Raw genomic sequence first — 57,671 nt, 5'->3', positions numbered from 1 at the left:
CGGCTACTTCATTCACAAGACTGTAGCCTGCCAGTGTAGATACGGACTCCACTTCGTCCAGTTCATCGGCAATGGCCTGTACCTGGTCCAGTATGGCTTCGGTACGTTCCACGGTAGCGCCTGGAGGCGTGGTTACGTTTACATAAATCATTCCCTGGTCTTCCGTAGGAATAAAGCCCGAAGGGAGGATGGCCGTGATGCCCCAGGTGGCCACGAAGAAGAACACCAGGCAGGCGAGGGTGATCAGTCTTCTGCCGGCAATGAAGCTGATGAATTTCGCATATTTATTTTCGGTAGCAGTGTATCCTTTGTTGAAACCATTGAAGAAGCGCTGCAGCAGGTTCTTTTTACGGGGTTTACCATGCGTATCTTTCAGCATGATGGCACAGAGTGCAGGCGTTAACGTTACAGCGTTCACACCGGAAATAACAATGGAAATAGCCAGTGTAAGAGAGAACTGCCGGTAGAATACACCTACCGGGCCGGATAGGAAAGCCACCGGGATAAACACGGCAGACATCACGAGTGTGATAGCCACCAGTGCGCCGCTGATCTCTTTCATCGCCGCCAGTGTGGCTTCCATAGGCGGGAGGTGTTCTTCGCTCATTTTTACATGAACGGCCTCCACCACCACAATGGCATTATCTACCACAATACCGATAGCCAGTACCAGTGCAAAAAGGGTGAGGAGGTTGATGGAAAAGCCCATCATCTGCATAAAGCCGAGGGTACCTATCAGCGCTACCGGTACTGCCAGTGCGGGAATGAGGGTAGACCGGAAATCCTGCAGGAAGATGAATACCACGATGAATACCAGGATAAACGCTTCAAAAAGCGTTTTCACTACCTCGTGGATAGACGCATCGAGGAAGCGGGATACATCGTAGTTGAAGTTAAAGGTCATGCCCGGCGGGAACGACGATTGCTTCATTTCTTCCATTTTTGCCTTCACATTGTTAATCACCTCGCGGGCATTAGAGCCAGGGCGCTGTTTGAGCATGATGGACGCAGAAGGCTTGCCGTCTGTTTTAGACACCATGCTGTAAGTGAGGGAGCCGAATTCTACATGGGCCACATCTTTCAGGTGCAGTACGGCGCCATCCTGGTCGGCCCGCAATACGATCTGCTGGTATTGCTCCGGTTCAAAGAATTTGCCGGTATAGCGCAATACATACTGCAGCATATGCGGATCTTTATCGGAGCTTTCCCCTGTTTTACCGGGTGCGGCTTCTATATTCTGTTTGCGGATCGCCTGGATCACTTCTTCCGCAGAAACGTTGTACGCCAGCATACGATCGGGTTTCAGCCAAACGCGCATAGCGTATTCCTTGGCGCCCATGATTTCAGCACGCCCTACACCGTCGATACGTTTCAGTTCCTGGAGTACATTGATATCGGCGAAGTTGTAGATGAACTGTTCGTCGAGGGTGGAGTCTTCACTCATCACATTGAGATAAAGCAGCATGCTGTTTACCTCTTTCTCGGTAGTCACCCCGGCTTTGATTACCTCTTCGGGCAATTCATCGATGATGGTGGCTACGCGGTTCTGAACGTTTACTGCGGCCTGATCGGGATCTGTACCTACCTGGAAGAATACCTGGATCACGGTGATCCCGTCGTTACTGGATACGGAAGACATATACGTCATGCCGGGCACACCGTTGATGGCTCTTTCCAGTGGAGTAGATACTGCTTTGGCAGATACTTCTGCGTTGGCGCCGGTATATTTAGCCGTTACCGTTACCGAGGGCGGTACGATATCGGGGAATTGCGTCACAGGTAGGGAAAATAGCGCGAGCAGGCCTACCAGTGTGATAATAAGCGATATGACCAGTGACAGCACTGGTCTTTTTATGAAAGTTTCAAACATTGTTCCGTGGTTTCAGCGCAAAAAGCGATGTGATTATAAACTGAGTAAACTATCCATGGGCACGCCGCGTGGTGAAATCTGGATTCCATCACGGATGTTGCGTACGCCTTCACATACAATCCGTTCTCCGGGCTTAAGACCGGTTTGAACGATGTAGAAATGTGCAAAGCGGGCCTGTGGCGTAAAGTTTCTCATCTTCACTTTATTGGCGCCATCCACTACGAATACATAGTTTTTGTCCTGCATTTCAAACACCGCTTTTTGCGGAATGATAACCGCGCTGTCTATTTCGGTAGTGAGTCTTACTTTGCCGCTGGCATTATGTTTCAGCAGTTTGGACGGGTTGGGGAAGCGGGCACGGAAAGCGATGGAGCCGGTGTTTTCTTCGAATTCACCTTCCATGGTTTCTATTTTCCCGGTGTGTGCATAATCTGTTCCGTCGGCCAGTACCAGGGCTACCTTCTGATAGCTTTTATCGCCTTTTGCCAGTGCTTTGTTATACTGGAGATACTCTGTTTCCGATACATTGAAATACGCATAGATATCGCGTGTATCCGATACCGTAGTAAGCAGGGTGCCTTCGCTGATCAGGCTGCCTTTCTTTAAGGGAATACGGTCTATGATACCATCGAATGGGGCATGGATACTGGTAAAAGACAGGCGCATTTCCGCATTGGAGGTGGCAGAGCGGGCTTCTTCTATTTTGGCCTGTGCAGCGGCGAGTTTGGCTTTGGCTACTTCCAGTTCAGAAGGCGCCACTACTTTTTTATCAACCAGTAATGTAACGCGGTCGAGTTCGAGTGCGGCTGCTTTGCTTTCGGCGATCACGCTGCTGAGTGCGGCTTTAGCCCTGGCCAGTTCGGCGCGGTATTCCGCATCACTGATCCCAAACAGCAATTGTCCTTTCTTTACTTCCTGTCCTTCGTCGATGTATATTTTATCTAAAAACCCATTTACACGGGCGCGTATTTCCACATTTTGTACAGCCTGTATATCCGTTACATAGGAACGGTGCAGGAGTGTATCTTTTGTTACCAGGGTGGTAACGGGTAAGCTTTTCAGTTCCTCTTTATTGGTACTTTCTCCTTTAGTGGCGCAACCGGCCATGAAGAGAGCGATCAGCGATGTTAAGATCCCTGTATATTGATGCATAGCAATAAGGTATTGATCCCGGCATAACCGGAACAGATGAATACAACACAATAGGGGGCCATCCGCTATGGTAGCAGAAAAGGTGGGCATCTCCCTAAAAAATAATTACAGTAATGACAACGTAAAAAAGTGTGTTGACTCAAAAGGGGGTGAACCGGAAGAGGAAGGAATAGTAGGCTGGCCGGAATGATTGCTGGCGGCCGTACTCGCCGGTTTTATTTTCAGGAATATAGATACCGCTGCCGGTGTAATCTGTGTCCAGGTACACAATGCGGGTAGCAGTACTGACCTGGGGTGCAGTAGCAGAAAGATAGAAGCGCGCTTTGCGGCGGCTTTTGGTGATGTGCCAGGTATCGGTGCTGTCATCATCTGCTTCGAGATGAACGGGGATATTATTGACCAGGCGGAAAAGCCGGTCCTGTTGTATTTTTTGTTGCTGGAGATCTTTCAGCAGTAAATGACGATGTGCTGCAAACGCAGGCACCACGGTAGTTGCCAGCTGTAAACATAACAGCAGGCAGACGAGGGTCCAACGTTTTAATATGTGCGCACGATCATTCATTAAACCGCAAAATTAATAGTTTTTAGTTAATGCGAAGGTTAGTTTATTGTAAAGGAACTATTTTTTGATAACCGGTAAGTGTGTTATAAAATAAACGGCCGTCTCATTTTAGTGAGACAGCCGTTTCCACTCTGCACAGGATTGAATTGTTAACTATTTGATTGCCTGCATGGCAGATTTAGCAGCAGCAATGGTTTCGTCCAGGTCTCCGAGGGTGAGTGTATTACTCATGAACCAGCTTTCGAAGGCGGATGGCGGCAGGTAAATACCCCGATCCAGCATAGCATGGAAGAAACGTTTGAATAATTCGTTGTTGGCAGCGGAGGCAGAAGAAAAATCCACGATCGGATATTCTGTAAAATGTGCGCTCAGCATAGAACCCATCTGGTTAATGCTGTGTACCACACCTGCCGCACCAAAGGCTTCTTTCAGTCCGTTTACCAGGTAGGTTGCTTTTTCCTGCAGCTCCTGGTAAATAACCGGGTGATCGTTGAGTGTTTGCAGTAAGGTATAACCGGCAATCATGGCGATCGGGTTACCGCTTAAAGTGCCTGCCTGGTATACTTTTCCGGCTGGTGCCAGGTTCTCCATAATTTCTTTGGGACCTGCCACCGCACCTACCGGCATTCCTGCACCAATAATTTTACCAAAGGTAACAAGATCTGCCCGGATACCCAGTAATTCCTGTGCGCCACCACGTGCGAGGCGGAAGCCTGTCATTACTTCATCGAAAATAAGCAGGATATTATTTGCATCACAGATCTGGCGTAATCCTTCCAGGAAGCCCGGCTGTGGCAGAATACAACCCATGTTGCCCGCTACCGGTTCTACGATAATGGCAGCAATCTGGTTGATGTTTTCTGCTACAAGTTCTTCTACCGCAGGTAAATTATTATAAGGAGCTGTTAATGTATCATCAGCCACCGCAGCAGTTACGCCGGGGATCGACTGGATACCCAGCGTAGCAACGCCACTACCCGCGCTCACGAGAAACGCATCTGCGTGACCATGGTAGCAGCCTTCAAACTTGATAAACTTATTGCGGCCGGTGTAGCCTCTGGCCAGCCGGATGGCGGTCATACAGGCTTCCGTACCGGAGTTTACCATGCGTATCATATCGATATTAGGCACCATGCCTACGATCAGTTCTGCAATCTTTGTTTCGAGTGCGGTAGGCGCTCCAAAAGATGTGGAGTAAGTGGCATATTCCTGGATGGCTTTTACTACCGGCTCATAAGCATGGCCGAGGATCATAGGGCCCCAGGAGTTGATATAATCAATGTAACGGTTGCCATCTGCATCGTACATGTAGGAGCCTTTGGCGCGTTCCATGAACACCGGTGTGCCGCCTACGCTTTTGAATGCACGTACGGGAGAGTTAACACCGCCGGGAATCACCTGCTTTGCTTTCCCGAATAACATTTCACTTTTGCTGTACATCTTTGGTGGTTTATTATTTTATGCAAGATATGGAATTATGCATTCAGCAGTTTTACCGCGTCTTTTGCAAAGTAAGTAGCGATCAGGTCGGCACCGGCGCGTTTCATGCTGGTCATGCTTTCCAGGATAGCTTTGTTTTCATCGAGCCAGCCTCTTTGTGCAGCTGCTTTGATCATCGCATATTCACCGCTTACATGGTAAGCACTAACTGGAACGGTTACACGATCTTTAATGATGCGCATGATATCGAGATAAGCCATTGCTGGTTTTACCATTACAATGTCGGCTCCTTCTTCAATATCCATCAGTGTTTCCTTGATGGCTTCGCGGGAATTGGCGTAATCCATCTGGTAGGTTTTCTTATCGCCGAAGCCGGGAGCGGAGTCCAGCGCATCACGGAAAGGACCATAAAAGCAGGACGCATATTTAGCACTGTAGGACATGATACCGGTTTTATCGAAACCGTTTGCTTCCAGGATATTGCGGATCGCCAGGATGCGGCCGTCCATCATATCGCTGGGCGCTACGAAATCCGCGCCCGCCTGTGCATGACTGAGACTCATACGGGCCAGTACTTCCACGGTAGGATCGTTCACGATTTCAGTGCCGTCTACAATACCGTCATGACCATAAGAGGAGTAGGGGTCCAGTGCCACATCAGTCATTACCACCATATCCGGTAAGGCGTTTTTAATGCCACGGATGGCGCGTTGCATCAACCCGTTGGGGTTTACTGCTTCTGTGCCTTTATTATCTTTTACACTATCCGGTGCTTTTACAAACAGGAGTACACTTTTAATACCCAGGCTCCAGAGTTCGCGGGCTTCCTGGATAGTAAGGTCCAGGGAGTACCTGAAATAACCTGGCATAGAGCTGATCTCTTCCTTCACATTTTCTCCTTCGGTAACAAATAACGGCGCTATGAAATCGCTTGGTGTTAAAATTGTTTCCGCTACCATTGCGCGAATGGCGGGAGATACTCTTAAGATTCTGTTTCTTCTGATCATCTGTATAAAAATTTTATTGTTTTTATATCCTCTTGCTGCCGGCGATTACTTCACCCACTCTCTTGGTTTCAGGTATTCTTCCAGCTGTGCTTCCGGTGAGCCGGGAGTGGTGTGGAAATCGTATTCCCAACGGGCTACCGGTGGTAAGCTCATTAAGATGGATTCTGTACGGCCATTTGTTTTTAGGCCAAACAGGGTACCTCTGTCGTGCACCAGGTTAAACTCTACATAACGTCCACGTCTATACGCCTGCCAGCTTTGATGTGCTTCGGTATAGGGCAGCTGTTTTGTTTTTTCTACAATCGGCAGGTAAGCTTCGAGGAAGGCTTTACCATTGGCTTTGGAGAAACTGAGTAATGCTTCCGCTGTTCTCTCAGCATTGGGCCGGAGGTAATCGTAGAAGATGCCTCCAATGCCACGTGCTTCGTTGTTACGGTGTTTATTGATGAAGTATTCGTCGCAATGTTTTTTATAGGCCGGGTACAGTGCGGTGCCGAAAGGATCGCAGGCATTTTTGAAGGTACGGTGAAAATGAATACCGTCTGCTTCTTCCAGGTAGTAAGGTGTCAGATCCGCGCCACCGCCAAACCAGCTGTCTTTCAGCGATCCGTCTGCATCATACAGTTCGAAATAGCGGAAATTGGCATGTACGGTAGGCACAAAAGGATTGAGGGGATGAAGTACCAGGGAGATACCGCAGGCCATGAACTGGCTGTTGGTAACGCCAAACTGTTGCGCCATTAATTCCGGAAGTTCGCCATGCACGATAGAAGTGTTGACGCCGCCTTTTTCAAATACGTTTCCACCGGAGATCACACGTGTTTTACCACCGCCGCCACCGGGGCGTTCCCAGCGGTCTTCCCGGAAGGTAGCTTTGCCGTCTGATTGTTCCAGCGCAGCGCAGATCTCATCCTGCAGACCGTGTATGAATGATATGAATTCGTTTTTGATGCTCATGGTCAATTATCCGTGTGCTTTAACTGTTTCCACAAATGCTTTGGCATGATCTACCGGTACATTTGGCAGGATGCCGTGGCCGAGGTTGGCGATGTAACGTTGTCTGCCAAAGCCTTTCAGCATTTCTTTTACTGCCTTCTCGATTTCAGGGATCGGTGCGAGCAGTTTAGCCGGATCAAAGTTACCCTGCAGGGTGATGTTGCTGCCGGCAAACTGGCGGGCCAGTTCCGGTTTAATGCACCAGTCGATACCGAGGCCATGTGCACCGGTAGCCGCCATATCTTCCAGGGCGAACCAGGCGCCTTTGGCAAATACGATAGTGGGGCAAACATCTTTCATGGCCGCTACGATCTGGCGGATATATTGTAAAGAGAATATTTCGAAATCCTGCGGACTGAGTAAACCACCCCATGAGTCAAATACCTGAACGGTATCAGCACCTGCAGCTACCTGTGCTTTCAGGTAAGCGATGGTGGTATCGGTGATCATTTGCAGCAATTGGTGTGCTACAGCAGGTTGCTGGTAGCAGAATGCTTTGGCTTCATCAAAAGTTTTGGAGCCTTTGCCCTGTACCATGTAGCAGAGTAATGTCCAGGGAGCGCCACCAAAGCCGATGAGCGGTACGCGGCCATCCAGTGTTTTTTTGGTGAGTTTTAACGCATCAAATACATAGTGCAGTCTTTCCTGTACATCGGGTACGCATAAACGTTGCAAATCCTGGGCGGTTTTGATAGGCGCCGGTAACAGGGGGCCTACTTTTTCGATGAGCTGTACTTCCATGCCCATAGCCTGTGGTACAACGAGGATGTCGGAAAAAATAATCGCGGCATCTACTCCTACCTGGTCTACCGGCATTACGGTTATTTCTGTTGCCAGTTCCGGATTTTCGCAGCGTTCAAAGAAAGTATATTTATCACGCAGTTTGATATAATCCGGTAAATAGCGACCAGCCTGACGCATCATCCATACTGGTGTGCGGGAAACAGTTTCGCCTTTAAGGGCTTTCAGTAATAAGTCGTTCTTCAAAGCGCTCATTCGTAGCAGTTAATGTTGTTAAAATAAAATATTGCTGTTTGCACCATGTCATCTTCGCTGATGTTGGTGCTCATAATAATTTTGTTTTCAGTATACTCCTTCAGTGCTGCGGCGGTAGTGCTGCCAATGGCGAAGCATACGGTGGCGGCCGGGAGCTGGTTTACAGAGAAGTAGCTTTTTACGGCGCTGGGACTGAAAAAAAGTATCCCGTCGTAGTTGGTGGCAGTAACCACCGGTGCAGGAATATTTTCGTAGATCACAAATTCATTGACGGTGATACCTGCTTCTTTCAGGATATCCGGGAGTTCATTTCTCCGGATATTACCACAGAAAAAATTAACGGCGGTAATATTGCCCAGTGCTGCGATGGTGGTGCCTAACTCACTGCCATAGGGTGATTCCGCGAGAAATTCACCACTTTTAAATAATCTTTGCAGGGCCTTTTTCGTTTTGCCGGAAATACAGCAGATCTTAGGTTTACTGACTACATAAAAAGTATCGTCCTGGTGAATATAGTGCTGCGCCAGCATCTTCACGGCATTGACGCTGGTGAATACGTGCACTGCTTCCGGGCGAAACACGTGAAACAGGTTTTCTTCTCCCATCAGTGCTTCATTGAGCACCAGTTTGATCTGTATAAAGTCTTTTACGTCGATATGAATACCACTTTCACCAGCCACAGCGATGGAGCTGTCTGTCAGATGTCTGGTGCTTAATATGCGGTATTTATCATTTGGCATTTCTGATCTGTGCTACAATTTCAGCGCCACCTTGCGCCATAATATCTTCTGCTGCATCCTGTCCGAGGTGTTGTGCTTTATCTATTGCCACTTCGCGGGCCACGCTGAAAAACTTTGCCCCATCGAGGCTGCAGAGTTCACCGTTGAAGTGGATGGTATTATTTTGTATATAAGCGTAGGCACTGATAGGGGTGGTGCATCCGCCCATCAGGGTACGTAAAAATTCGCGTTCGATATGTGTGGCCAGGGCGGTTTCGGCGTGATTAAAAGCCGCGCATGCGTCGAGGCAAAACTGATCATCTTCGCGGCATACTGCTACTACGGCGCCCTGTGCGGGAGCGGGCAGCATCCAGTCGAGATCAATGGAATTGGCCGGACGAACGTTGATCCGCTCCAGTCCTGCTACGGCGAAGATGGCGCCGTCCCAGTTTTCTTCCGCCAGTTTTTTCAGGCGGGTATTTACATTTCCGCGCAGGTTATGCAACTGGTGCTGCGGATATTTGCGCAGCCACTGGGCTTTGCGGCGTACACTGCTGGTGGCAATGTTGGCTATATAACCGGCATCACTGAGGAAGCTGGTATCGTTTTTATATACGAGCAGATCTTTTACCGGTCCCCGTGGGAGGATGGCGGCGTGTACAATCTGTTTTGGTAATTGTGTGGGAACGTCTTTGAAGGAGTGAACGGCAATGTCTATACGGTTATTGAGCAATGCCAGATCGAGGCTTTTGGTGAAGATGCCCTGTACACCTATTTCATAGAGGGGTGTTACCAGGTCTATATCGCCTTCGCTTTTAATGGGTACCAGTTCGGTGCGGTAGCCTTGTGCGGTGAGCAGATCATTTACCTGGTTTGCCTGCCACAAGGCCAGCTGACTTTCTCTTGTGCCTATCCTGATAACTTTATCCATTTGTTTATTCCTGGTTAACTCCGGTCTCAAAAATATCGTTGATCATGGCGATGTACTGGTCACTTTTATCTGTTTCCTTGCGTACTTTACCAGCCATGAGATTAATCATTTTCTGTATAATGCGGGAGGACACGAGTTCTATGTCTTCCATTTTGTAATGGCCTCCGTTTTTCTGCTGCAGTATTTCGCGGGTATGTATTTCCTGCAGTTTATCTTTTACCGCTTTCAACACAACAGCGTGTTTACGCATTTTATACCAGTAGAGGAATTCCTCCATGTGTTCATCGATAATGGAAATAGCCTTTGGAACTTCGCCCAGCCGGTTTTGCAGGGTTTCGTCCTGTACTTTGGAGAGTTCATCCACGTTCACAAGTGTGATATGTGAAAGTTCGCCTACGGCTGCTTCTACGTTGAATGGAATAGATAAATCAACAATGAGTTTGGGAGAAGCATTGCGCAGGTGATCTGCCAGTACGGTGGGCTGTGGTGCATTGGAAGCAACGAGGATCACATCTGCCGCCTGCATTTCGCTCACCATATTTTCGTAGGGAGCGTATTGCAGTCCGTGCTGGCCGGCAAAATCAGCGGCCACCTGGAGGGTGCGGTTAATGAGGGTTACTTCTTTTACGCCGAGGTATTCGATCATGTTCTTGCAGGTGTTGCGGCCAATTTTGCCTACACCGAGCAATACCACTTTTTTATCTTTGATATCAGGACAGATGCGTTCGAGCATTCTGACAGTGGCGAAAGCCACGGATACAGTGCCTTTGCTGAGTCCTGTTTCTGTTTTGATGAGTTTGGAAACCTGCAACACGCTGTTTACCAGACGTTCCAGGAAACTGCCAAGACATTGACGGGCTTTGGAAAATTTGGTGGCATTACGTATCTGCCCTATGATTTCATAATCGCCGAGGATCTGGGAATCGAGCCCGGTACCTACCTGGTACAGGTGCCTGATGGCCTCTTCTCCTGATTTGATATAGGCTAATTCTTCCAACTGGCTTTTATCGCCGTTTGATTCCCTGCACAGCAAATCGATCAACTGCCCGGGGTTTGCCGCAAATCCGTATACTTCCGTTCTGTTACATGTAGAGAGGACAAAAAGATCATCTAATTGCACCGCCCTGGCATGCTCCAGGAGTTGTTCATACTGAGCCGGATTGATGGCGTATAATCCCCTGATAGCAGCGTCGGTTTTCTTATAGTTGATCCCAACGATATGAAAATTTGCTATTTCTTTTGAATGACTGACCTGCATGTTTTTGTATAAGCTTCCGGTTGCAAAAGTACTTTCATACGTCCCAAACCAATGGGTTTAGCTGTCATTAGTGTGTCATTTCTACTACTGGTAATCATGACGACGAAAAAATGATTTTTATCAGTTTTTGTCTTTACAAAAGAATGACATTGATCGAGCAGAATGCTGAAAGCAAAAGGCAGAAAGCTCCTGCAACGAAGATAACAGCGATTTTTTATAAATCCTATTCGGGCAAAGGCTGCCGTGGAGGTATAAAGCTTTTCGCTTTCACGTTTTTGCTTACTTTTGCACCAATTTAAAAGAAATGGTGTCTAAATCTGATGTTGGAATAGTATTAATGAACCTTGGATCGCCTGATTCTACCGCTGTGCCGGATGTTAAGCGTTATCTGATAGAGTTCCTGATGGACAAGCGTGTGATTGATTATCCCTGGTTGTTCCGTAAGATCTTAATCGAAGGTATCATTGTACCTAAGCGTGCAGCACAATCTGCGCGGGCTTATGAATCTATCTGGTGGGAAGAAGGATCGCCATTGGTGGCGCTCACAAAGCAACTGCAGATGGCGGTGCAGAACGATATGGAGATTCCGGTGGAGATAGCCATGCGCTATGGAAATCCGCATCCGGAAGTCGCCTATGAGAATCTGCTCAAACAGAATCCTGATCTGAAAGAAGTAGTGGTACTGCCATTATATCCGCATTATGCCATGTCTTCCTACGAAACAGCCGCAGAGTATGCGAAAGAAGTTTACAGGAAAAAGAAATATAAATTCAAGTTATCGATCGTTCCTCCGTTTTATGATGAGCCGGATTATATCCATGCACTGGCGGAGAGCATGCGTCCATACCTGGCGCAGGACTACGATTACGTGTTATTCAGTTATCATGGTTTGCCGGAAAGACATATGCGTAAAGCAGATCCCACCGGCGCCCATTGCATGAAAGTGAATGACTGCTGTCATGTGAAATCCGCTTCACATGAGTTTTGTTACCGGCACCAGATCACCATTACTTCAGAGCTGGTAGCAGAAAAACTGGGATTGCCCAAAGAAAAATGGGGCATCTCTTTCCAGTCGAGGCTCGGCCGTGAAGAATGGTTAAAGCCTTATACGGCTGGTTTGCTGGAAACGTTGCCTGCCGAAGGGAAGAAAAAATTACTGATCGTTTGTCCTGCTTTCGTATCAGACTGTCTGGAAACACTGGAAGAGATAGCCGTAGAAGGGAAGCATTCCTTCCTTAACAGCGGTGGAGAAACCTTTACGATGATTCCTTGTCTGAATATACATCCGCTGTGGGTAAAAGCCGTGGTGAAATATTGCACCCAGCTGATGGCTACTGAGACCGTTTAAATCTTTCCTATGTCTGATCAACCTGTATTGATTATCGGCGCCGGCTTATCAGGGCTGAGTATTGCATATGAATTACAGAAACTGCAGGTGCCTTACCAGGTACTTGAGGTTTCGGATCATAGCGGTGGTGTCATGAAATCTATACGGGAAAACGGTTTCGAACTCGATGCCGGTGCGAACACCATAGCAGCATCTCCCGAATTATTACAATACTTCCAGGAACTGGGGCTTGAAAATGAGATCCTGCAGGCCAGTGCCGCCAGTAAAAACCGTTTCCTGGTAAGAAGGAAACAGTTACACGCGGTATCGCCACATCCATTCAAGATTATGGGCTCTCCTTATCTGAGCCGCAGCAGCAAATGGCGGCTGTTTACGGAGCGTTTCCGGAAAGCCTTGCCAGCAGCGGAAGAAGAGAGTGTAACGACCTTTGTTACCCGCAGATTTAATAAAGAGATTGCAGAATATGTATTTGATCCGGTGTTATCAGGCATCTACGCCGGTAACCCGGACCTGATGAGTGTGGGAGAAGTATTACCTGCATTGCCCCGGTGGGAGCGGGAATACGGTAGTGTGACCAAAGGGCTGATGAAAGATAAAGGCGCTATGGGCGGCCGTAAAATTATCAGCTTCAAGGGCGGCAACCAGCAACTTACCAACCGTTTGCAGCAATTACTGACCACACCGGTCCGTTTCAATTGTAAGGTCACCGGTATTACTGCCAGCAATGGTAATTATATCGTGAGTGTTATTGAAAACGGGCTATCTGAGCGTTTCACTGCGTCTAAAGTAATACTGACGAGTCCAGCCTACTGCACCGCAGAAATTATTACCACACTGGATACGGCTACAGCAGCGATGCTGAACAACATTCATTATCCCCGGATGGGTGTACTGCATCTGGGTTTTGATGCCGCTGCGCTGCCACAGCCACTGGATGGTTTCGGTTTCCTGGTGCCCAACGCAGAGAAGATGCATTTCCTGGGGGCAATCTGCAACTCCGCTATCTTCCCGGAAAAGGCGCCGGCAGGAAAGATCCTGTTTACTGTATTTGTGGGAGGAGCAAGACAGGAACGGTTGTTTGATGAAATGAGTGAGGAAACCCTGCAACAGCAGGTGGTTTCAGAAGTACGTTCCTTGTTGAATTTGTCTGCACCACCGGTGATGCAGCGGTTTAGCACCTGGCCCAAAGCGATCCCGCAATTGAATGTGGGACATATCAGGTTGCGGAGTGCGGTGGCTGATTTTGAAAAAAAATATCCCGGTATCCATATCAGCGGGAATTACCTGCAAGGCGTAGCCATCCCGGCTTTACTGCAACATGCTGCTACATTGGCGGCTTCCCTGAAGAAAAATTAAACAGAAAAATAGTTCGTTGTTGCCGTTTTTTCTTTAAATTCCATTATAAATTTCCACCAGATGATTGCAGGAATTTTAAAAGAAAAAAACGGCGAAACCAGGGTGTCTCTTGTCCCTGAAGTAGTAAAGCAACTGCAGCAAATGTCGGTAACCGTGTGGGTGGAGCAGGGAGCCGGCGACAACGCCTTCTATAACGACGACGCCTATGTGCAGGCAGGTGCACAGGTGAAAACAGCAGCAGAAATTCTTGCAGGAGCAGATATGATCCTCACGCTGCAGCCTCCTTCCCCTGAACTGACTGCACAGATTCCCTCCGGAAAAATCATAGCCGGTATTTTACAGCCGCTTTACCGCGTACATGAAGTGGAAGACTGGGCCGCCAAAAATATTACCGCTTTCAGTTTAGATACGATTCCGCGTACCACGCGTGCACAAACGATGGATGTGCTGAGTTCGCAGGCCAATATCGCCGGTTACAAAGCGGTATTGCTGGCAGCGTATAGTTATTCCCGTTATTTCCCCATGTTTATGACGGCTGCCGGTAGCATTGCACCGGCAAAAGTATTGATACTGGGAGCCGGTGTAGCGGGTTTACAGGCCATAGCTACTGCCCGCCGTCTTGGTGCAGTGGTAGAAGTATTTGATACCCGTCCTGCTGTGAAAGAAGAAGTGATGAGCCTGGGCGCCAAATTCGTGGAAGTGGAAGGCGCTGCCGATGCTTCTGCCGCAGGCGGTTATGCGGTGGAGCAAAGCGAAACCTACAAGCAGCAACAGCAACAACGGATTGCAGAAAGTATTGCCAAAGCAGACATTGTGATCACCACCGCACAGATCCCGGGCAAAGCTGCGCCGGTGCTGGTGAGCAACGATATGCTGGACCGGATGCGTTCCGGCGCCGTAATTGTAGACATCGCAGCTGCAACCGGTGGAAATACCAGTGCCACAAAGAATAATGAAACCGTGCATTATAAAGGGGTTACGATTATCGGTAACTCTAACCTGCCCGCCACCATGCCCGCAGATGCCAGCAAATTATACGCAAAAAACCTCTTCAATTTTCTGAAACTGATACTTACGAAAGAAGGGGGCCTGCACCTGAATTTTGAAGATGATATTGTGAAGGGCGCCTGTATTACCCACAACGGCGAAATTGTGAATGATCGTGTGAAGGGTATGATGCAGCCTGCGTAGTTCTTATGACCGAAAAATACCCGTCTGACATGGAATATATCTTATCATTTCTTCACCAGCATATCGATCTTATCTACATCGTTATCCTGTCGGTTTTTTTAGGGATCGAAGTTATTTCAAGGGTACCATCGGTATTGCATACACCCCTGATGAGCGGCGCCAATGCCATTCATGGCGTGGTGATCATCGGCGCTATCATTGTGATGGGGAAAGCGGAAGCAGATAATTATCTGGCGCTGATCATCGGCTTCCTGGCGGTGATCCTGGGTACGATCAATGTGGTGGGTGGTTTTGTGGTGACCGACCGTATGCTGGAAATGTTCAAAGGAAAAAAGAAATAGGGAGTGAAGCGGTTCACCGTAAAGGTGAATGGCAGGCAACTATCAGCTAACGGCTAAAAGCATAATACTTATGGGATCCAGCATTTTATCAATTATCTACCTGATTGGCTCTGTTACTTTTATCCTCGGACTAAAAATGTTGAGCAAACCGGATACTGCCCGCAAAGGCAATCTGGTAGCGGCTGCCGGAATGTCGCTGGCCATCCTGGGCACTATCTTTCTCTACCGGGTAAATGATGCTCCCCTGCATAATTATGGCTGGATCTTCGCGGGATTAGCGATTGGTGGTGTGATTGGCGTATTGTCAGCGAAGAAAGTGAAGATGACCGCCATGCCTGAAATGGTGAGTATGTTCAATGGAATGGGAGGCGCTTGTGCGGCATTGATTTCCATCGTGGAATTTGATCATATTATCAAGCTGATAAAAAATCTCTATGCACCGGTCACAGATGATCACCTGGTGTTGCAATTACTGGAAACGACGGCATCCAGAGGAATCGTGGTGATTATTCTGCTCAGCCTGATCATTGGCGCGGTTTCCTGCGCTGGTAGTATCATCGCGTGGGGAAAACTGACCGGGAAAGTCAAGGATTTTTCTTTCGGTGGTCAGCATTTTCTCAATCTCGGCGTGCTGGCGTTATTGATAGGATTGTCGGTATGGCTGACAGTCATTTTTCCCACGGCTCCTGCTACGGGATCCATTATTTTCTACGTGATCTTTCTGCTGGCGTTGTTCTATGGTGTATTGTTCGTGTTGCCTATTGGTGGTGCGGATATGCCGGTCGTAATTTCACTGCTCAATTCCTTTACAGGTGTAGCCGCTGCCTGTGGCGGTTTTTTATACAGCAACCCGGTGATGCTCACGGGTGGTATCCTGGTAGGTTCTGCCGGTACTATTCTTACGATCCTGATGTGCAAGGCCATGAACCGTTCCCTGAAAAATGTGCTGATAGGCTCATTTGGAGGTGGTGCTACAGGCGCTGCGGCGGCAGGAAAAGAACAGGGAAGTTACAAGGAAATCAGTCTGAATGATGCCGCAGTGGTGCTGGCCTACGCGAATAAAGTGATTATTGTGCCGGGATACGGATTGGCGGTAGCTCAGGCGCAGCATGCGTGTCATGAGTTGGAGAAGCAACTGGAAGACAAGGGGGTGGAAGTGAAATATGCGATCCATCCGGTGGCCGGCCGTATGCCTGGTCATATGAATGTGTTGCTGGCGGAAGCAGATGTACCTTATGAAAAGTTATTGGAAATGGAAGATGCCAACGCCGAATTTCCCACTACAGATGCGGTGCTGATCCTCGGTGCCAATGATGTGGTGAATCCTGCGGCTAAGAATGATCCTGCCAGTCCTATTTACGGAATGCCTATACTCGAAGTGGAGAATGCGAAAGTAGTGATAGTGAATAAACGCAGCATGAAACCGGGATATGCCGGTATTGAAAACGATCTCTTTTTTCAACCCAAAACCTCCATGTTGTTCGGCGATGCAAAAAAAGTGTTGCAAGACCTGCTGGGAGCCATTAAGGAGGTGTAATTATTTCCCGGAAAACGATCGTAAAAGGTGATTCTGAAAACGCAAAAATCCATTATTTTTGCGGAAAATTTTTCCTTTGTCCAGTCACTTACCAGCAGCGCTACTAGATTCGTTAGCGGGACTTCCGGGTTATCACCGGGACACATTCGAGCGGGTACACGCCGCCGCCGAAAAAATTACTTCACTCAGATTGAATCCCAATAAAGTAACAACGCCTGAGCGCACTGCCGCTGTGTTGCAGGCTTTATCGCCCAACGGTGCTACTGCCGTGCCCTGGAGCAGTACGGGATACTATTTGCCGGAGCGGCCTTCTTTTACTTTTGATCCTTATTTTCATGCGGGCGCTTACTATGTGCAGGAAGCTTCGTCGATGTTCCTGGAGCAGGCGGTACGGGCAACGGTAGATCTGACGCAACCCCTGAAAGTATTGGATCTGTGCGCGGCGCCAGGCGGTAAATCCACCCTGCTGCAATCATTGATCAGCCGGGAAAGCTTACTGGTAGCCAATGAAGTGATCAAGCCCCGTGCGGCTCTGCTGGCAGATAATATCATCAAATGGGGCGCGGCGAATGTGGTAGTAAGCAATAATGATCCCCGCGATTTCTCCCGGCTGCCGGGTTATTTCGACCTGGTAGTAGTGGATGCACCCTGTTCCGGTTCCGGTTTATTCCGGCGCGATCCGGAACTGGTGGAGGAGTGGTCGCCGGAAAATGTAACCCTGTGTAGTCAGCGTCAGCAGCGGATTATGGCGGATGTATTGCCTTCGGTAAAAGAAGGTGGTGTAGTGATTTATTCCACCTGTTCTTTCTCTGCGGAAGAAGATGAACAGATCCTGGATTGGCTGGCAGATCATTTTGAACTGGAAAGTATCCCGGTTCCACTGGAAGCATCCTGGAATATAGTGACTACGGTAACGGGCAAACGAAATTGTACGGGCTACCGTTTTTACCCCGACCAACTGAAGGGGGAAGGATTTTTTATAGCAGCATTCCGCAAGCGCAGCGGGGAAGCGCCCCGCAAACCCAAACAGCATAAATCGATGGTACTTTCACCGAAGCAGCAACAAGTGGTATCGCCCTGGCTGAATATGCCGGCAGATTACCAGTATTTCCTGCACCAGGAAGAAGTATTGTTACTGCCGCCATTGCTGGCAGCAGAAATACCATTGTTACAGCAACAATTGTATATTCGCAAGGCGGGCGTGAAAGCAGGACATCCGGGAGCAAAGGAGTTGATTCCGGATCATCAGCTGGCTGCCAGCACATTAATATCCGACGAAATTCCTGCGGTAGCGCTGGACCTGAAACAGGCGTTACAATACCTGCGGAAGGAAGATCCGGGCATCAGTACACGGGTACGTGGATGGTCACTGGTAACCTACGGCGGGATGAACCTGGGGTGGGCGAAATTTTTGCCCAACCGCATGAACAACTACTACCCGAAAGAACTGCGCATCCTGAAAGAAATTACAGGCTTGTAAAGGAAAAGAGATACCAACTTTGAAACACACTGCCAACGGGTATTTTGGGAATGAGCAGGCGGCATAGACAATATGCCTGCTGTCACAACAAAAAACTGATTTCTCCGTTAGGGTATTAAATAATTTTGTCAATTTTAACGCATATATTCGTTGCCCGAAATAGCAGATAAAAATTTTAGATATTTTGATGCTGTCATATCGAATTAATACATTTTCCGGTCATGGTCATTCAACGGAAAAAAGCAGTAGTCAGAACATCCATCATAAACAGAGTTAGTATGATAAAATCGATTCTATCAATCGTCTTGTTTGGTTCGAGTGCAGTGGCGGTACAGGCGCAGGACACGCTGGAGGTACAAGGTACTTCGCCCGCTCTCTACATATCCCATGTTGTTAAGAAAGGAGAAAATTTTTATAGCCTCAGCCGTGCGTACGGACTGCCGCCAAAAGAAATTGCAGCTGCGAATAAAGTGAGCATGGATCAGGGTTTACAGCTGGGACATAAGCTGCATATTCCACTTACGGCTGCCAACTTTTCCCAGAAGGCCGATGCTGCCGGCAAACCGGTATATCACCGTGTATCTGAGAAAGAAACATTGTATCGTGTAAGTGTGAACTACAATAAAGTGCCGCTGGATAATATCCGCCAGTGGAATAGTTTTTCGGGAGATGGCCTGAAAAAAGACAGTTACGTGATCATCGGTTTCGTAAAAGCCGCCGGTGCTGCTGGTGAAGCGGCTCCACGTCCGGAGAAAGTAAAGGAGAAAGCCGAACCGGTTGTAACAGCTACGCCGCCACCACCGCCGCCTCCGGTTAAAGAAACTGCCAAAGAACCGGAATCACGTCCGGTAACAGAGGTGGTTGATGCACCTGCTCCTCCGGCGCCAGTTAAATCCACACCTGTGAGCAGCAGTACTGATTTTGAACAATTGTATGGTCAGCAGACCAACAACGGTAAAAAGGCAACCTCTGAAAAAGGTCCTGGTACCTGGTTCAAGAGCAATGCGGTGGGTAAATACTATGCCCTGCACAACACGGCCCCGCGTGGTACCATCATCAAGGTCACCAACCCGCTGAACGGTAAAGCGGTATATGCGAAAGTGCTGGATGTGATACCACAGATGAAATCCAATGCAGGGCTGATCATCAAGCTGAGCGACAGCGCCATGCAGGCATTGGGTAGCAATGAAACGAAGTTCTATTGCGAACTGAGTTACGAAGATTAATTACGTTATTGCAGCCGATAAAAAATCCGGGGAGATGAAAGCAGCCATGTTGCTTTCATCTCCCCGGAATCATTTTAAGACGATAGTAGTTACACGAAACGATAGCCCCGCAGGAATGCTTCCACATCCATTCTCTTCTTGCCTTCCAGCTGAATTTCATCCAGGTAGAGATAACCATCCGCTGCGGCTATTTTAATATAAGTTTTCTGATCGGTATCAAAGTCGCCCGGCGCTTTGGAAGGCGTGGTATGTTCTTTACGGGCTTTGTATATTTTCAGTGTTTTTCCCTGGAAAACAGTCCATGCGGCAGGGTAAGGACTTAGTCCACGTACCAGGTTGTAGATACTGTCCAGCGGCTGCTGCCAGTTGATCTGACAGGTTTCCTTAAATATTTTAGGTGCATGTTTGATATCTGCTGCGGGAATATTCGCCTGAGGTGTTCCCTTTACATTCCCTGCAGCGATGGCCTGTACGGTTTTCAGCAGTAATCCTGCTCCTGTTTGCATGAGGGCGTCGTGTAGTTCTCCGGCAGTTTCATCTTCCCGGATCGTTACTTTGTCGCTGAACAGGATATCACCGGTATCTATTTCATGTTGTAATTTGAAGGTGGTGACGCCGGATTCCTTTTCTCCGTTGATGATTGCCCAGTTGATAGGGGCAGCGCCCCGGTAATTGGGTAACAGGGAAGCATGTACGTTGATGGTACCTTCCGGTGGCATATTCCACACTATTTCCGGCAGCATGCGGAAGGCTACCACTACCTGCAGGTCGGCCTTTAACGCCTGTAATGCAGCAATGAAACCGGGGTTTTTCAGTTTCTCCGGTTGTAATACAGGTATGCCTTTGCTCACAGCGTATTGTTTCACTGCACTTTCCTGCAGCTGTAAACCGCGACCGGCGGGCTTATCAGGCGCTGTGATCACACCCACTACATTAAAACCGTTTTGTACCAATATATCCAGGGACGCCACTGCGAAATCGGGTGTGCCCATAAAGACAATGCGAAGATCTTTACTCATAGGATGCAAAAATAACGTCTTTCGGGGATTTTAGCGACGGGATCGTTGAAGGCGATCCCGCCGCAACAGAAGATATTCTTTGGCGGGATGCTGCGATTAATACAGCAGGTATTTTGCACGTACTACTTTAAACTTTGCCAGTCCGGGTTCCCAGCTTTTACGGATCTCTGCTTCAGAGAGGCCTTTTACAATCTGTTGTTGCAGGATATTATTCCCGGCTACTTTACTGAAGAAGGGAATGAAGAATTTTGATTTATCCGGGAACAGGCGATAGGCGTCGATCAACCATTTCAGTTCAATTTTTCTGCCTTCATGCGGTGTGGCTTCCCATGCGTTGCTGAGGTCGTAGCCATAACACAGCTGGTCTTTCAGCACCGGCGTAGGATTGATAGCGCTGGCGCGTGGTGTGAAAGAGTAGCCTGTTTTCGGAAACAGGGGAGAGCCATATACCTGGAAAGGCTTGTCGGTGCCGCGTCCCAGGCTGAGCACTGTACCTTCAAAAAAGCAGAGGGAAGAGTACAGGTTGATGGCTGCCATATTAGGCAGATTGGGAGAGGGCTTGATGGGGACGCGATAGAACGTTTTGTGACTATAGTTTTCGCAGGGTATTACCTTGATTTCGCATTGCACGCCTTTGGAGAGCATGCGTTCTCCGTTGAGCATCCGGGCGTATTCCCCTACGGTCATGCCATGAACGATCGGAATGGGCTGCATGCCAATAAAGGAGCGGTAGGTAGTATCGAGGATGGGGCCGTCAACATAATCGCCGTTGGGATTGGGGCGATCGAGGATGACCAGTGTTTTCTTATTTTCGGCGGCTGCTTCCATCAGTTCCTGCAGGGAGGAAATGTAGGTAAAGAAGCGGGTGCCAACATCCTGGATATCAAACAGAATGATATCTACATCTTTGAGATCGGCTGCGGTAGCTTTGCGGTGCTGGCCATACAGTGATACAATGGGAACGCCGGTAGCAGAATCGATGCCATTGGCTACTTTCTCGCCGTGTCCTGCATTGCCGCGAAAGCCGTGTTCCGGGCTGAAGATCTTCTGGATTTTTACGTGCAGTTTCAGCAGGGAGTCTACCAGGTGTGTCTGGTCGATGGTAGCGGTCTGGTTCACCATCATGGCCACCCGTTTGTTTTTCAGGAGTGGCAGGTAACGCGCGGTTTGTGTGGCGCCAGGTAATACATGGTCCGCATATTGCGCGGAAGTTTCATAAAAGCATCCTGCAAGGAGGAGGCAGATAAGGAGCATACGGTTCATACCGTTAAGATAATACAAAGGTTGATGACTGTATCAAAAAGCGCGGATTATGGCTGCTTTTTGTATCTTGCGCGTAATTATTAACACTAAACAAATAATTTTTATGCAAACTGTTAAAAACGGGGATACAGTGAAGGTGCATTACCATGGCCGTTTAACGAACGGAACTACTTTTGATTCTTCCGAAGGTAGAGCTCCGCTCGAATTCAAGGTAGGTGCCGGTATGGTTATCAAAGGTTTTGAGAATGGTGTGCTGGACATGAAAGTTGGCGACAAGAAAACCATTCATATCCCTGTTGATCAGGCATATGGTCCCAAAAGTGATGAAATGATCATGGATTTTCCAAAAGAAAATATCCCGGCAGATCTGAATCCTGAAGTAGGTATGGAATTGCAGATGAGCAACCCTCAGGGCCAGGTATTCCAGGTAAAAGTAGCAGCTATCGGTGACGAATTTATCACCCTGGATGCTAACCACGCACTGGCTGGCGAAGATCTGGTATTTGACCTCGAACTGGTTGAAATCGCATAATATTCGGATTTTTTTAAAAGACGGATGCCGGAATTTAATTCCTGCATCCGTTTTTTTATGCGGGTGTTTCTTGCTGGAAAGCGGTTTTCATATCGCGTAGACAATCTGCACAGAGGCATCCATGATATTGCTGCTGGATGAAATACCGTTCTTCTTCCGACAGCACCACATCCTGGCATTGACAGCGCAGAATGGTGCCTACCCGGCATTCAAAGGTGCGATCGCACCGAGGACAAGTTACGGTTTCATGACAGGCCATCCATAAAATTACGGATTTTCGCGGGTATTCCGACCGTTGCAGCGGGAGCCCGTACCCGCCGCATGACCGGTCGTTTGCCTCGCTTTGTTGTGGCTGTAAATTATCTGCTTTTCTTATCACGCTTTAATTACTCACTGCCAGCCGCACATTTTTTGCGGCGGTTACCATGTTGCGCAGTGCCAGTTCTGTTTCCGGCCATTTGCGTGTTTTCAGGCCGCAGTCGGGGTTTACCCAGATATTGCGTAATGGCAGCAAGGTAGCTGCTTTGTGTAAAAGCGCTTCCATTTCCGCTACTCCGGGTACTCTTGGTGAGTGAATATCATATACCCCCGGACCTGTTTCATTTGGATACCGGAAGTTGGCAAAGGCTTCGAGTAATTCCATCTGTGAGCGGGAGGTTTCTATGGTGATCACATCTGCATCCATGGCAGCAATATGTTCAATAATATCGTTGAATTCTGCGTAACACATATGCGTGTGGATCTGCGTGGCGTCATCTACGGTGCTGACGGCAAGGCGGAATGCTTTCACCGCCTGCTCCAGGTAAGCGCTGCGCTGCGCTTTGCGTAAGGGCAATCCTTCGCGGAGGGCAGGCTCATCTACCTGTATCACAGTGATACCGGCATCTTCGAGGTCTTTTACTTCATCGCGAATAGCCAGTGCAAGCTGCATCGCGGTTTGCATACGCGGCTGATCATTCCTTACAAATGACCATTGTAATATAGTAACAGGGCCGGTGAGCATGCCTTTTACCGGTTTGCTGGTAAGCGATTGGGCAAAGCTGCTCCAGCCTACTGTCATGGGTTTCGGGCGTTGTACATCTCCAAAAATGACCGGTGGTTTTACACAACGGGTACCATAGCTCTGTACCCAACCGTTTTGCGTGAAGGTGAATCCATCCAGTTGTTCACCGAAGTATTCCACCATATCATTCCGCTCAAACTCGCCATGTACCAGTACATCCAGCCCGAGGTTTTCCTGGCGGTAAATGGTTTCTGTAATGGCGTGGCGGATATCAGCCTGGTAGGTTTCCTCTGTAATGGTCCCTTTTTTCAGGTCGGCGCGCAGCTGCCGGATCTCCGTGGTTTGTGGGAAAGAGCCGATGGTGGTAGTGGGAAACAACGGGAGTTGCAGGATAGAGTGCTGCAATTTTTGCCGGTGAGGGAAGATGCTGTGACGCTGTGTATCTGCTGTGGTAATGCCTTTTAGCCGTTTTTTTACATCGGGCCGGTGAATGCGGATGGACGTTTTTCGGGCGCTCATGGCAGCTTCGTTGTCGATGAGCAAGGTGTCATCGCCGCTAAGGATGCGCTTCAAGGCTGTTACTTCCGCTACTTTCTGTTTTGCAAATGCCATCCATTGCCTGATTTCCGGATCCAGTGCGGTTTCATCTTCCAGGTTATAGGGAACATGCAACAGGGAGCAGGAAGTGCCCAGCAGGAGGCGGTCTTCACCGATTTTTGCAATAGCTTTCCGGATCAGTTGCAGCGATGCAGCGTAGTCATTTTTCCAGATATTGCGGCCATCCACTACGCCGAGGGAAAGTAATTTATCTTCCGGAAGTGCGGCCAGTAGGGTGTCCAGTTGTTCCGGTGCACGTACCAGGTCGATATGCAATGCCTGTGCCGGCAGCTCCAAAGCCAGCGTGGTATTGTCTTCCAGTCCGCCGAAATAAGTAGTCAGTAGTATTTTGAGGGAAGGTAATGCTTGTGCAATAGTGGTGTATGCGTGATGATACAGTTCTTTTACTTCGGATGTCAGGTCGGTGACGAGGAACGGCTCATCGAGCTGTATCCAGGTGGCGCCGGCCTGCTGGAGGGAAGCCAGCAACTGGATGTATACCGGGAGTAGTTTTTCCAGCAGTTGGGACATGCTCAGGTCATCTCCCTTTATTTTGCCGGATAACAGGAAGGAGAGTGGTCCGATCAGCACTGGTTTGGTGTGGATACCTTCGCTGAGGGCTTCTTTGAATTCGGCCACACATTTGGGCTGGTGCAGGGAATATTCCTGTGTGGCGTCGAATTCAGGTACCAGGTAATGATAATTGGTATCAAACCACTTGGTCATTTCCAGGGCGGTGATATCGAAATTATTTTTCTGGTAACCCCTTGCCATAGCGAAATACAGCTCCGGGCAGGAGGGGTTGGCAAAGGTTTGTTGTAGTGCTTTAAAGCGGGATGGTATTACGCCCAGGGTGATGCACATATCCAGTACCTGGTCGTACCAGGAGAAATCGTTGGAAGGAATCAGGTCGATGCCTGCTGTCTGTAACCCAGTCCAGTTCTCTTTTCGTAGTTGCCTTGACGTTAGTTCAAGACGTTCCAGGGATATCTTTCCGGCCCAATAGTTTTCGCAGGCTTTTTTCAGTTCGCGCTGGCTACCTATTCTGGGGTAACCTGGAATGTTGGTAAGCATATATAGGATGTATTTTATTCTACACAAACCTATTATTATTGGTCCTTTGTTCGATCATTTGAAGTTATTTTGGTTTTTTGTCTTAAAAAAGACGCATTTTAAAGAACAAATTACTGAAAGCGATATTGTGAGAGATGGTAAAACAGAATAATCTACGGCGGGGGCGTATAGGTGATTTTCCTTAGGTTTGCAATATGTTTACAAATTACTCATATACAGTTGACAAGCGCTTCATGCGTTATGTACAGATAGATACGCAGTCGGATCCCATGAGCAATACTTTTCCCACCACGGAAAAGCAGAAAGATCTCTCCCGCCTGCTGGTAAAGGAATTACAGGAAATGGGCATTACGGATGCTGAGCTGGACGAACATGGTTATGTGTATGCGACCATTCCTGCCAACACGGATAAGCAAGTACCGGTGATCTGTTTCTGTTCACACGTAGATACTTCTTCCGACAGCAGTGGCACCGGTGTAAAGCCGATTGTACACCAGCAGTATGATGGCGGCGATATTGCGTTGCCGGACGATGAAACAGTGGTGATCAGTGCAAAGGAGCATCCTTACCTGGCGAGCAAAAAAGGCGATGATATTATTACTGCCAGCGGTACTACCTTACTGGGAGCCGATGATAAAGCCGGTGTGGCAGAGATTATGGATGCGGCGCATTTCCTGATGACGCATCCGGAAGTAAAACATGGCGCTATCCGTATCCTGTTTACACCCGATGAAGAAGTTGGTCGTGGTGTAGAAAAGGTAGATATGAAGAAGCTGGCGGCTGATTTCGGGTATACCATGGATGGCGGAGAGCTGGGCTCCCTGGAAGATGAAAACTTTTCCGCAGATGGTGCAAAGATCACCATATATGGTATCAGTGCACATCCGGGTGCGGCGAAAGACAAGCTGGTAAGTGCTATCAAGATTGCCGGTGAAATCGTAGATGCGTTACCGAAAGATGGTCTTTCTCCGGAAACCACCGACGACCGGGAAGGATTTATCCACCCCGTTCGTATACAGGGTACCGTAGAAAAAACAGAAATAGATTTTATTATCCGTGATTTTGAAACCTCCAACCTGGAAGCGCACGAAATGTACCTGCGCCGGATCATGGAAAAGGTGCTGGATAAGCATCACGGAGCCAAGGCCACGTTGAAGGTAACAGAACAGTACCGTAATATGAAAGAGGTGCTGGTGAATCATCCGGAAGTAACGGCCAATGCAGCAGAAGCGATCCGTCGTGCCGGTGTACAACCACTGAGGATGAGCATCCGGGGTGGTACAGACGGTTCCCGTTTGTCTTTTATGGGATTACCCTGTCCTAATATCTTCACCGGTGAAATGGCGCTCCACAGCAAGCATGAATATGTGAGCATACAGGATATGAAGAAAGCGGTACAAACAATTGTATATCTGGCACAGGTTTGGGAAGAGAAGGCCTAAAATATTGCGGAGCAACTTCGCAAATATTTTATTACTTTAACCGTTTATAGTAGTGTTCTACTTATGCACCCGTTAAACTATAGTTCATGTTGTTAGGTTTTATTACGTTATTACAGGATTCTTTATTACTTCCGAAAGCTGATACAGTGGCGCAGGGGATTGCAGCTACAGGTGCTCCTGCACCGGAAATTCATCTGATAGACATGTTGATGAAGGGTGGTGTACTGATGATTCCATTAGGGCTCCTCTCCCTGGTAGCGGTGTATGTATTTGTGGAAAGAGCGATCACTATCAGCAAAGCAGGGCGGCTGCCCGATAACTTTATGCCGATGATCCGCGATCAGATCACTACCGGCAATATGCAATCTGCCCGTTCGCTGGCTAAAAATACCGCCGGACCGATTGCCCGTATGATTGAAAAAGGGATCCAGCGTATTGGTAAGCCTATTGAGAATATCGAGAAATCCATGGAGAATGTGGGTAAACTGGAAATCTACCGGATGGAAAAGAACCTGGTGATCCTGTCTATCATAGCGGGTATTGCCCCTATGTTCGGCTTCCTGGGTACCATTGCGGGTATGATCCAGACCTTTTTCAATATCTCTATCACGTCAGATATTACCCTGGGTACTATTGCGGGAGGTATCTATGTAAAGATGATCACTTCTGCTTCGGGGTTAATTATCGGTATCGTGGCGTTTATCGGCTACAGCTACCTGAATGCCCAGATAGACAAGGTGGTAAACAAGATGGAAGGCGCTTCTGCTGAATTCATCGATATTTTGCAGGAACCAACCCGTTAAAGCAGTACTCATGAATTTACGCAGACGAAATAAGAGACAGGTGGAAATGCACAACTCTGCACTGAATGACATTCTGTTCATTCTGCTGTTGTTCTTTCTGATTGTTTCCACCCTGGCCAATCCGAATGTGATTAAACTGCTCCTGCCGAAAGCGAAGAGCAATACGAAGTCGAAACAAACGGTGGTAGTAAGTATCAACGAGAAACGCGAGTTTTTTGTGGGTACCAACAAAGTGACCTTTGATCACCTGAAACAGGCACTGGCGCCATCTATCGGTAATGAAAAGATTGATCCTACCATTGTCATCAATGCGGAGAAATCGGTACCGGTGGAGGATGTGGTGAGTGTAATGGAAGTTGCCCGGGAGATGGGGGCCAAAGTGGTGCTGGCTACCGCACACAAATAATCAGTCATTTATTTTAGAAAGGCCTGCGGATCACTGATCTGCAGGCCTTTTGCATTATATCTTATTACCTTTTACCATCCGGTCTTTCCCGAACATATCCTGTTTCAGGGTAACCGCTGCGAATCCGAGTGATTCCATCAGTGCTACCACTTCTTTGCCCAGGGCCTCATTGATCTCAAAGTAGAGGGCGCCGCCGGGGAGTAGCCTGGATTGGGCCATCACAGAGATGTGGCGGTAAAACAACAGGGCATCGTTGTCGGGAACGAAGAGGGCCAGTGATGGTTCGAAGCCCCAGACCAGTTCCTGCATGGAGGTTTGTTCGCTTTGTGTGATATAGGGCGGATTGCTGACGATCATGTCGAATTCCGGTAAACCTGCCAGTTGCGCAGGATTGAGTGCGTCCATGAGCTGGAAATTCACTTCCAGCCGTTGCCGGGCGGCGTTGCTGCGGGCTACTTCCAGGGCGCCTTCACTCACATCGATGGCAGATACCTGCGCATCCGGGAGTGATTTTTTCAGGGCCAGGGGAATGCATCCGCTGCCGGTGCCTATATCCAGCAGGTGCAGGCGGTGGCGATGTGCGGCATCCTGTACCATCCATTCCACCAGTTCTTCGGTTTCGGGCCGGGGAATGAGTACGTTCCTGTTGACCAGGAGTTCCATGCCATAGAACCAGCTGGTGCCGGTAATATATTGCACCGGTTCATGGCGTTGCAGCGCTTCTATGGCTTCTTTGAGGCGTTGTTTCTGATCGGGGGAGAGGATTTTTGTTTTGTGGACAATGCGATCCAGTTTACTCATACCCGTTAGGTACTCCATTATAATATGTGCAATGTTGGCCGCTTCGCGTTCATCATAGAGTTCACCGATGGCGCCTGTGATATAGGTAAAGGCCGTTTGTATAGTCAATATTAATAATTTAATGATGGTTACTGGAAAAGTGCAAACGAGGGATAGCGGATTTTTCCATTCGTTTAAAACGATACATTTGCAAAAATATTACTTCGCTGGCGATTATGAATAGCACGTTCAATGAATTTTTTATGCAGCGTTGCCTGGAACTGGCTGCTATGGGTGCCGGTCAGGTAGCGCCTAATCCGATGGTGGGCGCAGTACTGGTTCACCAGGGGCGTATTATCGGAGAAGGCTACCACCGCCAGTATGGGCAGACCCATGCGGAGGTGAACTGTGTAAACAGCGTAGCGGAAGAAGAACGCAGCCTGATTCCGCTGGCCACCATGTATGTGAGCCTGGAACCTTGTGCCCATCATGGTAAAACGCCGCCCTGCGCAGATCTGATCGTATCACATGGAATTAAACACGTGGTGATCGGCTGTGTGGATACCTTTTCTGCGGTAGCGGGAAAAGGCATTAAAAAGCTGGAAAAGGCCGGTATACAGGTAGAAACAGGTATACTGGAAGCGGCCTGCCGGCAGATCAACCGCCGCTTTTTTACTTTTCATGAGCAAAAGCGGCCTTATATTGTTTTGAAATGGGCACAGAGCCGCAACGGTTTTATGGCCGGTGCAAACGGCGCACCCGTGCGGATCTCCAATGTGTACAGCGACCGCCTGGTGCATAAATGGCGCAGCGAGGAAATGGGTATCCTGGTAGGTACCCGTACTGCTATCAACGACAATCCCCGGCTGAATAACCGGCTGTGGACCGGCAAAGACCCGGTACGCCTGGTGATAGACCGGGAATTGACCGTGCCCCGTACCCATCACGTATGGGATGGCAGCATTCCTACTATTTTTATTACCGCTGCCGCTGCAGATACAAACGGGCTGACAGAAAGCATGTCGCTCGATTTCGAAACCGACCTGCTGCCACAGCTGATGAAACAATTGCACCAGCGGCAGATACAGAGCATCCTGGTAGAAGGCGGCAGTTATGTATTGCAGCAGTTTATTGCCGCCGGTTTATGGGATGAAGCCCGTGTGATCACGGGTACGGCTACACTGCCGGAAGGGCTGCCGGCGCCGGTGCTCACCCACGCCACGCCGGCACATACCATGCAGGTAGCAGGGGATCGCATTGATTTTTATTATTCCGCGTAAATAGTATGCGCATACTTAAATTATTTTGATGGAGGTTTATTTTACGATAGATAAAACTGCAGTAGCAGAATTCAAAGACAGAGGCAGTAAATTCCTGGCATATGCTTTCCCCGTTAAATCGCCGGAAGAAGTGAAAGAGTGCCTGGGAGAAGTGAAAAAGGAACATCCCAAAGCTACGCATCACTGTTATGCCTATCGTATCGGTACAGCCGGCTTGCAATTCCGTGCGGCAGATGATGGAGAGCCTTCCGGTTCCGCCGGAAAACCGATCCTCGGTCAGATCGACAGCAAGCAACTCACCGATGTGCTGATTGTGGTAGTACGTTATTTCGGCGGCAGTTTACTGGGTGTACCCGGACTCATCAATGCGTACAAAATGAGTGCGGCAATGGTACTGCAACTGATCCCGGTCATTCAGAAAAATATAGAAGCAAAGTATCACCTCAGTTTCGATTATACGATCATGAATGAAGTGATGATGGTGGTAAAACAAAACAACTGCACCGTTATTTCACAGGAACTGCAATTATTCTGCGAAATGGTGATCGGTGTACCAAAATCCGGTGAAGAGCTGTGCCTGCTGCGCCTGAAAGATATATATGGCCTGCAGGTAAAAGTGCAGAAGAATTAAGCACCCGAATGGATGATTCCGATTGAAAGTGCGGGTGTTACTACCTATAGATAGGAATCCATACTTCACCTTCATCTCCCGGAAAATAACCCCAAAAAATATTTCCCCTGTTTGTATAAAATGAGATGACCATAATATAAATTTTCTTAAATTTAGTTTTTGTTAACTGAGGTTTCTTTAACCCGACCCTTTTCAGATAGTCATCGTACCATATTTATATTAAAAGCCCCCTTTTGTATATGTTACATACAATAACGACCGTATCTATTGCTGACAAACAGTTTAAACAATTCCATTCCCTTAAGCTGGAGCAATCCTTACAGGGACATCATCATTTTGAACTGAAAATAGGTTACGACTGGCTACAGGAGCTGGGCCCCGGTATTGTATCTGCCACCAAGGCTTTCCTGGGAAAGGAAGTGAGCATTACGATACAATCACTGGAACCGCTGGCTTCGTATGATCCCCTTACTTTTAATGGTATTGTGATGTCTGTCAGCTCCGGAAAAGAAAGCGACGGCACCCATGGCTTTTGTGTGATCCGGGGTTACAGTCCTACGATACTGCTGAATAATGACCTGCACGTACAATCGTTCGAAAACCAGGACCTGGGCGCGATTGTAAACACTGCCCTGAAATCCTGCGGCCCTTATCTGAGCCGCCCGCAGGTAGATCCCAATACCACCAGTTCTTTAAAATATATTGTACAGTATAAGGAAACGTCTTTCGACTTCCTGCGCCGGTTATCAGAGCGTTTCGGCGAATGGTTCTTTTATAACGGCCAGCAGGTTGTGTTTGGGAAATACCAACCCCGGGAAGTATCGCTGGTACACCTGGTAGACCTGATGAACTTCGACCTGGAGATGAAAGTACAACCCAATAACCAGCAACTCAACGGTTATGATTACCGTAGTCATCAGGTGGTGGAAAATACCACCCTGGCACAGCCCTCAGGTAAAGTAAACGACTATACGGCGCATGTACAGGGATTAAGTGAGAAACTCTACAGTAACACCTCTACCTATAAAATGACACATGCGTTTACCAGCAATGCCAAAGCAGAACTGGATACCCTGGTAACACGCCAGAAAAAAGGCCGCATGGCCGCCATGGTGCAGCTGAAAGGTAGCAGCCGGCACACTTCCCTGCGGGTAGGAGATCATATCTCGATCCAGGAAAATGTGTATGCAAAAGATGATCACGGAAAATTTATGATCTGGGGACTCACGCATCATGTAACTGGCAACGGAGACTATTACAATGAGTTTGAAGGTATTCCGGCAGATTCGGCCGCACCGCCGGTTAACCTCGAAAATATGCCCTATTGTGAGGCGCAGAGCGCTACCGTAGTAGATAACCATGACCCGAAAGACCTGGGAAGGATACGGGCACGTTTTAAATGGCAACAGGGCATGACACCCTGGATGCGGGTAGTTTCCCCACATGGTGGCGGCAGCAAAGGCATGTACATGGTACCAGAAAAAGGAGAGGAAGTAGTGGTGGATTTTGAAGGCGGTAATCCGGAACTTCCCTTTGTACTGGGTACCACCTACAACGGGGAAGGTAAAGCCGGTTTTGGTACCGCCGGTAATGACATGAAAGCCATCCGGACAAGAAGCGGTATATCGATTTTACTCAATGATGCCGATGGCAGCGTGACAGTATCTGATCGTGCCGGCAACCGCATTTTTATGGACGGCACGGAAAATATGTCCATTTTCTCCAAAACAAAAATGGAAATCTCTTCCAAAGAAATAGAAATTACCTCCGAGAAATTTACCATTGGCGCAACGGAAAACGGAACCATCATTGCCAAAAAAGGGATTTACCTGGAAGGTACAGAGATGGTGACGATGACCAGCAAAGACACTGTGGTAAAGGGAGCAGATTCGCTTACCATGCTGTCGAAAGATCTGCTGGCCTCCGGTAGCCAGAACGCCAATATAACCGGTGCTTCCATCGGTGTAAACGGTTCAAAAGATGTGACCGTAAATGGTACCAGCGATGTAGTGGTATCCGGCGGGCTCGTGAAAATAAATTCCTGATTTCTTAAAGCTGACTTATGACTACCTCACCAACTATTGGGCAGGAATTTTATAAAATCAGGGATACATGGGCCACCGCCGACGCTGATCACAGCTGGAAGCTGGCCATCTGGCAGGTGCAATATGCCGATGTGGAAATCATAGATAAATTCCTGGAAACAGAACGTACTGCCATCGGCGTTTTTCCGGAGATATTTTTCCGCTTCGACAGCCCTTACCAGGAAGATTATGCGGCGTATGAGCAAGCCCTGTGGCAGGAATACCTGGCATGGTTTGAACCCATAAAGCGCGCTGAATATGATGTGTACGGCGCACTGAAAAAAGACGGTCTGCTGAAAAGTGATTATGAACCTGACCGGCAACTACCACCGACGGTACAGAGTATCTGGAAAGAATTGCGCCGGTTGATGAGTCATATTCATGGACTCGAAGATACCGGCTGTTGTATTTATTTCCCGCCTTTAAGACCGGATCAGGCCGATGCAGGTCCCTGGTATACAGATATGCTCAAAAAAGGAATGCCGCCCGGTATCCGCCTCGTAACGATTGATATTACAAACCATTCCCGTATCACCATCCCGAAAATATATGTGCCGCAGGTAAAACTGCTGCAACCGGCACTGAACATGGTAGCCGCTATCAATAACGACATGGATAAAGGCGGCGGTAATTCAGACACCATCAGCATAGATGCCCGCTTCCGTAAGCAGATCCGTAAGGTAATGGATTGCACCACGCAATCAGATACCTCGCTATTGGATACGGAAATAACTACTTTATTGCAACTCAGTAAAAAAATGGGCGGAGATCCGCACCTGGTAGCCGGTTGGATGATTGCTGCGCAGGCGTATTTTATGATCCGCGAATCGGATAAAAGCGCAGGTTACGCAGATAAAGCCATCCGTTTATCGCGCGAGCTGATGGACAAACAGGATCCCGCAGGCTATCCCACCTGGAAATCATGCATCATGATCCGTGCAGCGATCCTGGTCGGAAAAAAGAAGCGCAAACAGGCCATTGCTTTGTATGAAGCGCTGGCACTCGAAGCTGTGAAAAGAGGCGACGCTTTTATGATCATGGAAGGATACCGGCTTAGCGGACATCTCTACTACGAACTCGGACAAATGAACATTGCTTTCGAAAATGAATTGCTCGCTATCAGCGGAGGTAGTTACCTGGAGCTGGAAGTACGCAGGCAATCTACTTTCCTGCATGCTGCCGCCATGGCGGTGCATCTGTGTGAGAAAGTAAGGGGACCGGAAGATCTCCGCGTGTTGCAGGATAGTTTACAGGAGTTACTTGGCGCCGACTGGGCTACACTTCTGCAATCAGAAGGCATGGAACATGCCACCGCCAGAAGAAAATCGACCTTGTTTGAATTTAACTAAACCCTTATCCCGGCAGGGAGTAAAGTAATCATATCATGGCTGTAGAAAACAAAGGCTTCGGGGAATTATTTGCAGAAAAGAAAAACTCACTGGACCATATTCAGAAAGGAATGGCCAGTATATTACCTGCTTTCCCGGGTATGCCCGCTGCCAAGTATTTCGACCTTGGCATCGGTATAGATTTTCACGATACGGTGTTTCCTCCATCCCCGCTGCTACCGGTGCCGCATATCGGGATGATTTACGATATTATGAGCGCTATCATCGCTGCTATTGCCAGCGTAGTGCCGCCTCCACCACCGCCCCCACCGGCAGAAGAGGGTAAGGAACCGCCCTCACAACCATTTTCATTGATCGCTACTGCGCAGATGCTGATACATGCACTGAGTCCATCGGTGAAAGTACATAACCAGTGGATCGCCAATGCCGGCACACCTATCCTGCATTTGCCCGCTATCATTGCACATCTGCCCTTTCCCATTGTGAAACCCAAAGCTGCTTCCGAAATGTGGATGGGTAGTTCTACCGTACTGGCAGACGGAGGCCCTTTTTCAACACAGTTTCATCCAGCGCTTTCCTGCAACCTGGTGGGATTACCATCTCCGCCACGACTCAATAAAAAAAGCACCGCCATGGCACTCATGGCGCCCACTTCCGTAGTACTGATCATGACCTCTGCCGGAAAACCTGTACTGGTGGGTGGGCCGCCTACTATCGATCTTTTTCAGCTGATGTTTAAATTAGGGCTGAAGGGATTATCAAAAGCAGCAGGTGCCGCCTTGCAGAAAGTAGTCGAAAAAATAAAAAGCCGTTTTCCCAAACTCGCGGAAATACTACAACATATCAAGTGTAAAGGATTTGGTGAACCGGTAGATGCAGTGACCGGCAGGGTATTTTCCTCCAATATTGATTTTGAACTTCCCGGTCCTATACCATTGGTATGGGAACGCACGTATTACAGTGATGCGGAAGTACCGGGTCCGCTGGGCTATAACTGGCATCACAGCTATGACCTGAGCCTGTATGATCTGCATAATGGTTTTTTCAGCATCCGCCTGGCCGATGGCCGCGAAACGGTGATGCCGGCTATTCCCGTTGGCAGCAGCTATTTCAACAGAATAGAACGTTTATGGTGGAGACGCGATAACAGTGGTTATTACCTGACAGACAGACGTCAGCTCAGCTACCGCTTTCATGCAAAGCCCGCACCCGATGGCAGTTGTATGCTCTCCGAAATAAGAAATCCGGCCGGGTTCAGAATACAGTTCCGGTATAACGGTAACGGCTATCTGCAACAGATCATCGACAGCAGCAACCGCCTGTTAACCGTAGTGACAGATGAACAGGGCCGTGTGGAAGATATTCATACGCGGAAAGGTGCGGAAGTGATTCACCTGGTGCGTTATACCTATGATGACGCAGGTAATCTGCGCAGCACCGCCGATGCTTTAAATGCTACGAAGTACTTTTTTTATAAGGATCATTTACTGGTACGACTGACCAATCAGAGCGGATTAAATTTCTACTGGGAATATGAAAAGAAAGGACAGGATGCACGCTGTGTGCATACCTGGGGAGATGGTGGTGTATTGGAATACAAGGCAACCTATGAACCGGGCAAGACTTCCGTTGTGAATGGTCTTGGTCATACCACTACTTATTATTACGACGAACGCCAGCTGATCTATAAATGGATCGATGGCAATGGCGGCGTCACTTTGCAGCAATACAATGTATATGAAGAACTGGAAGTAATAGTAGATCCTGCGGGTAATACCATGAAGTTTGGATATGATGCGTATGGGAATAAGGAAAAAGAAACCAATGGCAACGGTGAATCTACCCTGTTCTATTATGATGAGGAACAGCGGCTGACAGGTATTAAAACGCCTGGTGGCCGGCATATGCAATGGGTATACAATGAACAGGGATTGCTGGTAAAAAAGAAAAATATTGAAGGCATTGTTACCCGTTACCGGTATACCGGTCCGCATTTGACACAGGTGATCTATAAGCATGGCCGCACGTTTGAGCTGGCGTATGATGAGCAACATCTTCTCTGCCGGTTCACCTCTCCCGAACAGGCACAACTGCAATGGAAGTATGATGAACTGGGCCAATTGATAAAGGAGATCAGCGAAACCGGGTATTGGTATGAGTATCACTATGATGCCGCTGGTAATATGATCCGAATGGAAGAGGCAGATGGCAGTATTCATCACTTCGCTTATGATGCTGCGGCCAACCTGGTGAAAGCAGTGGATGGTGCGCGGGAGGTCAGTTTTACTTATGGGCCACTGGGTGTGCTGACGGGTAGAAGTCAGCATGGTGTGAATGTGCGTTTCAACTACGACAAGGAACTTCGCTTGCGTAGCATTGCTAATGAAGGTGGTGAATTATACCGGCTGGAACCGGATGCGAACGGGCATATTATTGATGAATGGGGTTTTGATGGCGTGCATTATCATTATGAGCGTGATGGCGCAGGTAAAGTAAAGAAAATACTTCGTCCGGATAACCGGTGGACCAGCTGTGAATATGATGGCGCAGGTTCGCTGGTACGGGAAGAATATAGTGATGGCAGCGTAACAGCATATGGCTATAACAAAGACGGCTTATTGACTGGCGCCTTTAATGAAGATGGCGCTGTAACATTTCAACGTGATGTATATGGTCATGTGGTCAATGAAGTGCAGGGCGCTTATACGGTGAACCGTAGCTATAATGAATGGGGAGAAGCTGTGATGATCACCAGTAATTTAGGCGCAGCTATTACGCTGGAACACCATGCGGCCGGGTATGTGGAAAGTATGCAGGCGGCTGATGGGCAGCCGGCAGCATGGCAGGCGCAGTGGAAACATAATGAAAGCGGCCGCGAAGTATTAAGGATGCTTTCCGGCGGCGTAACGGTGGAAACGCAGCGGGATAAACAAGGAAAAGTAGTGCGGCAATCCATTGGCGTGCACAAAGCCGAACAAAGCCGTACCCGCTATGAATGGGGAAAGAATACAAAGTTGCGCCGTATTGTCAATGAAATGAGCGGCGCGCAGGCACAGTTTTCCTACGATGAATTTGATAACCTTGTAAGCGCTACCTATGGCGATACCGGTCCTTCCGCAGCGGAAACGGTGTACCGTATTCCCGATAAGCTGGGACATCTGTTCAACACACCCGCGCGTAAAGACCGTGTATATGGTAAAGGTGGTCGTTTACTGGAATGCCCGGATTATTTCTACTACTACGATGGAGAAGGCAACCTGGTGTGCAAGGAATTCAGACACAACCACCAGGTAGCAGAAGATAAACTTTCCTGGGCGAAGTCGCAGAAAATAGCGCTGAAGGGAAGTCATACCGGCTGGATATATGAATGGAAAGCCAACGGATGGTTGTCTAAAGTAATCACACCTTCCGGCGGAGAAATTGTATTCAGCTATGATCCGCTGGGACGGCGAATTGCAAAAGTGAATAAACGGTATCAGCAGGTAACGCGCTGGGTTTGGGATGGCAATGTAACCTTGCATGAATGGCAGTATAACGGTGATTACCCTCCGCACCTGGCGGCGGAAGCAGACGGAGAATTGCAGATAGAACAGGAACCTGTGGAAAACCTGGTGACCTGGATCTTTGAAGAAGATTCGCTGGTGCCTTGTGCTAAGCTTACAGCAGACAGTGCTTATAGTATTATTCCCGATTACCTGGGTACGCCTGCACATGCATTTGATACCGACGGAAATAAAGTCTGGGGCAGGGATCTGGACTGCTATGGAAAAGTAAGACACCTGCATGGTGATAAAACTTTTTGTAATTATCTTTATCAGGGGCAGTATGAGGATGTGGAGACGGGATTGTGCTACAACCGTTTCCGGTATTATGATCCGGGCAGTGGTATGTATATCTCGCAGGATCCGATCGGATTGTTGGGAGGTACCCGGTTGTATGGATATGTACATGATCCGAACAGCTGGGTGGATGTATTCGGACTTGCAGGCGGCGCAGCCGGATCTGGTCGTGGCTGGTTGAACTGGGCCAAACAATGGCACGATAAAAGAGCCGATGAAATATTCGGAACCGGTAACCAGGGACGATCTATCGGCGGGCGTAATTATGATAAATATTACGATGGCAAGGATATTGAGTTCAAGTCGGATAATTTTTCCAAAGGACCAAGGTCAAAAGAATCATTAGCCCGTATGGATAAACAGGTAGATAAAGATATTGCCAATAAAGTAGCAGGAAGAGCAGAGCCACACTGGCATTTTGATCATGATCCAAGTAAGGCGGCAGATATGCAGGACTTACTGAAGAAAATGGACGAAAACGGCATTACCCATACACATGGTAAAACATATCCTGGTCATCACTAAATAAAATATAAAGAAAGTATGTCCGAGTTTTTTAGTGTAGTCAATGAATTTGAAGAACTGATTGAGCGTTTCGATTTTAAACAGCCAAAGAAGTTGTGGTATCCTCACCTGGTGGCACTGAGCAAGCATATCGAGGATGTCTTCTATTGTTATGTGATTGCGAGAGTATATAAGCATGATGGTTCATTACGTACTACCATGTGGGTAGGACCTGTAGACAGACCGGATGATGGTCTTGATAGCCTGTCGGCACATATCAAAGTAGACATCGGATATACACAACTACTGGATGAAAATTTTTTTCTGAACTGCCAGAAGAAAATTATCAACCTGATTGAAGAAGGGGCATTGACTTCTTTACTGGCTTCTTCCCGCAAAGAGCTGGCATCACCTTCTGTTAAGAATAAAAGATATGAGGTATATACCCATGATCTGTTGCCCTTTTTTAAGCAGATTGTGGAAGCAACCGGGAATGATAAAAAAGTACTGGGAAGTAAAAAGAAATGTGAAGAAGTAATTGAAAAGGAATTTTCAAAGCTGAAGGGAGAGCAGAAAGCATTCTTTGAGAAACTGGGCATAAAGAGTACCAAAGAAATGATCTGGGAATTGTGCTATATCTATTCTCTGTAACCGCTAGCCGACAAAACAATCAGCTGCTTTTTTTTTAATGGCCATGGAAAAATATCAGGTAGATTATAGCCAGTTTTCATATTTCAAAGGGATCAGGATCTTATTTGCCTATCTGCAGGAAGGACTTGACTATGCGCAGGAAAATAATATTCGCGACGTGTGCGTATGGACGGATGGAGATTGGGATAAGCAACTGGTGGATTTTGAATTTTTGAAAGGGCGGGATTTTATTACTACATTTCACTGGTTGGTACCACTTAAAAAGAAATCTGTCATTAACGGAATATATCACTTATCCGGGGTGACAGATTTACGTTGGGGCGGCGCCAGTGATTTTGATCTTGATCTCTCAAAGTTCCCGTCTTTAAAAAGACTCAATATTGGCTATGGTGAAAAGATTAAAGGTTGGGAGAAGGTAAAGACATTGGAGTGGTTGCAGATAGGAGGCATTAAAACAACTGATCTGTCTTTTTTAAAGGAGATTATTCAACTGGAATACCTGCGTATTATTGGTGCATCTATTACTTCCATTGCGGGTATTGAAAAATGTAGTAAACTAAAAACGCTGTTTTTGCAGAAATGTACTTCTCTTGTAGATATGCACGATACATTAAAAGAGTTACCCCATTTAACGCAGCTTAACCTGGAAGGTTGTAAAAAAGTGAATACTGTAACAGCGTTGGCAGGTATCGAAATCAAAAATGTATCAGTTCTTTAAAAAAGAACTGTACAAAACCGGACAGTAGCCGGTTAAAAGCGTACACATTTTCCATTATACTTTTCTCTAACTGATTTATTTCCAATAAGGATACAAATGGGCATTATCTTAGTGCGATAAGGCCTTCAAGCATTTAATATCTCCAGTTATGCTGTACATGTATCTTAAAATCGCGTGGCGAAATATTTTCAAAAGCAAGATAAGTTCTTTTATAAATATCATTGGACTGGCTACCGGTATGGCGGTAGTGTTGATGATTGGCATGTGGATCGCAGATGAACTGAATTATAACAAGACGCATCTGCAGCACGATCGTATTGTGCAGGTGATGCGGCATACCAGTATGAATGGTAAAACTGCTACCCGCAATTCCATGGCGATACCGCTGAAAGATGAAATGGCTGCAGGATATGGTGCAAACTTCCAGCACCTGGTATTGGCGTCTCCGGGTACGGAACATGTGTTGTTGTCGGGCAATACCAAAATAGTGCAGCAGGGCCGCTTCATGGAGCCCGGGGCGATAGACCTGCTATCATTGAAGCTGGCGTATGGTAACAGCGAAAGCCTGAAAGATCCGGGCGCTATCTTCCTCTCCCGGTCGGCTGCCACCGCATTGTTTGGCAACGCTGACCCTATGGGGAAAACGGTAAAAATAGACAACAGTATGCTGGCGCATGTGGTGGGCGTATATGCAGATGTGTCTTATGCGTCTGACTTCCGGCAGCTGATGTTTGTGGCCTCCTGGAATTTGCTGCAAACCTCCGATGAGTGGGCGAAGAAAGCAAAGAACAGCTGGAGTATACACTCCTATGAAATTTTTGCAGCACTCGCTCCCGGGGTGGATATCAATAAGCTATCTGCCAGTATCCGCAATTTAGAATTTAACCATTATGATAAAGCAGTGGCAGCAAAGCGCTCCGTAGGCATATTTCTTTTTCCCATGGACCGCTGGCATCTCTTTTCAGAATGGAAAGATGGCGTGAATACCGGTGGCCGTATTCATTTTGTGTGGCTCTTTGGCATCATCGGGGTGTTAGGATTGTTATTGGCGTGTATCAACTTTATGAATCTTACTACAGCGCGTGCAGAGAAGCGCGCAAAGGAAGTGGGTATCCGTAAGGCGGTGGGTTCCCGGCAGGGACAATTGATCCGGCAATTTTTTACAGAGTCATTGTTGCTCACTTTTATAGCCTTTACTACCGCGTTGTTACTCACCTGGCTATTATTACCGTTGTTTAATGAACTGGCAGATAAGAAAATCATCATGCCCTGGAATAATGCGTTATTCTGGTTGTGTGGATTGGCAGGTTGTATAATTACGGGTTTGCTGGCAGGTAGTTATCCTGCATTATACCTGTCATCTTTCCGGCCGGTAAAGGTGCTGAAGGGTACTTTCCGTGCAGGGCGTTATGCAGCCGTTCCGCGTAAAGTATTGGTGGTGTTACAGTTCACCGTGTCGGTGATATTGATGGTAGGCACCCTGATGGTTTACCAGCAGGTACAATATGCGAAAGACAGACCGGTAGGATATTCCCGTGATGAATTATTGACGGTGAAGTTAGCCACACCGGAAGTACGTCAGCATTTCAACGCATTAAGGGAATCATTGCAACAGACAGGCGTGGTGGTGAATGCTGCGGCTTCTGAGGGGCCTACTACCGATGTGTGGGATAACCGCAGTGGTTTTAGCTGGACCGGTAAAGATCCCGGCATACAGGCCGATTTTGCGACTATTGCGGTGACGCCGGATTATGGCGCAACGGTGGGACTGACGTTTACTGATGGCCGTGATTTTTCAGCAGATTATGCAGCAGATTCACTGACCGGTATTGTGGTGAATGAATCGGCCGCAAAATTTATGGGCATGACCAATGCCGTGGGACAATTGGTTACCTGGGGAAGTGCCAGGATGATGATAATAGGCGTGGTGAAAGACATGATCATGACTTCGCCTTATGAGGCGGTAAAGCCTGCGATCTATTATCCGGATGCGGAACGTTTGAACTTTGCTATTTTACGGATAAACCCCGGTGTGAGTATGACTGCTGCTTTAGCAAAGATAGCCCCGGTGTTTGCAAAGTATAATCCCGATGCACCTTTCGATTATCAGTTTGTAGATCAGGAGTACGCGCGCAAGTTTGATGGGGAAGAACGGATTGGTAAGCTGGCCGGCTGCTTTGCGGTGTTAACCATTTTTATAAGCTGTATCGGTTTGTTTGGTTTGTCTTCTTTTATTGCACAGCAGCGTACCAAAGAAATAGGTATCCGTAAAGTGATGGGAGCTTCAGTGTTTATGTTATGGAAGATGTTATCCGGAGAGTTCCTGGCGCTGGTAAGTATTGCGGGCGTACTGGCCGTGCCGGTATCATGGCATTTCCTGGATCAATGGTTACAGCAATATGCCTATCATGTGGAGGTAACAGCGGTTACTTTTGTAGTGGCAGGAGCAGGAGCTTTGCTGGTGACCTTTCTGACCGTCAGCTATCAGGCCATTGTAGCGGCCACCGCTAATCCCGTAAAGAGTTTACGTGCAGAATAATATAAAGTAAAAGGGAAGGCCAACTGCCTTCCCTTTTGTTTAAAATCTATCGCTGACTACCAGGTCTTTGCTGCCTGGAGTATATTTATAAAATCCTTCCCCGCTTTTTACGCCCAGGTAACCCGCTGTTACCATGTTTACCAGTAACGGGCATGGTGCGTATTTCGGGTTGCCAAATCCGTCGTGTAATACCTGTAAGATAGAGAGGCATACATCGAGCCCGATGAAATCGGCCAGTTGCAAGGGGCCCATCGGATGTGCCATACCGAGTTTCATGACGGTGTCTATTTCCGATACGCCGGCAACGCCTTCGAAGAGGGAGCAGATGGCTTCGTTGATCATAGGCATCAGGATGCGGTTGGCGATGAAACCGGGATAGTCGTTTACCACACAGGGCACTTTTTCCAGTTTTTCGGAAAGCGCCACAATGGTATCGGTTACTGCTTTATCTGTGGCGTAGCCGTTGATGATCTCTACCAGTTTCATGACTGGAACGGGATTCATGAAGTGCATGCCGATTACTTTTGCCGGGCGTTTGGTAACGGCGGCAATTTTTGTAATGGAGATAGAGGAGGTATTGGTGGCCAATATGGCATCAGCTGGTGCATGAAGGTCCAGGTCCTGGAATATTTTCAGTTTCAGCTGGATATTTTCCGTGGCGGCTTCCACTACCAGGGACACGTCTTTCACGCCGAGGGCCAGGTCTGTGTGCTGGCTGATGTTTTGGAGCGTTTCTGCCTTGGCTGCTTCTGTGAGAACGCCTTTGGCTACCTGGCGATCCAGGTTTTTAGCAATGGTTTGTAAAGCTTTGTCCAGTGCCGGTGACGATACGTCTATCAGGTTTACGGCAAAGCCGTGTTGAGCAAATACATGCGCAATACCATTTCCCATGGTACCCGCGCCGATGACCGCAATTTTTTGCATGGTGTAGTGATTTGTCAGAATTGAATGAGGCACTAATTTAAGGTATTACGGGTTATGGTTAATAACTGCCATAACTATCGTCTTTCCGCTTAAAGTCGCCTTGCTTCCAGGCCTGGATAAATTGAGCCCATGCCAGTGGATTAAAGATATTCTGTGGAGGTGGCTGGCCTGCGTAGTAGAGGCTTTGTGCCTGTTTGTTGAGGTATGCGCCTGTGCCTTCTTTGCCATCCATAGGGAGGAAACGGGCCATGGCACGGAGCCGGGCGTTGCTGGTATTTTTTCGTGCCACCTCATAGGCATCGTCGGGGATGTCCATATTGGCGAAGGCACGTTCAAATTCTTCTCTGGAAAGGTAAGGTTTGATGATGGTGACCGGCAGATAGGTGGTATCTTCTACCATCAGCTGGATCAGGGAAAAGCTGTTTCCCTTGATTTCAGGAGGAATGCGATAATTTTTGTGTTTGAAACCCACTGCGCTGAAGGAGAGGGTATCTCCTTTGAAGACAACAATGGAGAATATACCGGATCTGTTGGAGATCGTTCCCCTGTTCTGGCCTTTTACGATGATACTGACGGCGGGGATGGCCCTTAGGCTGTCAGCAGTCATGGTAATACCTGAAATTTGTATAACGCTGTCTCTGAATTCCGCAATCTGAGCTTTCAGGAGGAAAGGAGATAATAGGAAAACAATTAAAAGTGACAGTATGTAGGATCTTTTCTGATGCATGCCGGCCCTAAGATATAAAAATTTAATTACGTGATTCCATGCAGTTGATCACCTGCCCAGAGAAATTGTAAATTAAATCTCAATTGGGTTAACTTTGCGGTCTGGATTCAAAATTAACAACAATTTATGATCACGAAAGAGCAGGTTTTAAAGGCCCTGAGCAACGTAGAAGAGCCGGATCTGGGCAAAGATCTGGTTACGCTGAACATGGTAAAAGATATAGAGATTGATGGTAATAAAGTGAAATTTACGGTCATTCTTACCACGCCAGCCTGTCCGTTAAAGGACCTGATCCGGAATGCCTGTGTGAATGCCATTCACATGCTGGTGAGTAAGGATGCGGAGGTGGAAGTTGTCATGACTGCCAATGTAAATACCAAAAGAGCCGGTGGGCAAGGTGTTTTGTCCAATGTGAAAAATATCATTGTAGTGGCCTCTGGTAAAGGAGGAGTGGGTAAATCCACTGTGGCAGCCAACCTGGCACTGGCTTTGGGCCGAGATGGCGCTAAAGTAGGACTGATGGATGCGGATATTTACGGTCCTTCTGTTCCCATTATGTTTGGTTTACGTGGCGAAAGGCCCCTGATGGTGAATGTAGACGGCAAAGGCATGATCCAGCCGATGGAAAAATACGGCATCAAGGTAATGTCTATCGGTTTGCTGATCGATGAAAGGCAGGCAGTGGTATGGCGCGGACCGATGGCCAGCAGCGCCCTGAAACAGTTTATCACGGATGTTTACTGGGATGAACTGGATTACCTGATCATCGATATGCCTCCTGGCACCGGTGATATTCACCTGACCCTGGTACAAACCGTGCCTATTACCGGTGCAGTGATTGTTACCACTCCACAGGACGTAGCCCTGGCGGATGCGAAAAAAGGAATTGCCATGTTCCAGGGACAGCAGATCAATGTGCCAATTCTCGGTTTAGTGGAAAATATGGCCTATTTCACCCCTGCGGAACTGCCGGATAACAAATATTATATTTTTGGTAAAGATGGCGGTCGCCAGCTGGCAGATGAAATGGAAATACCTTTCCTCGGACAGATTCCATTGGTACAAAGCATCCGCGAAGGCGGCGATGCCGGTGTGCCTGCCATGGCCGGTGATGAGAAAGTAACCCGTAAAGCATTCCTGGATGTAGCCGGTGCGGCTGCCCGGAGCGTTGCTATGCGGAATGCCAACATCGCCCCCACGAAGATTGTAGATATCATTGTATAATTAGTTGCGGGATCATCGCTAACAGATAGAGATATTTGTTATCTGTGATCCCGCATTTTCATCATGCCGCGCTTATGTACATTTCAAAACTCACCCGGGAAACCAACTGGGATACTATCGCCAATTTTATCAGGGAAAATGGATTTGGGTTGCTGGTCAATACAGACCCTGCCGGCGTACCTCATGCCACGCATCTCCCGATGACACTCGTGGAAAAAACACCTGGTGAATTTGTGCTGCGCGGACATATCGCACGGATCAACCCGCAGTGGGAATGGTTTGAAAAAAACGAAGGACTGGCAGTATTCTCCGGTCATCATGCCTATATCTCCTCTTCCTGGTATGAGAAAGAAAGAATTCCTACCTGGAATTATATGGCGGTACATATCCACGGCAGCATCCGGATACAGGAAGAAGCAGCAGTAGTGGCCGCGCTGGGCGACCTGATGGATCATTATGAAGCGGCATCTGCCTGCCCGGTACATATGAGTGATATCGATGATAAAACGCTCCGGAACAACGTAAAAGCCATCGTGGGATTTGAAATGAGTATCCGGGACGTTAATGCCAATTATAAACTGAGCCAGAATAAAAAAGACGCCGATTATTACAGTGTAATCGCTCACTTAAAGGCGTTGGGCGACGAGAATTCCCTGCGTGTGGCAGCAGAAATGGAAGCCCGCAGACCTTCCGGAAAATAGATGCCAACATTTTATTTTTTGTGATGGCCGTAATCCCAAAAAGGAATATCTTTATTTTAATCTTCCGCGTTAAAAATATGTCAGCATTGTCGGTACACCACAACTACCACAGTGAATAAATAGCGTTGTTTTTCAAATACAGGTAATCATAATATGTTTAAAGAAGCGTGATTGCTTAAGTTTTTCTTAGCTTTGCGCCCCAAATTAACCGACTATGAATCGACAGGAATTGGTGAATCTGATTAAGGAAAAGCAGTCTTACCTGTGCGTAGGACTGGATACAGATATACAAAAGATTCCAAAACACCTGCTTTCTCATGCAGATCCGGTGTTTGCCTTTAACAAGGCGATTATTGATGCTACGAAAGATCTTTGCGTAGCTTATAAAATTAATACTGCCTTTTACGAAAGTATGGGTATGCGCGGCTGGGAAAGTTTGCAACGCACCATTGAGTATATCCCTTCCGGTATATTCACTATTGCAGATGCAAAACGCGGTGATATAGGTAATACTTCTACCCAGTACGCCAAAACATTTTTCGACACTTACAAGTTCGACTCCGTGACCGTAGCGCCTTATATGGGCCGCGACAGTGTTACACCGTTCCTGCAGTTTTCTGAAAAATGGGCCATCCTGCTTGGATTAACTTCCAACGAAGGCAGCCAGGATTTCCAGATGCAGCAGATAGGCGATGAGTTCCTGTTTGAAAAAGTGTTGAAAGCAGGTATGGAATGGGGTACCCCGGAAAACCTGATGTTTGTGATTGGTGCTACGCAATCTTCACAACTCGGGTATATCCGCAAACTGGTACCGGATCATTTCTTTCTCGTACCCGGCGTAGGTGCGCAGGGTGGAAGCCTGGAAGAAATATCCACACAGGCCATGAATAAAGATTGCGGATTACTGGTAAATGCCAGCCGCGCCATTATTTATGCCGGTAACGGAGAAGATTTTGCTACAGATGCCCGTAATGTTGCCCGTCAGTATCAGCAGGAAATGGCCGGATACCTGAATAAGATCGCAGCAGCGGTGTAAATATTTTTAGCTACCGGTACCGGGAATGGTCCGATTATCAGGCCAATACCAGGTACCGGTATCTCCCGGAATTATTTAAACATACAGTTCTTTACCGTCCACCAGGGCTTCACTTCAAAGATCAGTCTACCGGATACCACTGCCGGATCTTTGTCCACCAGCGACACTACTTCCAGACTGTCTTTACAATCCATGATAAAAATACCACGCAGCGTTTCATCATTTTCAAAAGGACCTGCTACCACCAGTTTTCCGGCTGCAGACAGTCGATTGATATTGTCCATATGACCACGCTGGATCTTTGCTGCAAGTGCGGTATCCTGGTTTCTTACCGGCCCTTTTTTTAAAAGAACCATCCAGTAACGTTTTAGTTCTGCAGGTGCGCCTGATCTGACTTTTGGGGGGAGTATTTTCCCTGCAATTGATTGTAATGGTGTGGGGTGAAATGATAGCATCACAACGACTAAAAATCCCAATAGCAACAGCGCAGGTAATACTTTGCTTGCCATATCTCTCGAGTTTGAAGGAAAGGTACAAACTTGTCATGAAATTACGTGAGACCAGCCCCGAATTTTATCCATGTTATGGCTTAAATCTCCCGGTGGCCGCCGTTCTTAATGGGTAATTTCTTATATTGGGTATTAAACCTGTAGTTAATGCAACAAGATCTGTTTCAGTCACCTGACTACTTTGCCATTGATGATTTACTGAAGGAAGAGCATTTGATGATCCGCAGTGCGGTAAGGCAATGGGTGAAGAAGGAAGTATCTCCGATCATTGAAGATTATTGCCAGCGGGCCACCTTCCCGACACAGATTATAGATGGATTGGGACAACTGGGTTGTTTTGGCCCGACTATTCCGGTAGAGTATGGCGGAGGTGGTATGGATCATATTGCATACGGACTGATGATGCAGGAACTGGAAAGGGGGGATAGCGGCATACGTTCTACCGCTTCGGTACAGGGATCGCTGGTGATGTATCCTATTTTTACTTTCGGCAGCGAAGCGCAGAAGAAGAAATACCTGCCCAAACTGGCCACCGGTGAGCTGATGGGCTGTTTTGGCCTAACAGAGCCGGATCATGGTTCCAATCCTTCCGGTATGCTGACCAATTTCCGGGCAGAAGGTGATTATGTGATATTGAACGGCGCCAAGATGTGGATTTCCAATGCACCGTTTGCAGATATTGCTGTGGTATGGGCAAAGGATGAATCCGGCGTTATCCGTGGTATCATTGTAGAGCGGGGTATGGAAGGTTTCACTACACCGGAAACAAAAGGTAAGTGGAGTTTAAGGGCCAGCGCTACAGGTGAACTGGTTTTTGATAATGTGAAAGTGCCGAAAGAAAATATCCTGCCGGGAGCCAGCGGCCTGAAAGGGCCTTTAACCTGCCTTTCTTCGGCGCGTTATGGCATTGCCTGGGGGGCAATAGGCGCTGCGATGGATTGCTACGAAGCGGCCCTCAGATACGCTAAAGAACGCATTCAGTTTGGCCGTCCTATTGCAGGATTTCAGCTGACGCAGAAAAAGCTGGCGGAAATGATTACGGAAATTACTAAAGCGCAGCTGCTGAACTGGCGGCTGGGGGTATTGAAAAATGAAGGAAAGGCAACGCCTGCACAGATTTCCATGGCCAAGCGCAATTCCTGTGAAGTAGCCGCCAATATCGCCCGCAACGCCCGCACTATTTTAGGAGGCATGGGTATCACCGGCGAATTCCCTGTGATGCGGCATATGATGAACCTGGAAAGCGTGATGACTTACGAAGGCACACATGAAATACATTTACTGATTACCGGCATGGATGTTACCGGTCTGGATGCATTTAAATAAATGGGTTGTTAGTTGCGCATGCGCTAAATAAACGCCGCGTCCGCGCGGCAGAAAAGGATACATGAAAAGACTTTTTTTACTGGCCACGCTATTGTGGTCTGCCAACACCCGGGCACAGGATGCACCGGCACTAAAACTGGTGGCCTGCGAAGGAAAGGCCCAGGGGACCTACTACATTGTAAAATATTTATCTACAGATACCACTTCCCTGCAACCCCGCATCGACTCTTTGTTTGGTGTAATTGACCAGTCGCTGTCGCTGTACAAACCAGGCTCGCTGATCAACCAGTTTAACGCTACCGGCAAAGTGACGATGGATGAACACATGAAAGCGGTGATTCAGAAAGCGCTGACGACCAATAAGGCTACGAACGGACTGTTTGATATTACGGTAAAGCCCCTGGTGTACCTTTGGGGGTTTGGGGTGAACAAACCCTCTTTTAAAGGGGTGCCGCCGCCAGATAGTATTAAAGCTGCACTAGCGTATATTGGTTCCCGTTACCTCCGTGTGAAAGGGGAAGAATTATCCACCACGAAGAAGGGGGTACAGATAGATTGCAATGGCATTGCACAGGGATATACCGTAGATGTGGTAGGGCATTTCCTGCAGCAGCTGGGCATAAATAATTACCTGGTAGATGTGGGAGGAGAATTATGTGCAAAGGGGCACAATCATCAGCACAAAGTATGGAGTGTGGGGATAGAGCGTCCATCGCCGGGAGATACGGCTTATGAGCCGGTACAGGGGCTTGTGCGGCTGCCGGACAAGGGTATTGCCACCAGTGGAAATTACCGGCGTTTTTTTGACCAGGGACGCACCCGTTTTGCGCATACCATTCATCCCCTGACAGGCGTTGCGCTGCATAACAATATTATCAGTGTAACGCTGATTGCAAAAGATTGTTTTACGGCAGATGCGTTTGATAATCCGCTTATCCTGATGGGGGTAGAGAAAGGATTAGCTTATATAGCGCAGCATCCGGAACATGGACTGGAAGCGATTTACATCTATAAAGACGCCGATGGTGGCATTAAAGAAGCATTCAGCAAGGGCTTTAAAGCGTATATGGAATTCTAAAAAAAAATGTCCCGTTCGCTGGTTACACGAACGGGACTCACTCTCACGCTTTCTTCTTAGAATATGGACACAAAAGGATTTAGTTCAGTGAGAACTTCAATCCAATATTTCCCTGGATGGTATTAAAGTTGGTAATATCGCCAACTTTGTAAGGAGAATAATTATACCGCACATTGGCATTGAACATCACTGGCGATGCCTTTCCAAAAGGCACGTTGATGCCTATTTCAGGGCTTACCAGGAATTGCCAGCTGTTGTCTTTTTCTACAAACTCACCCCAATATTTTTCATAATTCATATTAGCAGCACCTACTCCAACAGTCGCGTATGGAATCACGGCCGCAGACGGTTTGGTGAAAGCATAGCTTACGGTTGCCTGGATCGGAATTACCTGCAGGGTACGTGACTGAACGGCAGATACATCTCCTTGTTTATCGGGATATACGGCGCGTGGCAGACGTTGGTAGAAGTCCTGGAATCCGGAACGTACACCAACAGACCACTGATCATTCAGCATGTATTGCAATCCTGCGCTCCAGCCACGGAAGCTGGTTTTATCGGAATAGTCCTTTAAGGAACCGAGGGGTTGTGTGATAGAATAATTAATATCTACGGATAAAGGGGGACGAACCTGTGCGGATACTGCCTGGGCAGCAAAACATCCTGCAAAAATCAATATCCAGTTTCTTATCTTTTTCATCTTCCTGTCAGTTTAAAAGTTCTTAATCAAGATTATTTTTTCAGGTAGGGTGACTGGTCAAAAGAGGCCTTCACCATGGAATCGATGTTATCGATGCTCCATACGCCTGAACCGCGCCACAGGGCATTCCATACCGCTATAAACTTGCTGTTTTTTGGATTTTTCAGGTCGAATACGTCGATGGCTACCTGTTTTTCATTCACCTGGTAAACGGTGTAGTAGGAAGGCCAGTACCATCCGCCGCCGGGATAACCCCAGTAACCAGGATCCCAGTAGCCACCACCGCCCCACCAGCCTGGATTCCAGGAGATGTTGGTGTAAGAATTGTCGATCCGGGTGAGATTCACCGCCAGATCAGGTTTAGCCGATTTGGCCACCAGTGTATAGCCCCGTTGCTGCATGGCAGCACTCACGGAGGCAATTAATTTTTTATCGTAGTCAGTCAATGCTTTCTTTGCACTGTCGCTGGTACGCGTCAATACTGCCACCGAATCTACTATACTGAAAGTGGAATATGAACTAAAATTAGCGGTGCTGTCATGATTGGTGATATAGATCCTCGACTCTTCGTTAGTCATATCCTTTAATGGATCTTTACGACAGCTGCTGAATGAAACCATCGCTACCAGGGCAGTAGCGGCACTGATGAAAAATAATGTTCTTTTCATGTCCTAGCGTATTAATTAAAAAATAAAATCTACAGGTTAACGGTCATGGACCAAACAGGTTGGTATCCTGACATTCATGTTTCCGTATTCCTCTTCTTTGAACGGATTAGATAGGGGTTTGTTACAGAAAGTTTATCCGGGGAGTGTTAAGGAAATCCTAAAGTAAATCAAGGGTTAACAATGACAATCAGTAACGTAGCGTATTAAATTATTATAGATCTATTTTCTAATGCTATCCTTAACTGTTCGGGGTTTTCAAATAAAATGCTATCGATACCGAACTCACGGGCAGCGATTACATTCCGTAAATTATCATCGATAAATAATGACGTAGATGCGTCTACGTTATACCTGTCTAAAAGCAGTTGGAAAAATGCGGGGGCGGGTTTGCGCATTTTTTCTTTTCCGGATACCACGATGCCATCGAACCAATGGAGGGATTCGTATAATTCCCATGCAATGGGGAAGGTTTCGTCAGACCAGTTGGTGAGCGCATAGAGATGGTACCTGCCGCTTCTTTTCAGTTGTTGCAGGATTTCTTTTGTACCGGTTATTTCACCGCCCAGCATTTCGGACCAGCGGCCGTAAAAGGCGCGGATATTTTCTTCGTGGTGTGGAAAACTGTTCACGAGGAGATGGGTACCTTCTGCCAGGGTGCGTCCTTCGTCCTGTGCTTCGTTCCAGTCGGAAGTACATACCTCACGCAGGAAGGTTTCCATTTCTTCTTCCGAAGAAAAGAGCTGGCGATAGAGATGACGGGGATTCCAGTCGATCAGTACCGCGCCCAGGTCGAAGATGATGGTGCGGATATTTTTCTTTTCGGTTTGTTGCATAGGTGAATGTTTATTCCAGTAAATCGTCTGAGATATCTTCCAGCAGGTGAAGGTCTACAGAGTCGCTGCCTGCAATTCCTTCAATGGAGCCTTTGATATGTGCGGCATTGAGCAGTACTTTTTCGAGTTGTTTTTCACGTGCTTTCCATAATTTTTCCATGGCATCGCGTTCGCGTTGTATGGATAATTTCATGGACATAAATCCTTCCCGGATGGCTTTCCACTGTTCTGCAAACTCGCCACCGGTGAGGTATTCGTAGAGCATGTGCATTTTGTCGCCTTTATTTTCCTGGGAGCGGAGTTTGCCGGATATTTTGATGATGCCGTCTCTCAGCACATAGGCAAGTGCTTTTACTTCTGCGAAGGTGCAGATCCAGATGCCATCTCTTTCACCGAAGCGTTCCATGTCTTTCGGCATGGTCTGGGTAACGAGGATAGCTACCTCTACACCCTGGCTGCGCATATCTGCTTTGAGTTTTTCTACCCAGTCTTTAATAAATTCTTTGGTGCGTTTGCTTTCGTAGATGATGCGGCCGCATTCCTGTCCGTACTGATTACGGATCAGCTGGATGCAGTCGGCTCCGCGAACACCTTTTCCTACGGGAGTTACTTCATCGAACGGGAAATTGGCGCGAAGCATTTCTTCCAGCACGAGTTCCTGTACTTCTCCCTGCAACTGCATAGAGCCCTGTTCGGCCCTGCGTTTCATTTCTTCTGCCAGTTTGCGTTGATCTTCGAGTTGTTTTTCGAGTTCGCGTAAGCGGAGCTGGTGTTCTGTATCTCTCAGGGAGTTGCGTTCTGCTTCTTCCTTACGTATTTTATCGGCCAGTTCGGAACGGGCTTCCAGGAGTTTTTTCTGAAGATCGATTTCCAGTTCCTGTTCCCGGGTTTTGAGATCCTGTTCCTTACGGAGGAACTCCAGTTCCTGTTTACGGGCTTCTTTCAGTTTTTCTTCCTGTTCCTGGTTGGCTTCCTTTAAAGCAGACAGCTGGCTGCCCAGGTCGGCGGAAATGGATTTACGCAGTTCTTCTTCCAGGGAATCCTGGAGTTGTTTTTTTTCTGAAAGTACACGGCGCTTAATTTCTTCTTCCTGTTGTTCCTTTTGTGTTTCTATCTGTTTGCGCTCAAGTGCCATCCTGTTCCTTTCGGAAAGGAGGGTATCCTTTTCTTCCTGGAGAGATTTCAGGCGACGACGCCATTCATCTTCCATTTTTCCCCGCATTTCTTTTGCTATATCCGCTGCAAACGCATCTTCCATGACAAACTGGTGCTTGCAACTGGGACAGGTAATTGATGTTCCCATAGTATCTCAGTAAAAAATTACGTAAAGATAGGGGATTGGCGGCCGGAATAAAAAAAGGAAGGAATGTGCTCCATCCTTCCTCATGCATCCTTAAATGGCTAAAACAAACAACAGGTAATCGGGTTTTCATGGGATAATACTCCTGTCAGGGATATGACTGTAAGTTGCTGAATAATTGTTAGCAGAAGGTTAAGGGGAGATGAGCGAATTGTTAAGAATGGGGGTAAAAAAAGAAAAGACCTGCTGAAAAGCAGGTCTTACTTTCGTGCGAAGAAGGAGATTCGAACTCCCAAGCCCTTTCAGGCACTACCACCTCAAAGTAGCGCGTCTACCAATTTCGCCATCTTCGCATCTGGTAGAATGGGGTGCAAAAATAATGGCTTTTTTAAAATAAGCAAATTTATTTATTCATATTTCCAGAAAAAGGCAATTATTTCCGCAAAAGGATGCGAAAAGTGGTGCCTTTATTTAGCTCAGATGATCTTACGTAGAGGCGACCCCGGTGGTATTCTTCTATAATTCTTTTGGCGAGTGAGAGGCCGAGCCCCCATCCGCGCTTTTTCGTGCTGAATCCGGGTTTGAACACTTTTTCGAAGTTCAGTTTGGGGATACCTTTACCGGTATCTGCCACATCGATGGTGATGTAGGTGGGGTGGTTTTCGATGGTGATATCGATCTTTCCTTTCCCTTCCATGGCATCCAGTGCATTTTTTAATAAATTTTCCACGACCCAGTCAAAAAGCGGGGGAGAAATCATCGCAGGGAGCTCTTCTTCGATGCTGTGAACGGTGAGCATTACTTTCTGGGGAGATCTTTTTCGGATGTAATTGGTCATGTTCTGAATCTGTTCCACGATGTCTTTTTCCTCCAGTTTGGGTACGCTGCCTATTTTGGAAAAGCGGTCGGTGATCAGTTTCAGCCGGTCGACATCTTTGGAGAGTTCTGTGACGATGGAGGCATTGGCTTCATTATCCCGGAGGATTTCGAGCCAGGCTTCCATAGAGGAGAGGGGGGTGCCCAGCTGGTGGGCGGTTTCCTTGGCCAGTCCTACCCATACCTGGTTCTGGGTGGCGCGGTTGGTGCTGGACAGGGCAAAGAGCACGATAGCGATAAAGAGGGTGACTACAATCAGCTGTATATACGGATAGTAGCGGATTTGCCGGAGAATGAGGGAGTCGCCGTAATAGATGTAGTTGTATAACTTCTGTTTGCTGTCGACCTCCATGATAAACGGCGGGTGCTGTTTTTTGAAGGCCTGCAGTTCTGACGCGAGAAAGCGGGAGTCCTGTGCGATGCGGTTGGAATCGAGGTTGCGGCTATCCAGGATCTTACCGGTTTCGTCGGTCAGTATCAGGGGGATGGTGGTATTATTGGTAACGATGTCTACGGCCAGGTTAAGGTTGGCTTCAGAGCTGGCCCGCAGGAGTTCGCGGTTGGCTTCCACCCAGGTGGCTACTTTTTTCCTTTCTTCTTCCTGGATGTTGCGGGATAAATTACTTACGAACCAAATGGTAGTGCCGATGATAAGCACTGCCATGGAGGCCAGTATGAACTTCCATCCGATATACTGTTTAAACATACTTCTAATTTAAGCCTTATTCGACTTACCTGATTATGTAATGATTCGCAAATATTAGAATCCTTTGTTGCATATTTGCATCTCAAAAATAATTGTTCACGCATAAACGTAATATCAGTTGCCCGTATTGCCATCAGTAGCAGTTGTTATTTTAAATTGGAATGGAAAGGCTTTCCTGGAGAAGTTCCTGCCATCGGTTTGCCGTTCTACCTACGGCAACCTGCAGCTGGTGCTGGCAGATAACGCTTCTACGGATGATAGCGTGGCTTTTGTGGCGCAGCATTATCCGCAGATCCGGATCATCCGCAATCCGCAGAATGATGGGTTTGCGGGTGGGTACAACGATGCTTTGCAGCATGTACAGGCTGATATTTATGTATTGCTGAACCAGGATGTGGAAGTAGAGGAGGGTTGGATAGAGCCGGTGGTGGCCCTGATGGAACAGGATGCCCGCATTGCTGCCTGTCAGCCTAAAATGAGGGCATATAAAGACCCGGAGGAATTTGAGTATGCCGGGGCGGCTGGTGGCTGGATGGATATTCTCGGTTATACTTTTTGCCGGGGCAGGATCCTGTATACCACGGAGAAGGATAATGGTCAGTACGACGATGTAAAAGATATTTTCTGGGCAACGGGAGCGGCTTTATTTATCCGTTCTTCCTGTTTTCACCAGGTGGGGGGCTTCGACCGCGATTTTTTTGCGCATATGGAAGAAGTGGACCTTTGCTGGCGTTTGCAGCGGGCCGGTTACCGGATCTGTTATTGCCCTGATTCCAGGGTGTTTCATGTGGGCGGAGGGAGTTTACCCCAGGGAAATCCCCGTAAGCTGTACCTGAATTTCCGGAATAACCTGATGATGCTGTGGAAAAACCTGCATAGCGAAGATCGCTGGATTGTGCTGGTGCAGCGTTTCTTCCTGGATATACTGGCGGGGGTGAAAAGCCTGGTGGCCGGAAAACCAAAGGATATGGCCGCCATTTACCGCGCTTATAAGGACTATTACCGCTGGCGCCGGAAATATGTGAAAAAGGATAATCTGCCGGAAATGAAGCTGATGAAGATGAGTGGTGTGTTTCACGGGATTATGATCTGGAGGTACTATTTCCTGGGGCATAAGCAGTTTTCTGAACTGATTTAATCAGCAGCAGGAGGTAAAAAGTTTTTTTCTCCCGTAAAATAACTACGGGGGAAAATTCGAAAATTTCAAAATATTATGTAGGTTTGCACCGGAAATAAACTGATTATGGAACAGAATACAGTAGATAACAAGTACGACATCACTATAGACAAAGTTTCCCGTTCCCGTTGGCTGTTTTACGTACAATTGTTTTGTATGGTGGCCTTCATCGTGGGAGTTAGCTACGGACTTTATACGCACAGATACAAGGGTAAACCGGAAGTAAAGGTGCAGGAAAGCTCGCTGTATAATCCAAAATATAAATAAGCGACTGCTTTAACATAATTATCCAGCCTCCATCGGTTATCCGGTGGAGGTTTTTTATTTTCCATCTTTCCCAATTGCGTAAATAATATTCCCGATCCGAGCCGGAAATTTGGCTTTTTGCATCGACTTTTGTATCTCCGGTGTGATATTGACCGGGGATAGTAAGTATGTTTAAAAGGACGGATAAGGTAAAAAAGAAGCGTCAATCATCACTTTTCAGATGGGTGGTGGATAAGTTACATCTCTGGCTCGGAATGGCCTCCGGCTTAATTGTGCTGTTGCTGGGGATTACCGGCTGTTTGTTTGTTTTCCAGAAAGAAATCAATGATGTTTATTACCGGAAAGTCTTATTTGTTACCCCGCAGCAAACACCGGTATTACCGGTCAGCGAGCTGAAAAAAACAGCACAGGCGGCGCTTGGTCCGGATAAACCCATACTCAATATCACCACTTATGCAGACCCGGCGAATGCCTGGGAATTCATGACTTATAAGGGCAATGATACGGCGCTTACCTATTTTGGTACTGTGGAGTATTATGAAGCCGTGATGCTCAATCCTTATACCGGCAAGATAACCGGGAAGATTGACTACAAACATAATTTCTTTTCGGTGGTGAAAGGGCTTCACTGGAGCCTGTTGCTGAACGACAAGTACGGGCAGCCGGTGATAGGCTGGGGCACTTTTATTTTCGTGATCCTGCTCATTACGGGGTTGATCATGTGGTGGCCTAAGAAATGGAACAAAGCCAACCGGGAGAAGAGTTTCAAAATTAAATGGAATGCCAGTTTCAAACGGGTGAATTACGACCTGCATAATGTGCTTGGTTTCTATGCGATGCTGGTGGCGCTGATCATCGCCTTTACGGGTATGGTATGGGCATTTAAATGGTTCCAGGCAACGGTGTATGTAGTGGCCTCCGGTACTACCACACCTCCCGCTTTTGTAGAACGTCATTCCAAAAAAACAGCTGACCCGGTCAGTGCCAATCCGCTGGACCTGGCATTTGAGAAAGCAAAACCTATCCTGAAAGGGTCCAAACGTATTTTTATTTTCCCTGCTTCCGACTCTGCCGGGGTGAATACTATTGGCGGCTATAAAAGAAGTGAAACTTTTTATGGCTCGGATGAATTACATTTTGATCAGTACAGTGCCGCTTTACTGGGCAGAACAAACGATTCACACCGGAACCGGGGAGAGCGGTTGATATCGATGAACTACGATATTCACGTAGGCGCTATTGCCGGATTGCCGGGAAAAATTCTCGCATTTGTGATCAGCCTGATCTGCGCATCCTTGCCGGTAACGGGTTTCTACGTATGGTGGGGCAAGCAGAAGAAGTCGAAAAAGAAGCCGGTAGTGATTCGCGAAGCGGCAGTAGCGAACAGAATGTAAATAAAAAGTATTACTGATTTTCTCTTGAAATGCTTTTCCCTATTGTGTTTCAGCAAGTTGTTATACATAGCAGTGCAAAAAATATTCAGAAAAAATCGAAAAAAAATTTTGTGTTTTCAGTCCGTTTCCTATCTTTGCAATCCCAACGAAAACGGTACGGGGCAAAGCAAACGGCCTGAAACCATCGGAAGGAAAAAGTTCTTAAGATAACAAAGTTTTTAATACCTGCGAAAGTAGCTCATTTGGTAGAGCACGACCTTGCCAAGGTCGGGGTGGCCGGTTCGAGCCCGGTCTTTCGCTC

At 47.6% G+C, this 57,671-nt stretch carries 50 protein-coding genes and 2 tRNA genes (1 of these 52 only partly in view); 28 read left to right on the top strand and 24 right to left on the bottom strand.

Translation table 11 applies throughout. The annotated features are described in order from the left end of the window. The 10 genes from BMW79_RS30055 to hemA all read right to left on the bottom strand — a co-directional run. Positions 1-1,870: the 5' portion of an efflux RND transporter permease subunit gene (locus tag BMW79_RS30055; protein WP_089902217.1), read on the bottom strand. Its footprint begins 1,271 nt before the window's first position; only the first 1,870 of its 3,141 coding nucleotides appear in the window; its start codon is at positions 1,868-1,870; its stop codon lies off the left edge, out of view. Positions 1,871-1,903: 33 nt separating this feature from the next. Continuing rightward, positions 1,904-3,022 (bottom strand): efflux RND transporter periplasmic adaptor subunit, encoded by a 1,119-nt coding sequence (locus BMW79_RS30050; RefSeq protein ID WP_089902215.1) that lies wholly within the window; start codon positions 3,020-3,022, stop codon positions 1,904-1,906. A 139-nt stretch (positions 3,023-3,161) separates the two neighbouring features. Further along, positions 3,162-3,584 carry a hypothetical protein gene (locus tag BMW79_RS30045; protein WP_089902211.1) on the bottom strand — a complete coding sequence of 141 codons (423 nt, stop codon included), beginning with the start codon at positions 3,582-3,584 and terminating at the stop codon, positions 3,162-3,164. Between the two features lie 153 nt (positions 3,585-3,737). Beyond that, positions 3,738-5,024 (bottom strand): glutamate-1-semialdehyde 2,1-aminomutase, encoded by a 1,287-nt coding sequence (gene hemL / locus BMW79_RS30040; protein ID WP_089902208.1) that lies wholly within the window; start codon positions 5,022-5,024, stop codon positions 3,738-3,740. A gap of 35 nt (positions 5,025-5,059) precedes the next feature. After that, positions 5,060-6,031, bottom strand: coding sequence for a porphobilinogen synthase (gene hemB / locus BMW79_RS30035; protein ID WP_262487510.1), 972 nt, complete (start codon positions 6,029-6,031; stop codon positions 5,060-5,062). Between the two features lie 45 nt (positions 6,032-6,076). Beyond that, the gene (gene hemF / locus BMW79_RS30030) at positions 6,077-6,988 is read right to left on the bottom strand and encodes an oxygen-dependent coproporphyrinogen oxidase (RefSeq protein WP_089902201.1); all 912 of its coding nucleotides are present in this window, start codon (positions 6,986-6,988) and stop codon (positions 6,077-6,079) included. 6 nt (positions 6,989-6,994) lie between these two features. Next, positions 6,995-8,023, bottom strand: a complete 1,029-nt coding sequence (hemE, locus tag BMW79_RS30025) for a uroporphyrinogen decarboxylase (RefSeq protein WP_089902198.1) — start codon at positions 8,021-8,023, stop codon at positions 6,995-6,997. After that, on the bottom strand, positions 8,020-8,763 hold the full coding sequence (locus BMW79_RS30020) for a uroporphyrinogen-III synthase (protein ID WP_089902195.1): 744 nt from the start codon (positions 8,761-8,763) through the stop codon (positions 8,020-8,022). The genes hemE and BMW79_RS30020 overlap by 4 nt, the downstream gene beginning before the upstream one ends. Continuing rightward, a complete protein-coding gene (gene hemC / locus BMW79_RS30015; protein ID WP_089902192.1) occupies positions 8,753-9,673 on the bottom strand; it encodes a hydroxymethylbilane synthase in 921 nt (306 codons plus the stop codon). The genes BMW79_RS30020 and hemC overlap by 11 nt, the downstream gene beginning before the upstream one ends. 4 nt (positions 9,674-9,677) lie before the next feature. Continuing rightward, positions 9,678-10,931 (bottom strand): glutamyl-tRNA reductase, encoded by a 1,254-nt coding sequence (hemA, locus tag BMW79_RS30010; RefSeq protein WP_089902189.1) that lies wholly within the window; start codon positions 10,929-10,931, stop codon positions 9,678-9,680. Between the two features lie 304 nt (positions 10,932-11,235). On the opposite strand from hemA, the gene hemH reads away from it, so the two are divergent. From hemH to BMW79_RS29975, 7 genes are all read left to right on the top strand, one after another. Next, complete coding sequence (gene hemH / locus BMW79_RS30005) at positions 11,236-12,279, top strand: ferrochelatase (protein ID WP_089902186.1); 1,044 nt, start codon at positions 11,236-11,238, stop codon at positions 12,277-12,279. A 9-nt stretch (positions 12,280-12,288) separates the two neighbouring features. After that, positions 12,289-13,635, top strand: a complete 1,347-nt coding sequence (gene hemG / locus BMW79_RS30000; protein ID WP_089902182.1) for a protoporphyrinogen oxidase — start codon at positions 12,289-12,291, stop codon at positions 13,633-13,635. A gap of 60 nt (positions 13,636-13,695) precedes the next feature. Continuing rightward, positions 13,696-14,826: a Re/Si-specific NAD(P)(+) transhydrogenase subunit alpha gene (locus BMW79_RS29995; protein WP_089902179.1), complete on the top strand. Its 1,131-nt coding sequence runs from the start codon at positions 13,696-13,698 to the stop codon at positions 14,824-14,826. A gap of 29 nt (positions 14,827-14,855) precedes the next feature. Further along, the gene (locus BMW79_RS29990) at positions 14,856-15,167 is read left to right on the top strand and encodes an NAD(P) transhydrogenase subunit alpha (protein ID WP_089902176.1); all 312 of its coding nucleotides are present in this window, start codon (positions 14,856-14,858) and stop codon (positions 15,165-15,167) included. A 70-nt stretch (positions 15,168-15,237) separates the two neighbouring features. Then, a complete protein-coding gene (locus BMW79_RS29985) occupies positions 15,238-16,704 on the top strand; it encodes an NAD(P)(+) transhydrogenase (Re/Si-specific) subunit beta (protein ID WP_089902173.1) in 1,467 nt (488 codons plus the stop codon). Positions 16,705-16,762: 58 nt separating this feature from the next. Next, positions 16,763-18,184: a methyltransferase RsmF C-terminal domain-like protein gene (locus BMW79_RS29980; protein ID WP_245752730.1), complete on the top strand. Its 1,422-nt coding sequence runs from the start codon at positions 16,763-16,765 to the stop codon at positions 18,182-18,184. A gap of 278 nt (positions 18,185-18,462) precedes the next feature. After that, a complete protein-coding gene (locus BMW79_RS29975; protein WP_177192390.1) occupies positions 18,463-19,410 on the top strand; it encodes a LysM peptidoglycan-binding domain-containing protein in 948 nt (315 codons plus the stop codon). 89 nt (positions 19,411-19,499) lie between these two features. Here BMW79_RS29975 and fmt read toward each other — a convergent pair whose 3' ends face one another. Continuing rightward, complete coding sequence (fmt, locus tag BMW79_RS29970) at positions 19,500-20,429, bottom strand: methionyl-tRNA formyltransferase (protein WP_245752728.1); 930 nt, start codon at positions 20,427-20,429, stop codon at positions 19,500-19,502. A gap of 96 nt (positions 20,430-20,525) precedes the next feature. Then, positions 20,526-21,692: an exo-beta-N-acetylmuramidase NamZ family protein gene (locus BMW79_RS29965; protein ID WP_089902163.1), complete on the bottom strand. Its 1,167-nt coding sequence runs from the start codon at positions 21,690-21,692 to the stop codon at positions 20,526-20,528. 103 nt (positions 21,693-21,795) lie between these two features. Here BMW79_RS29965 and BMW79_RS29960 point away from each other — a divergent pair, with 103 nt between their 5' ends. Beyond that, positions 21,796-22,224: an FKBP-type peptidyl-prolyl cis-trans isomerase gene (locus BMW79_RS29960; RefSeq protein ID WP_089904439.1), complete on the top strand. Its 429-nt coding sequence runs from the start codon at positions 21,796-21,798 to the stop codon at positions 22,222-22,224. Positions 22,225-22,279: 55 nt separating this feature from the next. Here the strand turns inward: BMW79_RS29960 and BMW79_RS29955 are convergent, their stop codons facing one another. Both BMW79_RS29955 and metE read right to left on the bottom strand, forming a co-directional pair. Then, the gene (locus tag BMW79_RS29955; RefSeq protein WP_089902160.1) at positions 22,280-22,483 is read right to left on the bottom strand and encodes a cysteine-rich CWC family protein; all 204 of its coding nucleotides are present in this window, start codon (positions 22,481-22,483) and stop codon (positions 22,280-22,282) included. 123 nt (positions 22,484-22,606) lie between these two features. Continuing rightward, positions 22,607-24,898 (bottom strand): 5-methyltetrahydropteroyltriglutamate--homocysteine S-methyltransferase, encoded by a 2,292-nt coding sequence (gene metE, locus BMW79_RS29950; RefSeq protein WP_089902157.1) that lies wholly within the window; start codon positions 24,896-24,898, stop codon positions 22,607-22,609. A 194-nt stretch (positions 24,899-25,092) separates the two neighbouring features. Between metE and pepT the strand changes: the two genes are divergently transcribed. From pepT to BMW79_RS29935, 3 genes are all read left to right on the top strand, one after another. Further along, on the top strand, positions 25,093-26,340 hold the full coding sequence (gene pepT / locus BMW79_RS29945; RefSeq protein ID WP_089902153.1) for a peptidase T: 1,248 nt from the start codon (positions 25,093-25,095) through the stop codon (positions 26,338-26,340). Positions 26,341-26,426: 86 nt separating this feature from the next. Next, positions 26,427-27,143 carry a MotA/TolQ/ExbB proton channel family protein gene (locus tag BMW79_RS29940; RefSeq protein WP_089902150.1) on the top strand — a complete coding sequence of 239 codons (717 nt, stop codon included), beginning with the start codon at positions 26,427-26,429 and terminating at the stop codon, positions 27,141-27,143. A gap of 10 nt (positions 27,144-27,153) precedes the next feature. After that, a complete protein-coding gene (locus BMW79_RS29935; protein WP_089902145.1) occupies positions 27,154-27,549 on the top strand; it encodes an ExbD/TolR family protein in 396 nt (131 codons plus the stop codon). Positions 27,550-27,603: 54 nt separating this feature from the next. Here BMW79_RS29935 and prmC read toward each other — a convergent pair whose 3' ends face one another. After that, positions 27,604-28,458: a peptide chain release factor N(5)-glutamine methyltransferase gene (gene prmC / locus BMW79_RS29930; protein WP_177192389.1), complete on the bottom strand. Its 855-nt coding sequence runs from the start codon at positions 28,456-28,458 to the stop codon at positions 27,604-27,606. 107 nt (positions 28,459-28,565) lie between these two features. Between prmC and ribD the strand changes: the two genes are divergently transcribed. From ribD to BMW79_RS29890, 8 genes are all read left to right on the top strand, one after another. Next, the gene (gene ribD, locus BMW79_RS29925) at positions 28,566-29,609 is read left to right on the top strand and encodes a bifunctional diaminohydroxyphosphoribosylaminopyrimidine deaminase/5-amino-6-(5-phosphoribosylamino)uracil reductase RibD (protein ID WP_089902139.1); all 1,044 of its coding nucleotides are present in this window, start codon (positions 28,566-28,568) and stop codon (positions 29,607-29,609) included. Positions 29,610-29,637: 28 nt separating this feature from the next. Continuing rightward, positions 29,638-30,240: an IMPACT family protein gene (locus BMW79_RS29920; protein ID WP_089902136.1), complete on the top strand. Its 603-nt coding sequence runs from the start codon at positions 29,638-29,640 to the stop codon at positions 30,238-30,240. Positions 30,241-30,479: 239 nt separating this feature from the next. After that, a complete protein-coding gene (locus tag BMW79_RS29915; protein ID WP_089902132.1) occupies positions 30,480-32,285 on the top strand; it encodes a type VI secretion system Vgr family protein in 1,806 nt (601 codons plus the stop codon). 17 nt (positions 32,286-32,302) lie between these two features. Beyond that, entirely contained in the window at positions 32,303-33,673 is a 1,371-nt protein-coding gene (locus BMW79_RS29910) for a tetratricopeptide repeat protein (protein WP_089902129.1), read from the top strand. A 35-nt stretch (positions 33,674-33,708) separates the two neighbouring features. Continuing rightward, positions 33,709-38,037: a DUF6531 domain-containing protein gene (locus tag BMW79_RS29905; protein ID WP_089902126.1), complete on the top strand. Its 4,329-nt coding sequence runs from the start codon at positions 33,709-33,711 to the stop codon at positions 38,035-38,037. Between the two features lie 18 nt (positions 38,038-38,055). Further along, on the top strand, positions 38,056-38,667 hold the full coding sequence (locus BMW79_RS33775; RefSeq protein ID WP_143059300.1) for an Imm25 family immunity protein: 612 nt from the start codon (positions 38,056-38,058) through the stop codon (positions 38,665-38,667). A gap of 43 nt (positions 38,668-38,710) precedes the next feature. After that, entirely contained in the window at positions 38,711-39,385 is a 675-nt protein-coding gene (locus BMW79_RS29895) for a leucine-rich repeat domain-containing protein (protein WP_089904436.1), read from the top strand. Positions 39,386-39,533: 148 nt separating this feature from the next. Further along, the gene (locus BMW79_RS29890) at positions 39,534-41,924 is read left to right on the top strand and encodes an FtsX-like permease family protein (RefSeq protein WP_089902123.1); all 2,391 of its coding nucleotides are present in this window, start codon (positions 39,534-39,536) and stop codon (positions 41,922-41,924) included. 39 nt (positions 41,925-41,963) lie between these two features. Here the strand turns inward: BMW79_RS29890 and BMW79_RS29885 are convergent, their stop codons facing one another. Both BMW79_RS29885 and BMW79_RS29880 read right to left on the bottom strand, forming a co-directional pair. Beyond that, positions 41,964-42,848: a 3-hydroxybutyryl-CoA dehydrogenase gene (locus BMW79_RS29885; protein ID WP_089902119.1), complete on the bottom strand. Its 885-nt coding sequence runs from the start codon at positions 42,846-42,848 to the stop codon at positions 41,964-41,966. Between the two features lie 58 nt (positions 42,849-42,906). Further along, positions 42,907-43,575 (bottom strand): carboxypeptidase-like regulatory domain-containing protein, encoded by a 669-nt coding sequence (locus BMW79_RS29880; protein ID WP_089902116.1) that lies wholly within the window; start codon positions 43,573-43,575, stop codon positions 42,907-42,909. Between the two features lie 126 nt (positions 43,576-43,701). On the opposite strand from BMW79_RS29880, the gene BMW79_RS29875 reads away from it, so the two are divergent. The 3 genes from BMW79_RS29875 (at position 43,702) to pyrF (ending at position 46,536) form a co-directional block, all read left to right on the top strand. After that, positions 43,702-44,799, top strand: coding sequence for an Mrp/NBP35 family ATP-binding protein (locus tag BMW79_RS29875; RefSeq protein WP_089902113.1), 1,098 nt, complete (start codon positions 43,702-43,704; stop codon positions 44,797-44,799). Positions 44,800-44,873: 74 nt separating this feature from the next. Further along, the gene (locus tag BMW79_RS29870; protein ID WP_143059299.1) at positions 44,874-45,500 is read left to right on the top strand and encodes an FMN-binding negative transcriptional regulator; all 627 of its coding nucleotides are present in this window, start codon (positions 44,874-44,876) and stop codon (positions 45,498-45,500) included. A 214-nt stretch (positions 45,501-45,714) separates the two neighbouring features. After that, positions 45,715-46,536 carry an orotidine-5'-phosphate decarboxylase gene (gene pyrF, locus BMW79_RS29865; RefSeq protein WP_089902107.1) on the top strand — a complete coding sequence of 274 codons (822 nt, stop codon included), beginning with the start codon at positions 45,715-45,717 and terminating at the stop codon, positions 46,534-46,536. Positions 46,537-46,607: 71 nt separating this feature from the next. Here the strand turns inward: pyrF and BMW79_RS29860 are convergent, their stop codons facing one another. Next, on the bottom strand, positions 46,608-47,045 hold the full coding sequence (locus BMW79_RS29860) for a YciI family protein (protein ID WP_089902104.1): 438 nt from the start codon (positions 47,043-47,045) through the stop codon (positions 46,608-46,610). Positions 47,046-47,192: 147 nt separating this feature from the next. Between BMW79_RS29860 and BMW79_RS29855 the strand changes: the two genes are divergently transcribed. Further along, entirely contained in the window at positions 47,193-48,371 is a 1,179-nt protein-coding gene (locus BMW79_RS29855) for an acyl-CoA dehydrogenase family protein (protein WP_089902101.1), read from the top strand. A gap of 61 nt (positions 48,372-48,432) precedes the next feature. Next, positions 48,433-49,449: an FAD:protein FMN transferase gene (locus tag BMW79_RS29850; protein WP_089902098.1), complete on the top strand. Its 1,017-nt coding sequence runs from the start codon at positions 48,433-48,435 to the stop codon at positions 49,447-49,449. Positions 49,450-49,528: 79 nt separating this feature from the next. On the opposite strand, the gene BMW79_RS29845 is transcribed toward BMW79_RS29850, so the two are convergent. The 6 genes from BMW79_RS29845 to BMW79_RS29820 all read right to left on the bottom strand — a co-directional run bounded on the left by BMW79_RS29845 (position 49,529) and on the right by BMW79_RS29820 (position 54,532). Next, the gene (locus tag BMW79_RS29845; protein ID WP_089902095.1) at positions 49,529-50,149 is read right to left on the bottom strand and encodes an outer membrane beta-barrel protein; all 621 of its coding nucleotides are present in this window, start codon (positions 50,147-50,149) and stop codon (positions 49,529-49,531) included. A 32-nt stretch (positions 50,150-50,181) separates the two neighbouring features. Continuing rightward, the gene (locus BMW79_RS29840; protein WP_089902092.1) at positions 50,182-50,817 is read right to left on the bottom strand and encodes a DUF4136 domain-containing protein; all 636 of its coding nucleotides are present in this window, start codon (positions 50,815-50,817) and stop codon (positions 50,182-50,184) included. A 203-nt stretch (positions 50,818-51,020) separates the two neighbouring features. Continuing rightward, positions 51,021-51,650, bottom strand: coding sequence for an HAD family hydrolase (locus BMW79_RS29835; protein ID WP_089902089.1), 630 nt, complete (start codon positions 51,648-51,650; stop codon positions 51,021-51,023). A 10-nt stretch (positions 51,651-51,660) separates the two neighbouring features. After that, positions 51,661-52,953, bottom strand: a complete 1,293-nt coding sequence (locus tag BMW79_RS29830; protein ID WP_089902086.1) for a DUF2130 domain-containing protein — start codon at positions 52,951-52,953, stop codon at positions 51,661-51,663. A gap of 266 nt (positions 52,954-53,219) precedes the next feature. After that, positions 53,220-53,303: transfer RNA gene (locus tag BMW79_RS29825), tRNA-Leu, on the bottom strand. Between the two features lie 80 nt (positions 53,304-53,383). After that, positions 53,384-54,532 (bottom strand): sensor histidine kinase, encoded by a 1,149-nt coding sequence (locus BMW79_RS29820; RefSeq protein ID WP_089902084.1) that lies wholly within the window; start codon positions 54,530-54,532, stop codon positions 53,384-53,386. 118 nt (positions 54,533-54,650) lie between these two features. On the opposite strand from BMW79_RS29820, the gene BMW79_RS29815 reads away from it, so the two are divergent. From BMW79_RS29815 to BMW79_RS29800, 4 genes are all read left to right on the top strand, one after another. Beyond that, on the top strand, positions 54,651-55,670 hold the full coding sequence (locus BMW79_RS29815; protein WP_089902080.1) for a glycosyltransferase family 2 protein: 1,020 nt from the start codon (positions 54,651-54,653) through the stop codon (positions 55,668-55,670). A gap of 105 nt (positions 55,671-55,775) precedes the next feature. Next, positions 55,776-55,976, top strand: coding sequence for a hypothetical protein (locus BMW79_RS29810; RefSeq protein WP_089902076.1), 201 nt, complete (start codon positions 55,776-55,778; stop codon positions 55,974-55,976). Positions 55,977-56,143: 167 nt separating this feature from the next. Then, positions 56,144-57,370 carry a PepSY-associated TM helix domain-containing protein gene (locus BMW79_RS29805; protein WP_089902072.1) on the top strand — a complete coding sequence of 409 codons (1,227 nt, stop codon included), beginning with the start codon at positions 56,144-56,146 and terminating at the stop codon, positions 57,368-57,370. A gap of 227 nt (positions 57,371-57,597) precedes the next feature. Further along, positions 57,598-57,670, top strand: a tRNA-Gly gene (locus BMW79_RS29800). Position 57,671: the final 1 nt, after the last annotated feature.

The sequence above is a fragment of the Chitinophaga arvensicola genome, from assembly GCF_900110835.1.
In the GTDB taxonomy this organism is placed as follows: Bacteria; Bacteroidota; Bacteroidia; order Chitinophagales; family Chitinophagaceae; genus Chitinophaga; species Chitinophaga arvensicola.
The sequence above is the reverse complement of the archived record's forward strand: the minus strand, read 5'-3'. Positions and strand labels throughout refer to the sequence as shown.

Excerpts from the sequence above, each read along its gene's own strand:
- BMW79_RS29920 (WP_089902136.1), top strand. The coding sequence starts at position 29,638 with ATGGAGGTTTATTTTACGATAGATAAAACTGCAGTAGCAGAATTCAAA.
- BMW79_RS29850 (WP_089902098.1), top strand. The coding sequence starts at position 48,433 with ATGAAAAGACTTTTTTTACTGGCCACGCTATTGTGGTCTGCCAACACC.
- pepT (WP_089902153.1), top strand. The coding sequence starts at position 25,093 with ATGTTTACAAATTACTCATATACAGTTGACAAGCGCTTCATGCGTTAT.
- BMW79_RS29995 (WP_089902179.1), top strand. The coding sequence starts at position 13,696 with ATGATTGCAGGAATTTTAAAAGAAAAAAACGGCGAAACCAGGGTGTCT.
- BMW79_RS29905 (WP_089902126.1), top strand. The coding sequence starts at position 33,709 with ATGGCTGTAGAAAACAAAGGCTTCGGGGAATTATTTGCAGAAAAGAAA.
- metE (WP_089902157.1), bottom strand. The coding sequence starts at position 24,898 with ATGCTTACCAACATTCCAGGTTACCCCAGAATAGGTAGCCAGCGCGAA.
- hemG (WP_089902182.1), top strand. The coding sequence starts at position 12,289 with ATGTCTGATCAACCTGTATTGATTATCGGCGCCGGCTTATCAGGGCTG.
- hemC (WP_089902192.1), bottom strand. The coding sequence starts at position 9,673 with ATGGATAAAGTTATCAGGATAGGCACAAGAGAAAGTCAGCTGGCCTTG.
- BMW79_RS29805 (WP_089902072.1), top strand. The coding sequence starts at position 56,144 with ATGTTTAAAAGGACGGATAAGGTAAAAAAGAAGCGTCAATCATCACTT.
- BMW79_RS29860 (WP_089902104.1), bottom strand. The coding sequence starts at position 47,045 with ATGGCAAGCAAAGTATTACCTGCGCTGTTGCTATTGGGATTTTTAGTC.
- BMW79_RS30020 (WP_089902195.1), bottom strand. The coding sequence starts at position 8,763 with ATGCCAAATGATAAATACCGCATATTAAGCACCAGACATCTGACAGAC.
- BMW79_RS29965 (WP_089902163.1), bottom strand. The coding sequence starts at position 21,692 with ATGAACCGTATGCTCCTTATCTGCCTCCTCCTTGCAGGATGCTTTTAT.
- BMW79_RS29870 (WP_143059299.1), top strand. The coding sequence starts at position 44,874 with ATGTACATTTCAAAACTCACCCGGGAAACCAACTGGGATACTATCGCC.
- BMW79_RS29855 (WP_089902101.1), top strand. The coding sequence starts at position 47,193 with ATGCAACAAGATCTGTTTCAGTCACCTGACTACTTTGCCATTGATGAT.
- BMW79_RS29985 (WP_089902173.1), top strand. The coding sequence starts at position 15,238 with ATGGGATCCAGCATTTTATCAATTATCTACCTGATTGGCTCTGTTACT.
- hemA (WP_089902189.1), bottom strand. The coding sequence starts at position 10,931 with ATGCAGGTCAGTCATTCAAAAGAAATAGCAAATTTTCATATCGTTGGG.
- pyrF (WP_089902107.1), top strand. The coding sequence starts at position 45,715 with ATGAATCGACAGGAATTGGTGAATCTGATTAAGGAAAAGCAGTCTTAC.
- hemB (WP_262487510.1), bottom strand. The coding sequence starts at position 6,031 with ATGATCAGAAGAAACAGAATCTTAAGAGTATCTCCCGCCATTCGCGCA.
- fmt (WP_245752728.1), bottom strand. The coding sequence starts at position 20,429 with ATGAGTAAAGATCTTCGCATTGTCTTTATGGGCACACCCGATTTCGCA.
- BMW79_RS29875 (WP_089902113.1), top strand. The coding sequence starts at position 43,702 with ATGATCACGAAAGAGCAGGTTTTAAAGGCCCTGAGCAACGTAGAAGAG.
- BMW79_RS29880 (WP_089902116.1), bottom strand. The coding sequence starts at position 43,575 with ATGCATCAGAAAAGATCCTACATACTGTCACTTTTAATTGTTTTCCTA.
- BMW79_RS30045 (WP_089902211.1), bottom strand. The coding sequence starts at position 3,584 with ATGAATGATCGTGCGCACATATTAAAACGTTGGACCCTCGTCTGCCTG.
- BMW79_RS29835 (WP_089902089.1), bottom strand. The coding sequence starts at position 51,650 with ATGCAACAAACCGAAAAGAAAAATATCCGCACCATCATCTTCGACCTG.
- hemL (WP_089902208.1), bottom strand. The coding sequence starts at position 5,024 with ATGTACAGCAAAAGTGAAATGTTATTCGGGAAAGCAAAGCAGGTGATT.
- BMW79_RS29990 (WP_089902176.1), top strand. The coding sequence starts at position 14,856 with ATGGAATATATCTTATCATTTCTTCACCAGCATATCGATCTTATCTAC.
- BMW79_RS29810 (WP_089902076.1), top strand. The coding sequence starts at position 55,776 with ATGGAACAGAATACAGTAGATAACAAGTACGACATCACTATAGACAAA.
- BMW79_RS30050 (WP_089902215.1), bottom strand. The coding sequence starts at position 3,022 with ATGCATCAATATACAGGGATCTTAACATCGCTGATCGCTCTCTTCATG.
- BMW79_RS29960 (WP_089904439.1), top strand. The coding sequence starts at position 21,796 with ATGCAAACTGTTAAAAACGGGGATACAGTGAAGGTGCATTACCATGGC.
- BMW79_RS29955 (WP_089902160.1), bottom strand. The coding sequence starts at position 22,483 with ATGGCCTGTCATGAAACCGTAACTTGTCCTCGGTGCGATCGCACCTTT.
- BMW79_RS29895 (WP_089904436.1), top strand. The coding sequence starts at position 38,711 with ATGGAAAAATATCAGGTAGATTATAGCCAGTTTTCATATTTCAAAGGG.
- BMW79_RS29890 (WP_089902123.1), top strand. The coding sequence starts at position 39,534 with ATGCTGTACATGTATCTTAAAATCGCGTGGCGAAATATTTTCAAAAGC.
- BMW79_RS29830 (WP_089902086.1), bottom strand. The coding sequence starts at position 52,953 with ATGGGAACATCAATTACCTGTCCCAGTTGCAAGCACCAGTTTGTCATG.
- BMW79_RS29975 (WP_177192390.1), top strand. The coding sequence starts at position 18,463 with ATGATAAAATCGATTCTATCAATCGTCTTGTTTGGTTCGAGTGCAGTG.
- BMW79_RS29820 (WP_089902084.1), bottom strand. The coding sequence starts at position 54,532 with ATGTTTAAACAGTATATCGGATGGAAGTTCATACTGGCCTCCATGGCA.
- BMW79_RS29935 (WP_089902145.1), top strand. The coding sequence starts at position 27,154 with ATGAATTTACGCAGACGAAATAAGAGACAGGTGGAAATGCACAACTCT.
- hemE (WP_089902198.1), bottom strand. The coding sequence starts at position 8,023 with ATGAGCGCTTTGAAGAACGACTTATTACTGAAAGCCCTTAAAGGCGAA.
- BMW79_RS33775 (WP_143059300.1), top strand. The coding sequence starts at position 38,056 with ATGTCCGAGTTTTTTAGTGTAGTCAATGAATTTGAAGAACTGATTGAG.
- hemF (WP_089902201.1), bottom strand. The coding sequence starts at position 6,988 with ATGAGCATCAAAAACGAATTCATATCATTCATACACGGTCTGCAGGAT.
- ribD (WP_089902139.1), top strand. The coding sequence starts at position 28,566 with ATGAATAGCACGTTCAATGAATTTTTTATGCAGCGTTGCCTGGAACTG.
- BMW79_RS29840 (WP_089902092.1), bottom strand. The coding sequence starts at position 50,817 with ATGAAAAGAACATTATTTTTCATCAGTGCCGCTACTGCCCTGGTAGCG.
- BMW79_RS29845 (WP_089902095.1), bottom strand. The coding sequence starts at position 50,149 with ATGAAAAAGATAAGAAACTGGATATTGATTTTTGCAGGATGTTTTGCT.
- BMW79_RS29910 (WP_089902129.1), top strand. The coding sequence starts at position 32,303 with ATGACTACCTCACCAACTATTGGGCAGGAATTTTATAAAATCAGGGAT.
- BMW79_RS29915 (WP_089902132.1), top strand. The coding sequence starts at position 30,480 with ATGTTACATACAATAACGACCGTATCTATTGCTGACAAACAGTTTAAA.
- BMW79_RS29885 (WP_089902119.1), bottom strand. The coding sequence starts at position 42,848 with ATGCAAAAAATTGCGGTCATCGGCGCGGGTACCATGGGAAATGGTATT.
- hemH (WP_089902186.1), top strand. The coding sequence starts at position 11,236 with ATGGTGTCTAAATCTGATGTTGGAATAGTATTAATGAACCTTGGATCG.
- BMW79_RS29940 (WP_089902150.1), top strand. The coding sequence starts at position 26,427 with ATGTTGTTAGGTTTTATTACGTTATTACAGGATTCTTTATTACTTCCG.